Source organism: Pengzhenrongella frigida, assembly GCF_004168625.1.
GTDB lineage: Bacteria > Actinomycetota > Actinomycetes > Actinomycetales > Cellulomonadaceae > Pengzhenrongella > Pengzhenrongella frigida.
The window spans coordinates 1-47,553 of the sequence record NZ_SDWW01000038.1 but is presented as its reverse complement, the minus strand read 5'-3'; the positions used below and the strand labels follow the sequence as shown (position 1 = coordinate 47,553).

The 47,553-nt window shown below is 72.4% G+C and carries 46 protein-coding genes and 3 tRNA genes; 40 read left to right on the top strand and 9 right to left on the bottom strand.

Going from position 1 to position 47,553, the window contains the following annotated elements:
* Positions 1-86: 86 nt before the first annotated feature.
* From EUA98_RS14705 to EUA98_RS14685, 5 genes are all read left to right on the top strand, one after another.
* The gene (locus EUA98_RS14705) at positions 87-869 is read left to right on the top strand and encodes a fumarylacetoacetate hydrolase family protein (protein WP_130103437.1); all 783 of its coding nucleotides are present in this window, start codon (positions 87-89) and stop codon (positions 867-869) included.
* A 43-nt stretch (positions 870-912) separates the two neighbouring features.
* Entirely contained in the window at positions 913-2,445 is a 1,533-nt protein-coding gene (gene gltX / locus EUA98_RS14700) for a glutamate--tRNA ligase (RefSeq protein ID WP_130103436.1), read from the top strand.
* On the top strand, positions 2,442-3,197 hold the full coding sequence (locus EUA98_RS14695) for an HAD family hydrolase (RefSeq protein ID WP_242511544.1): 756 nt from the start codon (positions 2,442-2,444) through the stop codon (positions 3,195-3,197). Before gltX ends, EUA98_RS14695 begins: the two co-directional genes overlap by 4 nt.
* Before the next feature lie 257 nt (positions 3,198-3,454).
* Positions 3,455-3,526, top strand: a tRNA-Gln gene (locus EUA98_RS14690).
* Positions 3,527-3,609: 83 nt separating this feature from the next.
* Positions 3,610-3,682: transfer RNA gene (locus tag EUA98_RS14685), tRNA-Glu, on the top strand.
* 56 nt (positions 3,683-3,738) lie between these two features.
* Here the strand turns inward: EUA98_RS14685 and EUA98_RS14680 are convergent.
* Complete coding sequence (locus tag EUA98_RS14680; protein WP_130103435.1) at positions 3,739-4,458, bottom strand: IclR family transcriptional regulator; 720 nt, start codon at positions 4,456-4,458, stop codon at positions 3,739-3,741.
* A gap of 99 nt (positions 4,459-4,557) precedes the next feature.
* Between EUA98_RS14680 and leuC the strand changes: the two genes are divergently transcribed.
* From leuC to EUA98_RS14650, 6 genes are all read left to right on the top strand, one after another.
* Positions 4,558-6,003 (top strand): 3-isopropylmalate dehydratase large subunit, encoded by a 1,446-nt coding sequence (gene leuC / locus EUA98_RS14675; protein WP_130103434.1) that lies wholly within the window; start codon positions 4,558-4,560, stop codon positions 6,001-6,003.
* A 25-nt stretch (positions 6,004-6,028) separates the two neighbouring features.
* A complete protein-coding gene (gene leuD / locus EUA98_RS14670; protein WP_130103433.1) occupies positions 6,029-6,667 on the top strand; it encodes a 3-isopropylmalate dehydratase small subunit in 639 nt (212 codons plus the stop codon).
* A 176-nt stretch (positions 6,668-6,843) separates the two neighbouring features.
* Positions 6,844-7,425 (top strand): HU family DNA-binding protein, encoded by a 582-nt coding sequence (locus tag EUA98_RS14665; protein ID WP_165372849.1) that lies wholly within the window; start codon positions 6,844-6,846, stop codon positions 7,423-7,425.
* Between the two features lie 94 nt (positions 7,426-7,519).
* Positions 7,520-8,836, top strand: a complete 1,317-nt coding sequence (murA, locus tag EUA98_RS14660) for a UDP-N-acetylglucosamine 1-carboxyvinyltransferase (protein ID WP_130103431.1) — start codon at positions 7,520-7,522, stop codon at positions 8,834-8,836.
* 154 nt (positions 8,837-8,990) lie between these two features.
* Entirely contained in the window at positions 8,991-9,749 is a 759-nt protein-coding gene (locus EUA98_RS14655) for a lysophospholipid acyltransferase family protein (RefSeq protein ID WP_130103430.1), read from the top strand.
* Between the two features lie 5 nt (positions 9,750-9,754).
* On the top strand, positions 9,755-10,753 hold the full coding sequence (locus tag EUA98_RS14650; protein WP_130103444.1) for an NAD(P)H-dependent glycerol-3-phosphate dehydrogenase: 999 nt from the start codon (positions 9,755-9,757) through the stop codon (positions 10,751-10,753).
* A 19-nt stretch (positions 10,754-10,772) separates the two neighbouring features.
* Here the strand turns inward: EUA98_RS14650 and EUA98_RS14645 are convergent, their stop codons facing one another.
* Positions 10,773-11,948, bottom strand: coding sequence for a trans-sulfuration enzyme family protein (locus tag EUA98_RS14645; protein ID WP_130103429.1), 1,176 nt, complete (start codon positions 11,946-11,948; stop codon positions 10,773-10,775).
* 134 nt (positions 11,949-12,082) lie between these two features.
* Here EUA98_RS14645 and EUA98_RS14640 point away from each other — a divergent pair, with 134 nt between their 5' ends.
* Entirely contained in the window at positions 12,083-13,267 is a 1,185-nt protein-coding gene (locus tag EUA98_RS14640) for a D-alanine--D-alanine ligase family protein (protein ID WP_130103443.1), read from the top strand.
* A 41-nt stretch (positions 13,268-13,308) separates the two neighbouring features.
* Here EUA98_RS14640 and EUA98_RS14635 read toward each other — a convergent pair whose 3' ends face one another.
* Complete coding sequence (locus EUA98_RS14635) at positions 13,309-13,863, bottom strand: DUF3515 domain-containing protein (RefSeq protein WP_242511542.1); 555 nt, start codon at positions 13,861-13,863, stop codon at positions 13,309-13,311.
* An 81-nt stretch (positions 13,864-13,944) separates the two neighbouring features.
* On the opposite strand from EUA98_RS14635, the gene EUA98_RS14630 reads away from it, so the two are divergent.
* Positions 13,945-14,952 carry a thiamine-phosphate kinase gene (locus EUA98_RS14630; protein WP_242511541.1) on the top strand — a complete coding sequence of 336 codons (1,008 nt, stop codon included), beginning with the start codon at positions 13,945-13,947 and terminating at the stop codon, positions 14,950-14,952.
* Between the two features lie 5 nt (positions 14,953-14,957).
* Here the strand turns inward: EUA98_RS14630 and EUA98_RS14625 are convergent, their stop codons facing one another.
* A complete protein-coding gene (locus tag EUA98_RS14625) occupies positions 14,958-15,482 on the bottom strand; it encodes a GNAT family N-acetyltransferase (protein ID WP_130103428.1) in 525 nt (174 codons plus the stop codon).
* Positions 15,483-15,598: 116 nt separating this feature from the next.
* Complete coding sequence (gene rpmB / locus EUA98_RS14620) at positions 15,599-15,790, bottom strand: 50S ribosomal protein L28 (RefSeq protein WP_130103427.1); 192 nt, start codon at positions 15,788-15,790, stop codon at positions 15,599-15,601.
* 223 nt (positions 15,791-16,013) lie between these two features.
* On the opposite strand from rpmB, the gene EUA98_RS14615 reads away from it, so the two are divergent.
* From EUA98_RS14615 to EUA98_RS14560, 12 genes are all read left to right on the top strand, one after another.
* Positions 16,014-17,684 (top strand): DAK2 domain-containing protein, encoded by a 1,671-nt coding sequence (locus EUA98_RS14615; RefSeq protein ID WP_165372848.1) that lies wholly within the window; start codon positions 16,014-16,016, stop codon positions 17,682-17,684.
* A 58-nt stretch (positions 17,685-17,742) separates the two neighbouring features.
* Entirely contained in the window at positions 17,743-20,031 is a 2,289-nt protein-coding gene (locus EUA98_RS14610; RefSeq protein ID WP_130103425.1) for an ATP-dependent DNA helicase RecG, read from the top strand.
* A 19-nt stretch (positions 20,032-20,050) separates the two neighbouring features.
* Positions 20,051-20,746, top strand: a complete 696-nt coding sequence (locus EUA98_RS14605) for an ABC transporter ATP-binding protein (RefSeq protein ID WP_130103424.1) — start codon at positions 20,051-20,053, stop codon at positions 20,744-20,746.
* Positions 20,743-22,290, top strand: a complete 1,548-nt coding sequence (locus EUA98_RS14600; protein ID WP_130103423.1) for a DUF6297 family protein — start codon at positions 20,743-20,745, stop codon at positions 22,288-22,290. The genes EUA98_RS14605 and EUA98_RS14600 overlap by 4 nt, the downstream gene beginning before the upstream one ends.
* A complete protein-coding gene (rsmD, locus tag EUA98_RS14595) occupies positions 22,287-22,913 on the top strand; it encodes a 16S rRNA (guanine(966)-N(2))-methyltransferase RsmD (RefSeq protein WP_130103422.1) in 627 nt (208 codons plus the stop codon). The genes EUA98_RS14600 and rsmD overlap by 4 nt, the downstream gene beginning before the upstream one ends.
* Positions 22,914-22,927: 14 nt before the next feature.
* A complete protein-coding gene (gene coaD / locus EUA98_RS14590; protein ID WP_130103421.1) occupies positions 22,928-23,431 on the top strand; it encodes a pantetheine-phosphate adenylyltransferase in 504 nt (167 codons plus the stop codon).
* Positions 23,428-23,946, top strand: coding sequence for a hypothetical protein (locus EUA98_RS14585; RefSeq protein ID WP_130103420.1), 519 nt, complete (start codon positions 23,428-23,430; stop codon positions 23,944-23,946). The genes coaD and EUA98_RS14585 overlap by 4 nt, the downstream gene beginning before the upstream one ends.
* Positions 23,947-24,047: 101 nt before the next feature.
* Positions 24,048-24,626 carry a YceD family protein gene (locus EUA98_RS14580; RefSeq protein ID WP_130103419.1) on the top strand — a complete coding sequence of 193 codons (579 nt, stop codon included), beginning with the start codon at positions 24,048-24,050 and terminating at the stop codon, positions 24,624-24,626.
* 2 nt (positions 24,627-24,628) lie between these two features.
* The gene (rpmF, locus tag EUA98_RS14575; RefSeq protein ID WP_130103418.1) at positions 24,629-24,823 is read left to right on the top strand and encodes a 50S ribosomal protein L32; all 195 of its coding nucleotides are present in this window, start codon (positions 24,629-24,631) and stop codon (positions 24,821-24,823) included.
* Positions 24,824-24,842: 19 nt separating this feature from the next.
* Positions 24,843-25,556, top strand: coding sequence for a ribonuclease III (rnc, locus tag EUA98_RS14570; protein WP_130103417.1), 714 nt, complete (start codon positions 24,843-24,845; stop codon positions 25,554-25,556).
* A 9-nt stretch (positions 25,557-25,565) separates the two neighbouring features.
* Positions 25,566-26,474 (top strand): bifunctional DNA-formamidopyrimidine glycosylase/DNA-(apurinic or apyrimidinic site) lyase, encoded by a 909-nt coding sequence (gene mutM / locus EUA98_RS14565; RefSeq protein WP_130103416.1) that lies wholly within the window; start codon positions 25,566-25,568, stop codon positions 26,472-26,474.
* A 154-nt stretch (positions 26,475-26,628) separates the two neighbouring features.
* On the top strand, positions 26,629-27,258 hold the full coding sequence (locus EUA98_RS14560; protein ID WP_130103440.1) for a response regulator: 630 nt from the start codon (positions 26,629-26,631) through the stop codon (positions 27,256-27,258).
* Between the two features lie 58 nt (positions 27,259-27,316).
* Here EUA98_RS14560 and EUA98_RS14555 read toward each other — a convergent pair whose 3' ends face one another.
* Positions 27,317-29,008, bottom strand: coding sequence for a GAF domain-containing sensor histidine kinase (locus EUA98_RS14555; protein ID WP_130103415.1), 1,692 nt, complete (start codon positions 29,006-29,008; stop codon positions 27,317-27,319).
* Here EUA98_RS14555 and EUA98_RS14550 point away from each other — a divergent pair.
* The 10 genes from EUA98_RS14550 to nadD all read left to right on the top strand — a co-directional run bounded on the left by EUA98_RS14550 (position 29,007) and on the right by nadD (position 41,517).
* The gene (locus tag EUA98_RS14550; RefSeq protein ID WP_130103414.1) at positions 29,007-30,815 is read left to right on the top strand and encodes a stealth family protein; all 1,809 of its coding nucleotides are present in this window, start codon (positions 29,007-29,009) and stop codon (positions 30,813-30,815) included. The genes EUA98_RS14555 and EUA98_RS14550 overlap by 2 nt on opposite strands.
* Positions 30,816-31,143: 328 nt before the next feature.
* A complete protein-coding gene (locus EUA98_RS14545; protein ID WP_242511540.1) occupies positions 31,144-34,455 on the top strand; it encodes an Rne/Rng family ribonuclease in 3,312 nt (1,103 codons plus the stop codon).
* A gap of 203 nt (positions 34,456-34,658) precedes the next feature.
* Entirely contained in the window at positions 34,659-34,967 is a 309-nt protein-coding gene (rplU, locus tag EUA98_RS14540) for a 50S ribosomal protein L21 (protein ID WP_207219103.1), read from the top strand.
* Positions 34,968-35,035: 68 nt separating this feature from the next.
* A complete protein-coding gene (rpmA, locus tag EUA98_RS14535) occupies positions 35,036-35,290 on the top strand; it encodes a 50S ribosomal protein L27 (RefSeq protein WP_130103412.1) in 255 nt (84 codons plus the stop codon).
* A gap of 107 nt (positions 35,291-35,397) precedes the next feature.
* Positions 35,398-36,999 carry a GTPase ObgE gene (gene obgE / locus EUA98_RS14530; RefSeq protein ID WP_130103411.1) on the top strand — a complete coding sequence of 534 codons (1,602 nt, stop codon included), beginning with the start codon at positions 35,398-35,400 and terminating at the stop codon, positions 36,997-36,999.
* On the top strand, positions 36,996-38,138 hold the full coding sequence (gene proB, locus EUA98_RS14525) for a glutamate 5-kinase (protein WP_130103410.1): 1,143 nt from the start codon (positions 36,996-36,998) through the stop codon (positions 38,136-38,138). The genes obgE and proB overlap by 4 nt, the downstream gene beginning before the upstream one ends.
* The gene (locus EUA98_RS14520) at positions 38,135-39,151 is read left to right on the top strand and encodes a GNAT family N-acetyltransferase (RefSeq protein WP_130103409.1); all 1,017 of its coding nucleotides are present in this window, start codon (positions 38,135-38,137) and stop codon (positions 39,149-39,151) included. Before proB ends, EUA98_RS14520 begins: the two co-directional genes overlap by 4 nt.
* 109 nt (positions 39,152-39,260) lie before the next feature.
* Complete coding sequence (locus EUA98_RS14515; protein WP_130103408.1) at positions 39,261-40,616, top strand: glutamate-5-semialdehyde dehydrogenase; 1,356 nt, start codon at positions 39,261-39,263, stop codon at positions 40,614-40,616.
* Between the two features lie 122 nt (positions 40,617-40,738).
* On the top strand, positions 40,739-40,891 hold the full coding sequence (locus EUA98_RS19830) for a hypothetical protein (protein WP_165372847.1): 153 nt from the start codon (positions 40,739-40,741) through the stop codon (positions 40,889-40,891).
* A gap of 20 nt (positions 40,892-40,911) precedes the next feature.
* Positions 40,912-41,517, top strand: a complete 606-nt coding sequence (gene nadD, locus EUA98_RS14510) for a nicotinate-nucleotide adenylyltransferase (protein WP_130103407.1) — start codon at positions 40,912-40,914, stop codon at positions 41,515-41,517.
* Here the strand turns inward: nadD and EUA98_RS19825 are convergent.
* Positions 41,491-42,561, bottom strand: a complete 1,071-nt coding sequence (locus EUA98_RS19825) for a hypothetical protein (RefSeq protein ID WP_165372846.1) — start codon at positions 42,559-42,561, stop codon at positions 41,491-41,493. The two genes, nadD and EUA98_RS19825, sit on opposite strands and share 27 nt — an antisense overlap.
* Before the next feature lie 477 nt (positions 42,562-43,038).
* Between EUA98_RS19825 and rsfS the strand changes: the two genes are divergently transcribed.
* The 5 genes from rsfS to EUA98_RS14475 all read left to right on the top strand — a co-directional run bounded on the left by rsfS (position 43,039) and on the right by EUA98_RS14475 (position 45,939).
* Positions 43,039-43,434 carry a ribosome silencing factor gene (rsfS, locus tag EUA98_RS14495; RefSeq protein WP_130103404.1) on the top strand — a complete coding sequence of 132 codons (396 nt, stop codon included), beginning with the start codon at positions 43,039-43,041 and terminating at the stop codon, positions 43,432-43,434.
* A complete protein-coding gene (locus EUA98_RS14490) occupies positions 43,431-44,093 on the top strand; it encodes a histidine phosphatase family protein (RefSeq protein WP_130103403.1) in 663 nt (220 codons plus the stop codon). Before rsfS ends, EUA98_RS14490 begins: the two co-directional genes overlap by 4 nt.
* A gap of 124 nt (positions 44,094-44,217) precedes the next feature.
* Positions 44,218-44,290 (top strand) — tRNA-Ala (locus EUA98_RS14485).
* Positions 44,291-44,446: 156 nt separating this feature from the next.
* Positions 44,447-44,677 carry a helix-turn-helix transcriptional regulator gene (locus tag EUA98_RS19820; RefSeq protein WP_165372845.1) on the top strand — a complete coding sequence of 77 codons (231 nt, stop codon included), beginning with the start codon at positions 44,447-44,449 and terminating at the stop codon, positions 44,675-44,677.
* Positions 44,674-45,939, top strand: coding sequence for a tyrosine-type recombinase/integrase (locus EUA98_RS14475; protein WP_130103402.1), 1,266 nt, complete (start codon positions 44,674-44,676; stop codon positions 45,937-45,939). The genes EUA98_RS19820 and EUA98_RS14475 overlap by 4 nt, the downstream gene beginning before the upstream one ends.
* A 111-nt stretch (positions 45,940-46,050) precedes the next feature.
* On the opposite strand, the gene EUA98_RS14470 is transcribed toward EUA98_RS14475, so the two are convergent.
* Both EUA98_RS14470 and EUA98_RS14465 read right to left on the bottom strand, forming a co-directional pair.
* A complete protein-coding gene (locus tag EUA98_RS14470; RefSeq protein WP_130103401.1) occupies positions 46,051-47,070 on the bottom strand; it encodes a hypothetical protein in 1,020 nt (339 codons plus the stop codon).
* Complete coding sequence (locus tag EUA98_RS14465; RefSeq protein WP_130103400.1) at positions 47,067-47,489, bottom strand: hypothetical protein; 423 nt, start codon at positions 47,487-47,489, stop codon at positions 47,067-47,069. Before EUA98_RS14465 ends, EUA98_RS14470 begins: the two co-directional genes overlap by 4 nt.
* Positions 47,490-47,553: the final 64 nt, after the last annotated feature.

The window sequence follows — 47,553 nt, the reverse complement described above, 5'->3', positions numbered from 1 at the left end:
CTTCACATCCTGCCGACGGGGACCCGTCCTCGTCTCACGACCCCCGCGTCACCAACCTCATGAGCCACAACACCTAGGGTTGCCTCATGCGCATCGCCAGATTCACCACCGGAGACGACCCCCGCTACGCCCTCGTCACCGGTGATCCGGGCGAGGAGTACCTGGTCGTGCTGACGGGCGACCCCCTGTTCACCCCGGTGACGCCGACCGGGGAGCGGATCCTGCTCGCCGACGGCCCGCGGCTGCTGGCCCCGGTGATCCCGCGCTCGAAGGTGGTCGGCGTCGGGCGCAACTACGCCGCGCACGCCGCCGAGCTCGGCAACGACCTGCCGACCGAGCCGCTGCTGTTCCTCAAGCCGAACACCTCCGTGATCGGCCCGGACGACCCGATCGTGCTGCCGCCGTACTCCGACGAGGTGCACCACGAGGCCGAGCTCGCCGTCGTCATGGGCAAGATCACCCGCAACGTGACGCCGGAGCGGGCGCTGGCGCACGTGTTCGGGTACACCGTCGCGAACGACGTGACGGCCCGCGACGTGCAGCGCACCGACGGGCAGTGGACACGGGCGAAGGGCTTCGACTCGTCGTGCCCGCTCGGCCCGTGGATCGTCACGGACCTCGACACCGACGACCTGCGGGTCGCCGCACGGGTGAACGGCGAGCCGCGGCAGGACGGGCGCACGTCCGAGCTGGTCTTCGACGTCGCGCACCTGGTCTCGTACATCTCCGAGGTGTTCACCCTGCTGCCGGGCGACGTCATCCTCACCGGCACCCCCGCCGGCGTCGGCCCGGTCGTGCACGGCGACGTCGTCGAGATCGAGATCGAGGACCTCGGCGTGCTCCGCAACCCGGTCATCCGCCGCGACTGACAGCCGCGACGAACGCCCCGGGGGCGGCAACTAGTCTTGTCCGGTGAGTGACACCGCTACGACTGCCCCCGCCAGCACCCCCACCGGCAAAGACGTCCGGGTCCGGTTCTGCCCGTCGCCGACCGGGACCCCGCACGTCGGGCTGATCCGCACCGCGCTGTTCAACTGGGCCTACGCCCGGCATGTGGGCGGCACGTTCGTGTTCCGGATCGAGGACACCGACACCGAGCGCGACAGCCAGGAGAGCTACCTGCAGCTGCTCGATGCGATGCGCTGGCTCGGCCTGGACTGGGACGAGGGCGTCGAGGTCGGCGGCCCGCACGAGCCGTACCGGCAGTCGCAGCGCATGGATCTGTATGCGGACGTCGCGGCGAAGCTGCTCGCGGGCGGGTACGCGTACGAGTCCTTCTCAAGCCCCGAGGAGGTCGAGGCACGGCACCGCGCCGCCGGGCGCGACCCCAAGCGTGGCTACGACGGCTTCGATCGCGACCTGACCGACGAGCAGAAGGCGGCCTACCGCCTCGAGGGCCGCGCCCCGGTCCTGCGCATGCGCATGCCCGACGGCGACGTCACGTTCACCGACCTGATCCGCGGCGACGTGACCTTCAAGGCCGGGTCGATCCCGGACTACGTCATCGTGCGCGGCAACGGCCAGCCGCTGTACACGCTGGTCAACCCCGTCGACGACGCTCTCATGGGCATCACCCACGTGCTGCGCGGCGAGGACCTGCTCTCCTCGACCCCGCGCCAGGTCGTCCTCTACAGCGCACTGCTCGCCCTCGGCGTCGCCGAGGTGCTGCCCGTGTTCGGTCACCTGCCGTACGTCCTGGGGGAGGGCAACAAGAAGCTCTCCAAGCGCGACCCGGAGTCCAACCTCTTCCTGCACCGCGAGCACGGCTTCACGCCCGAGGGTCTGCTCAACTACCTCGCGCTGCTCGGCTGGGGCATCGGCCCCGACCGCGACATCTTCTCGGTCGACGAGCTCATCGCGGCGTTCGACGTCGTGGACGTCAACCCGAACCCGGCCCACTTCGACCTGAAGAAGGCCGAGGCGATCAACGCCGCCCACCTGCGGCTGCTCGCGCCCGAGGACTTCCGGAACCGGCTGGTGCCGTACCTGCACGCGGCCGGCCTCGTCCCGGCCGACACCTATTCCGGCCTCGGCGGAGCCCACCGCGCGCTGCTCGACGCCGGGGCGCCGCTCGTCCAGGAGCGCATGACCCTGCTCGGCGAGGCGCCCGGGATGCTCGGGTTCCTGTTCGCGGCCGACGACGCCGTCGTGCTCGAGCCGGAGGCCGTCAAGGCCCTGCGCGACGACGCCGCCGCCGTGCTCGACGCCGCCCTCGTCGCGCTCGCCGCGGTGCCGACCGACGCCTTCACCGCCGACCCGGTGCACGTCGCGCTGCAGACCGCGATCGTCGACGGGCTCGGGATCAAGCCGCGGTTCGCGTTCGCGCCGCTGCGTACGGCCGTCAGCGGTCGTCGGGTCTCGCCGCCGCTGTTCGAGTCGATGGAGATCCTCGGCAAGGACAGCTCGCTCGCACGGCTGCGGGGGCTGCGGGAGACGCTGGGGTGAGCACGCGACGCGTCGACGGCGTCCTGTTCGACATCGACGACACGTTGGTCGACACCCGGATGGCGTTCGGGCAGGCCCTTGCGGGGACGACGGCGACCTTCCTGCCCGAGCTGCCACCCGACCGGCACGGCGAGGTGCTCGCGCACTGGCGGGCCGACCGCAACGGGCACTACCGCAGCTACACGAGCGGCGCCGTCGGGTACCGCGCGCAGCGGATGGCGCGGGCGAACGACCTGCACCGTGCCTTCGGCGGGCCGATCCTCGACGCGGCGGAGTTCGAGGAGTGGGATGCCGTCTTCGAGTCCGGCTTCCGTGCCGCCTGGGTCGCGCACGACGACGCCGCCGGCGTGGTGCGCGAGCTGCTGGCCGCCGGCATCCCGGTCGGGGCGCTGTCGAATGCCTCGGTCGCCCGCCAGCGACTCAAGCTGGACCGGGTGGGGCTCGGCGACTCCGTCCCGATGCTGGTCGGCGTCGACACCTTCGGGTTCGGCAAGCCGGACCCCCGCGTGTTCGTCGAGGCGTGCGCGCGGCTCGGTACGACTCCGGAGCGGACCGCCTACGTCGGCGACGAGCTCGACATCGACGCGGTCGCCGCGGCCGACGCGGGCCTCGTCGGGGTCTGGCTCGACCGCCAGGTCCCGGGGCCGTCGCCGTCCGGGTCCGTCGACCCCGCGACGGTGGCGCGGGCCGTGGCGAGCGGCGTCGTCGTCGTGCACGGCCTGGACGAGCTCCGACGGGTCCTCGGGCTGTAGCCACGTCCGACGCGTCCGACGCGTCCGACCGCGCGGAGCCCGACCCGGCGGGGGAGAACGGCGCGCGTGAGGTCGGACACCTTTTGGCGAGGGTGCGAGCGGGAGGCGCCGACGGGAGCCGCGGGTGGAAGGGGACGTGGTTGGACCCACCCCATCGGCTCGGGTAGAGTTTACGACCGGTGCAACCCCCACGGATTGTGCGGCAATGGCTGTTCACACGGCCATGACCATTCAAGCTCGGGGGGGTCGGTACCCCATGGGGTATGGTGTAATTGGCAACACATCGGTTTCTGGTACCGACATTCTAGGTTCGAGTCCTGGTACCCCAGCGTGATGACCTACCGGATTGCGGTATGGTCTCCACTCGGTAGTTCAACGCGTTCCGGATCTTTCGGTTCGTGAAGCTGCAAAGGCCCCCGTTGTGTAGCGGCCTAGCACGCCGCCCTCTCACGGCGGTAGCGCCGGTTCGAATCCGGTCGGGGGTACGTCAGTAAGGCCCGGTCACCTTTCGGTGACCGGGCCTTCGTCGTTTCTTCCGGGACTACTCGCCGGTGCGGCGCAAGACCTCCGTGAGCCGGTTGGCTGCCGAGACCACGGCCGCTGCGTGCAGGCGGCCGGGCTGACGGCTCAGGCGCTCCACCGGTCCGGAGACCGACACCGCGGCGACGATCCGTCCCGACGGCCCGCGCACGGGCGCGGAGACGGAGGCGACCCCGGCCTCGCGCTCGGAGACCGACTGGGCCCACCCCCGACGTCGGACGCCCGAGAGCACGGTGGCGGTGAACGCCGCGCCCTGCAGGCCGCGGTGGAGCCGGTCGGGCTCCTCCCACGCGAGCAGGATCTGGGCGCCCGAGCCCGCCTGCATCGACAACGCGGCCCCGACCGGGATCGAGTCGCGCAGGCCGATCGGGCGCTCCGCGGCGGCGACGCAGATGCGCTGGTCGCCCTGACGGCGGTACAGCTGGGCGCTCTCACCGGTGTGGTCGCGCAGGGCGGTGAGCACCGGGCCCGCCGCGGCGAGCAGGCGGTCCTCGCCGGCGGCCGTGGAGAGCTCGGCGAGGCGTGGTCCGAGCACGAAACGACCTTGCATGTCGCGTGCGACCAGGCGGTGGTGTTCGAGGGCGACGGCGAGCCGATGTGCTGTCGGGCGGGCGAGGTGGGTGGCGGCGACCAGCTGTGCCAAGGTGGCCGGGCCGGCCTCGAGGGCACTGAGAACCGAGGCTGCCTTGTCCAGGACGCCGACTCCGCTAGAGTTGTCCATAGGTCGATACTGCAGTCTCGCAGGCTGAGACGCAAATTCACGGCCGTCGGGGTGCTCGCACCGCCGGGGGTCCGGCAACAATTCGAAGGGACACACATCATGGGCGGCACGCTCGCGGAGAAGGTCTGGGATGCGCACATCGTGCGCCGCGGCAGCGACGGCGCGCCGGACCTGCTCTACATCGATCTGCACCTCGTTCACGAGGTGACGAGCCCGCAGGCCTTCGAGGGCCTGCGCCTCGCCGGCCGCCCGGTCCGGCGCCCGGACCTCACGATCGCCACCGAGGACCACAACACCCCGACGCTCGACATCGACCGGCCGATCGCGGACCTCACGAGCCGCACCCAGATCCAGACCCTGCGCAACAACGCCGTCGAGTTCGGGATCCGGCTGCACTCCCTCGGTGACGCCGACCAGGGCATCGTGCACGTCGTCGGCCCGCAGCTCGGCCTGACGATGCCCGGGCTGACGGTCGTGTGCGGCGACTCGCACACCTCGACCCACGGCGCGTTCGGCGCCCTCGCGTTCGGCATCGGCACCAGCGAGGTCGAGCACGTCCTCGCGACCCAGACCCTGCCCCTGAGCCCGTTCAAGACGATGGCGATCACGATCGACGGCGCCCTGCGCCCGGGCACGACCGCCAAGGACATCATCCTGGCGGTGATCGCCAAGATCGGCACCGGCGGCGGGCAGGGCTACGTGCTCGAGTACCGCGGCGAGGCGATCCGGGCGCTGTCGATGGAGGCGCGGATGACCATCTGCAACATGTCCATCGAGGCCGGCGCGCGCGCGGGCATGATCGCCCCCGACGCCACGACCGCCGAGTACCTCAAGGGTCGTCCGCACGCCCCGGAAGGGGTCGACTGGGACGAGGCGCTCGCGTACTGGAGCACGCTCAAGAGCGACGACGACGCCGTGTTCGACGCCGAGGTCGTGCTCGACGCCGGCGACCTCGAACCGTTCGTGACCTGGGGCACCAACCCCGGGCAGGGGCTGCCGCTGTCGGCCAACGTGCCTATCCCGGCCGAGATCGCCGATCCCGGCGACCGGGCCACGGCCGAGCGTGCCATCGAGTACATGGCCCTCACCCCGGGCACCCCGCTGCGGGACATCGCGGTCGACACGGTCTTCATCGGCTCGTGCACCAACGGACGCATCGAGGACCTCCGCGCGGTCGCGGCGGTCATCGAGGGCAAGCACAAGGCGGACACGCTGCGCGTGCTCGTCGTGCCCGGCTCGGCCCGCGTGCGGCTCCAGGCGGAGGCCGAGGGGCTCGACCAGATCTTCCTCGACTTCGGCGCCGAGTGGCGCAACGCCGGGTGCTCGATGTGCCTGGGGATGAACCCGGACCAGCTGGCCCCGGGGGAGCGCAGCGCGTCGACGTCGAACCGCAACTTCGAGGGCCGTCAGGGCAAGGGCGGGCGGACCCACCTCGTCTCCCCGCTGGTCGCAGCCGCCACGGCGATCCGCGGCACGCTCTCGTCGCTCGCCGACCTGCCCTCCCCGGCGGGCGCGCACGCCCGCACGCCGGTCACGAACCTCTAGAGCCGAGAAGGAAGCCCGAGCCCTCATGGAAAAGTTCAGCCAGCACACCGGCGTCGGCGTCCCGCTGCGGCGCAGCAACGTCGACACCGACCAGATCATCCCCGCGGTCTACCTCAAGCGGGTCACCCGGACCGGCTTCGAGGACGCCCTGTTCGCCGCCTGGCGCGGTGACCCGGAGTTCGTCCTCAACCAGCCCGCCTACGCGACCGGCTCGGTGCTGGTCGCCGGACCGGACTTCGGCACCGGATCGTCCCGCGAGCACGCCGTGTGGGCGCTCAAGGACTACGGCTTCAAGGTCGTGATCTCGGCGCGGTTCGCCGACATCTTCCGCGGCAACTCGGGCAAGCAGGGGTTGCTCGCCGCCACCTGCGCGCCCGAGGACATCGAGCTGATCTGGAAGATCCTCGAGACCACCCCGGGCACCGCGGTGACCGTGGACCTGGAGTCCCGCACCGTCACGTGCGACGACGTCGTCGTGGCGTTCCAGATCGACGACTACACCCGCTGGCGCCTGATGGAGGGTCTGGACGACATCGGCCTGACCCTCAACCACGCGGACGAGATCACGGCCTTCGAGGCGACCCGCGCCGCATGGCGCCCCCGCACCCTGCCGGCCAAGCACCTCGCGTCCGTCGAGATCGAGGCCGCGCGCCCGGTGCGCTGACGCCCGGCGTACGCAGCACGGCATCGCGCGCGGGCCCCGGGTCGCACCGGTCACTACAGCGACTCGGGGCTCCCGTGCGCGTCGCGATGGCTGGAACGGGTCATTCGCCCTACCGTGGGAGCCGCGCGACGCGGCGAAAACTCGCCAGGGGGCGCACCCGACCGGGAGGTGTCGCGTTGAACAAGACTGAGATGCTCACGCTGCTCGAAAGCCGACTGGGGAGCCGCGGTGCGGCGGTGGCCGCCCTCGACGCCGTCCTGGACGAGATCCAGCACGCGGTCGCCTCGGGCGAACGGGTCACCCTGACCGGGTTCGGCACGTTCGAACGGGTCGAGCGGCCGGCCCGGATCGGCCGCAACCCGCGCACCGGCACCGCCATCGAGATCCCGGCGGCGGCGACCCCCCGATTCCACGCGGGCTCGGTCCTGCGCGCCGCCGTGGCCGGTCCCGCGCCCAGTCCCCGCACCCGGGCCGTCCGGACGACGTCGGCCGCCGCGCCGCGCGCCGCGACCACGGGAGGCGTCGCCGCGAAGCAGCCCGCCAGAGCCACGACCGCGGCAGCCAAGCTGGCGAAGGTGCCTGAGACGGCGAAGGCCGTCAAGCCGGCGAAGGCTGCCAAGCTGGCGAAGACTGCGAAGCCGGTGAAGGTTGCCAAACCGGCCAAGGCTGTCAAGCCCCCGAAGGCCGCCTCGGCGACCAAGAAGTCGGCGTCGGGCACGTCGGCCAAGGCCGCCGGATCGAAGAAGAAGAAGAAGTAGGTCCCGCCTCGGGCTCGTGAAGATTTGGCACCCGAGGACGCTCTACGGGCCGTGTCGGTAAGGAGGACTGCCGTCAGTGAGTAACGATGGGGGCATGACAGATCTGCTCTACGTCAACGGTGGAACGCCCCTCTCGGGAGAGATCACCGTTCGCGGTGCCAAGAACTTCGTCTCCAAAGCCATGGTCGCCTCGCTCCTGGGGGACGGACCGAGCCTGCTGCGCAACGTCCCCCAGATCCGCGATGTCGGCGTGGTCACGGGGCTGCTCGAGCTGCACGGGGTCCAGGTCGTCCGGGACGACCACGCCGGCACCCTGCACCTCGACCCGAGCAACGTCGAGTCGGCGCACGTGGCCGACATCGACGCGCACGCGGGGTCGAGCCGGATCCCGATCCTGTTCTGCGGGCCGCTGCTGCACCGGCTCGGTGAGGCGTTCATCCCCGACCTGGGTGGCTGCCGCATCGGCGACCGTCCGATCAACTACCACCTGGACATCCTGCGGCAGTTCGGCGCCGTCGTGGAGAAGCGCGAGCAGGGCATCCACATCCGTGCGCCGTTCGGGCTGCAGGGCACGAAGATTGCCCTGCCGTACCCGAGCGTCGGTGCCACCGAGCAGCTGCTGCTGACCGCCGTGCGCGCGGAGGGCATCACCGAGCTGTCGAACGCGGCGATCGAGCCCGAGATCATGGATCTCATCAACGTCCTGCAGAAGATGGGGTCGATCATCTCGGTCGACACCGACCGCGTGATCCGGATCGAGGGTGTCGAGCGGCTGCGCGGCTTCACGCACACCGCGCTCGCGGACCGCATCGAGGCGGCGTCCTGGGCGTCCGCCGCGCTCGCCACGCAGGGCGACATCTACGTGCGCGGCGCGAGCCAGCCGGAGATGACCGCGTTCCTCAACACGTTCCGCAAGGTCGGCGGCGAGTTCGACGTGGACGACGACGGGATCCGGTTCTACCACCCGGGCGGCGACCTCAACCCGATCGTGCTCGAGACCGATGTGCACCCGGGCTTCATGACCGACTGGCAGCAGCCGCTCGTGGTCGCGCTGACCCAGGCCAAGGGGCTGTCGATCGTCCACGAGACGGTCTACGAGAACCGTTTCGGGTTCACCGAGGCGCTGGTCGGGATGGGCGCGACGATCCAGGTCTACAAGGAGTGCCTGGGCGGTCGGCCGTGCCGGTTCGGCCAGCGCAACTTCTTCCACTCGGCCGTCATCTCGGGCCCGACGCCGCTCGCGGCCGCCGAGATCGAGGTGCCCGACCTGCGCGGCGGGTTCAGCCACCTGATCGCCGCGCTCGCCGCGAAGGGCACCTCGACGGTCAAGGGCATCGGCCTGATCGACCGCGGCTACGAGCACTTCACCGACAAGCTCACCGCCCTCGGCGCCGAGTTCAGCCGGACCTGACGACCCGAACGCCGAGATCGTCCATCTGTGCCGAGATCGTCCCGACAAACGGACGATCTCGGCACGGAAGGACTCTCTCGGCTCGCCCTCGGGTGTGTCGTGTGGCGGCCGTACCCCACCGGACCGGGGGCGGCGGCGGGTAGCATCGCAGACCGTGCCCGCACCGCAGCGTTCGAACCGCGCCTACCGCAACGTCGCCCGTCTGATCCGGCCGGTGATGCTGGCCGTGACCAAGCGGGACTGGCGCGGCATCGAGCATCTGCCCGTGAGCGGCGGCTTCATCGCGGCGACGAACCACATGACCGAGGTGGACCCGCTCACGTTCGCGCACTTCCTGTACGACAACGGGTTCGCCCCGCGGATCCTGGCCAAGGCGTCGCTGTTCTCCGTGCCGGTGCTCGGGCCGGTGCTGCGGGCCACGGGGCAGATCCCGGTCTTCCGGGGGACGTCGGACGCGCGCAAGTCGCTCCAGTCGGCCGTCGAGGCGCTGGCGGCGGGTGAGTGCGTCGCCGTCTTCCCCGAGGGCACGCTCACCCGCGAGCCCGACCTGTGGCCCATGGTCGGCAAGACCGGGGTCGCGCGGCTCGCGCTGACCACCCGGGCGCCGGTGATCCCGGTGGCGCAGTGGGGTCCCCAGGACCTGCTGGGCCGGTACAAGAAGCTGCTCAAGCCGTTCCCGCGGAAGCTGGTCACGATCGTGGCCGGTCCGCCGGTGGACCTCGACGACCTGTACGACCGGCCGATGGACTCCGCCACCTTGCGTGAGGCGACCGAGCGGGTGGTCGCGGCGATCACCGTGCTGCTCGAGGAGATCCGCGGCGAGCGGGCCCCGGCGGTCCGGTACGACCCGCGCTTCCCCGACCGGGGCACCGCGACCCCGACGCCCGAGGACCTGGCCGAGGGCGCCGAGTGACCGGTCTGCGGGCCGCCGTCCTCGGCACCGGCGCGTGGGGCACCACCTTCGCCTGCGTGCTGGCCGACGCCGGCTGCGAGGTCGCGCTGTGGGGTCGCAGCGCCGCGGTGTGCGAGCAGATCACGACCGAGCACCGCAACACCGCCTACCTGCCGGGGATCGAGCTGCCGGCCGCGATCACGGCGTCGACCGACGCGTCGGTCGCGCTGGCCGGCGCCGATCTCGTGGTGATCGCGATCCCGTCGCAGAGCGCCCGCGCCACGCTCGAGCGCCTGCGCACCCTGATGCCGGCCGGCTGCGTGGCCGTGTCGTTGATGAAGGGGGTGGAGCTCAGCACCGACCAGCGCATGAGCCAGGTCGTGGCCGAGGCCCTCGGGCTGCCGGCGGACCGGGTCGCCGTCGTGTCCGGGCCGAACCTCGCCCGCGAGATCGCGGAGCGGCAGCCGACCGCCACGGTGGTGGCCTCGACCAGCGAGGAGACCGCCCAGCTCGTGGCGCGGGCCTGCTCCTCCGCCGCGTTCCGGCCGTACACGAACACCGACGTCGTCGGCGTGGAGCTGTGCGGCGCGGTGAAGAACGTCATCGCGGTCGCGGTCGGCATCGCGCAGGGCCGCGGGCTGGGCTACAACACGCGCGCGACGATCATCACCCGCGGCCTCGTCGAGATCACCCGCCTCGGCCTCGCGCTCGGGGCCGACGCCGAGACCTTCCCCGGTCTGGCGGGCATGGGCGACCTGATGGCGACCTGCGCGTCGCCGCTGTCGCGCAACCACAGCCTGGGCGTGCGCATCGGGCAGGGGATGACCCTGGACGAGGCGATCGCCGCGACCGGGGGGACCGCCGAGGGGGTCAAGTCGTCGCGGTCGGTGCTCGAGCTCGCCGAGTCGGTCGGGGTCGAGATGCCGATCACGGCCGCCGTCGTCGGGGTGCTCCACGAGGGGCTGCCGGTCGCCGACCTGGCCCCGCTCCTGCTGGCCCGCCCCCGCAAGGCCGAGGGCGTCTGACCCTCGGTCCGACGGCCGGCTAGCGCTCGGTGAGGGTGGCGAGCGCGTGCGAGAGGTCGGCCCAGAGGTCCTCGACGTCCTCGATCCCGACCGACAGGCGCAGCAGGTCCTCGGGCACGGTCTTGGCCTCCGTCGCGAACCGTCGCCGGCGCTCGAGGCTCGACTCGACCCCGCCCAGGCTCGTCGCGGGGACCCACAGCTTCAGTGCCGCCACGACGGCGTCCGCCGCTGCGACCCCACCGACCGGCCGGAGTCCGATGATCGACCCGAAACCGGTCATCAGCCGCGCCGCGCGCTCGTGCCCCGGATCGCCGGGCAGGCTCGGGTGGCGCACCTCGGCGACCGCCGGGTGGACGGCGAGGCGGCGGGCCAGCTCCGCGGCGGTGTCCTGCGACCGACCCACGCGCAGCGCGAGCGTGCGCAGCCCGCGCAGGGCGAGCCACACCTCCCACGGGCCGGCGATCGATCCGTGCAGCGTGCGGTAGGTGTGGAACCGCGCGTGGAGGTCGGCGTCGTTCACCACGACGGCACCGAGCACGACGTCGGAGTGCCCCGCGAGGTACTTGGTCACCGAGTGCACGACGACGTCCGCGCCCCAGGTGAGCGGCTGCTGGCCGAGCGGGGTGGCGAAGGTGTTGTCGACGGCCACCGGGACGCCCAGGGCGTGCGCACCGGCGATCAGCGCGGGGGTGTCGGCGATCTCGAGCATCGGGTTGGTGGGGGACTCGACCCACAGCAGCGAGGCGACGCCGGTGCCGCCCAGGGCCGCCAGGACGGCCGCGGTGTCCGCGATGTCGACCCGGACCACCTCGACGCCGGCGCGGGCCGCCAGGTCGTCCGCGAACATGAGCGTGACCTGGTAGGCGTGCCGGGGCACGACCACCCGGCCGCCGTGCGGCACGAGCGACATCGCCGCCGCGATCGCCGCCATCCCGGAGGCGAACACGAGCGCGGGCTGCGCGGCGTGCTCGAGGTCGGCGAGCGCACGCTCGAACGGCACCCACGTCTCGGTCCCCGAGCGCGTGTACAGCAGCTCGCCGGGGGCGGGCGGACCCGCCGACACGTAGGTCGAGGAGAGCACGACCGGCGGGTTCACCGGCCCGCCGGAGACTCGGCCGGGACGCCCGGAGGTCACGGCGATCGTGGCGGGGGAGAGCTCGTGGGCTCGGCCCTCAGGTCCGATGGGTGCATGCACCCTCGCAGGTTAGTCGTCGAGACTGCGGTCCCGATGGAGTGATCGCGGTGGAGCGGTCGACGTGGCGTGGTCGACGTCGCGTGGGGCGCCGGAGTCGACGTCGCAGGCCGGTAGGGTCGAGCGCGATGGAGACCATGCCGCAGCCTCAGCCCCCCCGTACCTCCCACGCGGCAGGATCGACCGAGCCCGTGGGGCCGGCCGACGGTTCGCCCGTGCGGCCCCGCGTCCTGCTGCTGTTCGGCGGACGGTCCGGTGAGCACGCGGTCAGCTGCGCGACGGCGGGCGGGGTCCTGCGCGCGATCGACCGCGCGAAGTACGACGTCGTCGCGGTCGGCATCACCCCGGCCGGCCAGTGGGTGCTGGTCGAGGACGACCCGGACCGCTGGTCCATCGTGGACGGTCGGCTGCCCGAGGTCACGGACGGTCCGGCGCACGTGCTGCTGCCGCAGTCGACGGCGGGCCGCGGCCTCCAGGTGCTCGCCCCCGACACGGTCCCGGTCGCGATCGGTGACGTCGACGTCGTCTTTCCGCTGCTGCACGGCCCGTTCGGCGAGGACGGCACGGTCCAGGGGATGCTCGACCTGATCGACCTGCGCTACGTCGGCGCCGGCGTGCTCGCCTCCGCCGTGGGCATGGACAAGCACTTCATGAAGCTCGTGCTCGCGGCCCAGGGCATCCCGATCGCGCCGTTCATGGTGCTGCGGCCCGGCGACTTCGCGCGGAACCCCGCCGGGTGCACCCAGACGATCGAGGCCCTCGGCCTGCCGGTGTTCGTCAAGCCGGCGCGGGCCGGCTCGAGCCTGGGGATCTCCAAGGTGAGCTCGCTGGACGACCTTCCCGCGGCGATCGCCGAGGCCCAGCGCCACGACCCGAAGGTGATCGTCGAGGTCGGCGTCGTCGGTCGCGAGATCGAGTGCGCGGTGCTCGGCTCCGTCGAGGGCGAGCGGCCCCGCGTCTCTCAGCCCGGCGAGATCGTGGTGACCAACAGCGAGCACGGCTTCTACGACTTCGAGGCCAAGTACCTCGACGAGGCGTCGGTCGAGCTGACCTGTCCGGCGGACCTCCCGGTCGAGGTGATCGCTCGCGTGCGGGACCTCGCGCTGCGAACCTTCGAGGCCATCGGCTGCGAGGGCCTGGCACGGGTCGATGTCTTCGTGACGGCGGATCAGCAGGTGATCGTCAACGAGATCAACACGATGCCCGGGTTCACACCGTTCTCGATGTACCCGCGGATGTGGCAGGAGTCGGGCCTGTCCTACCCCGACCTGATCGACGAGCTCCTCCAGCTCGCCCTCTCCCGCCGCCTGGGGCTGCGCTGACCTGCTGGGTCGCTGACCGGCTGGGTTGCTGACCTGCTGGATCAGACGCAGGCCCGGAGCTGGGTGGTCTTGGTGACCGCCGGGGCCAGGTCGACGAGGAAGCTGGTCGAGTTCTCGTTCGTGACCTCGGGCGGGACGCTGACCTCGACGGCCGGCTCGCGTCCGTAGGTGGTGAAGGTCCAGGTGGAGTCGCCGTCCGGGTCATCGCTCTCGACCGCGATCCAGTCCACGCTCGCGCCGGTCGCATCGGTCGCGGTCACGCACTTGTCGGTCGTCGGGCCGGGCGGCTCGACCCCGCAGCGGAGCACGATCGGCGCGGCCGGATCGCCCCACGCCGTCGTGGCCTGGCTCGTGGTGCCGAGGCGTGCATACGTGGCGAGCTCGTCCGGCAGGGCCAGCACCACGCTCGCGCACAGCGGGTCGGCCGCGTGCGGTGCGACCTCGACCTGCACCGTGGGGCCGCACGCACCCGTCGCACCCGCCGCGAGGACCACCAGGGCGAGGCTGCCGCCGGCCCGGCGCGCCGAACGCCGTCGGGTGCGACGTGCCGGGCAGACCGGTGGCGTCGGGCGGGTCGGGCGGGTCGGGCGGGGCACGGTGTCACGGTAGCCCGCACCCGGCGCCGCCCGCGCGAGGCGTGGCGCCGGCGCAGTTCGCCGGTGGGTACGGTTGCGGCCGTGAACAGCGCCGAACCCACCCCACCCGCACCAGCGGGCCTGACCGTCGCGGACCTGACCGAGGACGAGCTGCTCGCCCGGATCTTCCCCCTGCTCCCGCGGGGCGCCGCGACCCTGCTCGGGCCCGGGGACGATGCCGCCGTCGTCGCGGTCCCGGACGGGCGCATGGTCGTCTCGACCGACGTCCTGGTCGAGGGGCGCCACTTCCGCCGGGACTGGTCCACGGGGCACGACGTCGGCTGGCGCGCCGCGATGCAGAACCTCGCCGACATCGCCGCGATGGGCGGACGTCCGACGTCGCTCGTCGTCACGCTGGTCGCCCCGTCGGACCTGCCGGTGGACTGGGTGACCGGGCTGTCGGCAGGGCTCGCCGCAGCGTGCGACCCGCACGGCGTCGGCGTCGTCGGGGGCGACCTGTCGGGTGGGGACCTGATCGTCGTCTCGGTCACGGTGCACGGGGAGCTGGACGGGCGGGCGCCGGTGCTGCGCTCGGGGGCCCGCGAGGGCGACGTCGTCGCGCACGCCGGGGTCCGGGGCTGGTCGGCCGCCGGGCTGGCGCTCCTCGCCGCTGGTCGCCCCGAGATCGCCCCCGAGCTCGTGCGCGCCTACCTGCGGCCCGATCCGCCGCTCGCGGCGGGGGTCGCGGCCGGGCGGGCGGGGGCGACGTCGATGCTGGACCTGTCCGACGGTCTGCTCCGCGATGCGGGCCGGGTCGCCCGCGCCAGCGGCGTCGTGCTCGATCTCGATCCGGTGGCGGTCAGCTTCGCGACCGACCTCGTCGCGCTCACGGACGCGGCGACCGCCCTCGGGGCCCTTGCCGAGGACTGGGTGCTCGCCGGCGGTGAGGACCACGGCCTGCTCGCGACGTTCCCGGCCGGGGTCGTGCTCCCCGCGCCGTTCCGGGCCGTGGGGCGCGTGCGGGCGGTGGGCTCGGCGGGACCGGGGGTGCTGGTCGGCGGGCGCACCCCGGCCACGGCCTCACCCGGTTGGGATCACTTCGCGCGCTGAGCGGGTCAGCGCCGGCGGTACCGCAGCTCGAGAAGATCCTGGCCGCCCACGTCGCGCAGCCGTTCGGTGCCGTCGGGGAAGAAGCCGTGCCGACGGTAGAAGTGCCGGCCCCGCTCGCTGTCCGCGAGGACCCACAGGGAGACCGGTACCGGGGGCTTGACCTCGCCGAGGACGGTACGCAGCAGGTCGCGTGCGACGCCCTTGCCCCACATGCCGGGGTCGAGGTACATCGAGTAGATCTCCTGCTCGTTGCGGGCGGCGTCCTCGTCCCGGCAGGGACCGAGCGAGGCGAACCCGAGCGCGTGATCACCGCTGAGGGCGATCCAGGTCAGGACGCCGTCGCGCGGACCGTTGCGCAGATGCTCGGTCCACATGGGCTCGCGGTTCTTCGGGTCCAGCGAGTCGAGGTACTCGGCCGGGACGATGCCTGCGTAGGCCTCCTGCCAGGAAGCCGTGTGGACACGCGAGATCTCGGGTGCATCCGCAACCTCGGCGGGTCGGATGGTCACTTCGCCGAGGGTTTCAGACATGCATCAACCTTGCCATCTGCGACACCGGTGGCGCAGCACAAATCTGGCACCAGATGCACGAAACCCGCGGGGGTCGACCCCCGCGGGTTTCGTGAAACAGCTAGGTGCGGTCGCGCTCAGACGTGCCGGACGACCTTGTTGGCCTTGAGGCACGAGGTGCACACGTAGAGGCGCTTGGGAGCACCGGCCACCACAGCGCGGACGCGCTGGATGTTCGGGTTCCAGCGACGCTTCGTCCGGACGTGCGAGTGCGAGATGCTGTGCCCGAAGCTCGGGCCCTTGCCGCAGACTTCGCAGTTGGCAGCCACGGTCTCTCCTGATCGTCGTGCACGCCGCACGAGAGCGGCGAGGAATGGTCGGGGTTTGCGGTGCGCACCCTAAGGTCGCTCCGTCACTGCCCGGCTCGGCCGGACAACCTGGCAAGACTAGCCGATGTGGCCGTGTCACCCAAATGACGGTGGCATGAGGCATCGTGTGGGCGGGGCCGGAGCACGGCGACCGAGGCAAGGGCACCGAGGCGAGGACGAAGGGATGCGGACGCAGGTGGAACGACTGGACGGTGCAGCGGTCCGGGCCTGGTCCCTGGGCGCGACGACCGCGCTCGAGGCCGCTCGCGGTCCGATCGACTCCCTGAACGTCTTCCCCGTGGCCGACTCCGACACCGGCACCAACTTGTACCTGACCGTCGCGCAGGGGGCCGACGAGGTCACCGCCCTCGGTGCGGGCGCCAGCGCGGCTCAGGCGATGGCCGCGTTCGCGCGTGGCGCGCTCGTCGGGGCGCGGGGCAACTCGGGCGTCATCGCGAGCCAGTTCCTGCTCGGTCTGGCGGCCGGGTTCGAGGACGGGGAGCCCGACGCCGTCGCTCTCGCCCACGCGCTCGACGTGGCGCAGGCCATGGCCCGGACCGCCGTGGCGTGCCCGGTCGAGGGCACGATCCTCACGGCGGCCTCGGCGGCGGCCCGCGCGGCCGGCGGGACCGCCCTCGAGGGCGGGGACCTCGCCGCTACGGCGCTGGCCGCCCTGCGGGGTGCCCGCGAGGCGCTCGGACGTACCCCCGACGAGCTGGCCGTGCTGCGCGCGGCCGGGGTCGTCGACGCCGGTGCCACGGGGCTCGTGGTCATGCTCGAGGCCCTCGTGGTGGTCGTCACCGGCCGTCCGGCCCCTGGTGCGGTCCCGATCGCCGCCCGCGACCTCGCGCGCACCGGGACATCGGAGGTCGCCGGACCGGTCGCGCACGGCGAGTTCGAGGTGATGTTCCTGGTCGAGTCGGCCACGAGGGACCTGGGGCCCGAGCTGAGCCGCCGGCTGCAGGCGCTCGGGGAGTCCGTAGCGGTCGTGGGTGGGCCGGACGTGTGGCAGGCGCACGTGCACACCGACGATCCCGCCGCCGCCGTCGCGGCCGGAGCGCTGGGGACCCAGCGGCAGATCACGGTGCGCCTGCTCGGGCCGCACACCTCCCACGGTTCGAGCGACGTCGCCGGTCAGCCCGATTCAGGTCAGCTCGACTCAGGTCAGCCCGATTCCGCTCAGCCCGACGCCGGCCGGCTCGGCCTCGTGGTGGGCACGTGCGCGCCGGGGCTCATCCGCACGCTCGCCCGCAGCGGCGCCGTCGTGATGGTGCTCACCGGCGCCCCCGCGAGCCCGGCGAGCGTGCTGCGGGCCGTCGTCGACACCGGCGCGGCGCACGTCGTGGTGCTGCCCGGGTCGCCCGCGGCGCTCGCCGCCGCGCTGACGGCCGCCGCACCGGTCGGCTCCGGGCCGAGCGGCCGGTCGTCGTCGGCCGGTCGGCAGCCGGTCCGGCTGCACGTGGTCGAGGCGGTCGACGACGTGCGGGTCGTGGCCGGGCTGGCGGCGGCCATGACGGGGCGCTCGGTCGTTCATGAGACTGCTGTTCACGAGACTGCCGTTCACGAGAACGGCGTGCCCGGCGCCGTGGCGGCCCGGCTGGGTGCGATCCGGCGCGCGGTCGACGACGTCCGCTCCGCCGAGCTCGCGGTGGCCGACGACGCGGCGGCGCGCGGCGTGGCCGACGGGCTGCTCGCCGCGGGCGGAGAGGTGCTCACGCTCCTGCGCGGCGCGCAGGCGGGCGACGCCGTGATGGACGCCCTCCTGGACCACCTCGCCGGCGCGTATCCGGGTCTTGAGGTCGTCGTGCTCGAGGCCGGTCAGGCGCAGCCCGTCGTCGCGATGGCCGTCGAGTGAGCACGGGTCGAGCGAGCACGAGCGGGATGATCTCCGGTGAGGCCGGGAAGGGAGCACGATGACCGTCGAGCTGGGTGACGTCGTCGAGGGGCCGCTCGACCGGCTGACCGAACCCCTGAGCCGGGTGCTGGGGACCAGGACGGTCGGGGCGCTGAACAAGCTGGGGCTGCACACGACCGGGGACCTGCTGCGGCACTACCCCCGGCGGTACTCCGAGCCGGGCAAGCTCACGGACCTGTCGAGCCTCGAGATCGGCGAGCACGTCACCGTGATGGCCGAGGTCCGCCAGGTGACGGTCCGGGAGATGCGCACCCGCGGCGGGGCGATGCTGCAGGCGGTCCTCACGGACGGCACACGCACCCTGAACCTCACGTTCTTCGCGAAGCACAAGGGGGCGCTGCACGGGCACGAGAACAAGCTCCGGGCCGGGCGGGTCGGGCTGTTCACCGGGGTCGTCGGGGCCTACCAGGGCAGCCGGCAGCTGACCCATCCGGACTACACGATCGTCGGGGTCGACGTGGAGGACGAGGCCGAGGCGCTCGTCGAGGCCGGTCGTCCCATCCCGATCTACCCCGCCAGTGCCGCGATCGCCTCGTGGCGCATCCACACCTGCGTGCGCACCGTGCTCGACCCGCTGCGCGAGGTCGACGTCGCCGACCCGATCCCCGAGGCGCTGCGCACCCGGTTGTCCCTGCCGACCCTGCACCAGGCCCTGCTGGACGTGCACGAGCCGTTCGACGACTCCCAGGTGCGGCGCGGGACGAACCGGTTGAAGTACGAAGAGGCGTTCGTGCTCCAGGTGGCCCTCGCGCGGCGGCGGGCGGAGGCCGCGGGGCAGGAGGCGACGGCCCGCCCCCGGCTGGCCGGCGGGCTCCTCGACGCCTTCGACGCCCAGCTGCCGTTCACCCTCACGAACGGGCAGCGCGAGGTCGGCGCCGAGCTCGCGGTCGAGCTGGCGGCACCCTCCCCGATGCAGCGGCTGCTGCAGGGCGAGGTCGGCTCGGGCAAGACCGTGGTCGCACTGCGGGCCATGCTCCAGGTGGTCGACGGGGGCGGGCAGGCGGCGCTGATGGCCCCGACCGAGGTGCTCGCCGCGCAGCACGTGCGGACGTTGCGGGCGTTGCTCGGCACGCTCGCCGAGGGGGGCTTCCTCGGGGGGGACGACCGGGGCACGCGGGTCGCGCTGCTCACCGGGTCGCAGAACGCGGCGGCCCGCCGCGAGAACCTGCTCGACGCCGCCGGTGGGCGCGCGGGCATCGTGGTGGGCACCCACGCGCTGCTGAGCGAGAACGTCCAGTTCGCCGACCTCGGCCTCGTGGTCGTCGACGAGCAGCACCGGTTCGGCGTCGAGCAGCGCGACACGCTCCGGGCCAAGGCCACCCGCGTCCCGCACCTGCTGGTGATGACCGCCACCCCGATCCCGCGCACGATCGCGATGACCGTGTTCGGGGACCTCGAGACCTCGACGCTGACCGAGGTCCCCGCGGGGCGCAGCGGGGTGACGACGCACGTCGTGCCGGCCGACAACCCCGCCTGGATGGACCGGACCTGGCGGCGGGTGCGCGAGGAGGTCGACGCGTTCCACCGGGTCTTCGTCGTGTGCCCGCGGATCGATCCGGACGACCCGGCCGCGGCGGCCGGCGCGGCCGGGGTGGACGACGACGGGGCCGACCTGCTCGCGCTCGACCTCGACCCGGGTGACGGGACCACGGCCGAGCGGCGCCCCCTGCGTGCGGTGCTCGAGGTCGTCGAGGAGCTGCGCGGCCTGCCGGCGCTCGCCGGCGTCGACATCGGCGTGCTGCATGGCCGGATGTCGGCGGACGACAAGGAACGCACGATGGCCCAGTTCGCCGCGGGGCAGATCCAGGTGCTCGTGGCGACCACCGTCATCGAGGTCGGCGTCGACGTGGCCGAGGCGACCGGCATGGTCGTGCTCGACGCCGACCGGTTCGGCATCTCCCAGCTCCACCAGCTGCGGGGGCGGGTCGGGCGAGGCAGCGCCCCCGGCCTGTGCCTGCTCGTCACGGGGGCGGTCGACAGCGGCAGCAGCAGCCCGTCCGCCACGCGGCTGCGGACGCTCGAGGAGACGACCGACGGGTTCGTCCTCGCGGCGGTCGACCTCGAGCTGCGCCGCGAGGGGGACGTGCTCGGCGCTGCCCAGTCCGGCGGGCTGAGCTCCCTGCGGCTGCTGCGGGTGACCCGGGATGCGGACCTGATCGCGCGGGCCCGGACCGAGGCCACGGCTGTCGTCGACGCCGATCCGACCCTGGAGCACTCGCCCGCCCTGCGCGCGGCGATCGAGCAGCAGCTCGCCGGCGAGCGCGAGGAGTTCCTCGACCGGTCCTGACCCGGCCTAGGCTGACCGCGTGTCAGCCACCCCCGTCGTCCGCGTGGACGACCTTGTCCTGAGCTACGGCGGAGAACCCGTCTGCGCCCCCGTGTCGTTCACGATCGCTGCGGGTCGCGCCCTGGCGCTCGTCGGTGCCAACGGTTCCGGCAAGTCGACGGTGCTGCGGGCGGTGCTCGGGCTGCTCGAGCCGGTCAGCGGGTCGCTGCAGGTGCTGGGCCGTGACGTCGACGAGCGCGAGGAGCTCTTCCGGGCGCAGGTCTCGAGCGTGCTCGACGACGACGCGTACTTCCCGGCGCTCACGGTCGCCGAGCACCTGCTGCTCACCGCGCGCGGCCACGGCGTCCGGGACCCGGACGACCTCACCGACGAGCTGCTCGAGGACTTCGGGCTGTCCGACCACGCCGACGTGCTGCCCGTCGCGCTGTCGTCCGGCCAACGCCGCCGCCTGCTGCTCGCCGCGGGGTTCGCCCGTCCGCGGCAGCTCCTGGTGCTCGACGAACCCGAGCAGCGCCTCGACCAGCGGATGCGCGCAGCGCTGGCCGAGCGGCTGCGGGCCGAGACCGACCGCGGCGGGGCCGTCCTGCTCGCCACCCACGACCCGGAGCTGCTCGAGTCGGTGGCCCACCGCGCCGTCCTGGTCGCCGACGACGTCTCGCGCCGGCTCAGCGTGGCCGACGCCGCCCGCGCGATCCGCGCCGAGCCTCCCCGGTGACGACGTCGGCCGTCCGGACGCCGTCCGGCCGGGACATCCGCCGGTTCACCGCAGCGACCGCCCGCACCCGTGGCGGTGCGGGGATCGGCGAGCTGCTCGGTGACGTCTACTACGCCTTCATCACCTCCGCGATCGGCATCGGCATGGCCGTCGGCGTGGTCAACACGATGCGGGACGCGCTGCCGCCGTCGTCCGCCGCGCCTGCCGCCGGACCCGACCTGAGCCTGCCGGGCCTGGCCGCTCTCACGGTGCTCGCGTTCGTCGGTGTGCTGCTCTCGCTCGCCGGGCGCCTCGGCCCGGTCGGCGTCGGCGGTGCGGAGGCCACCTGGTGGCTGTCGCTGCCCGTGGACCGCCGCGGCCTGCTGCGCCCCGTCGCGGTCCGGCTGCCCCTGGTGGCCGGTGCGGTGAGCGCGGTCCTGCTCGTCCTGATCGACCTCGGCCTGCGCGCGCAGTCGGGGGAGACGCTCGATCGGGTGCTCCGGGTCGGGGCCGTCGGCGGTCTCGGTGCGGCCGCGCTCGTCCTGCTGGCCGGCGTCGGGCAGTCGTTCGGGGCGGTCCGCCGCCGGATCGCCACGGCCGGCAACGTGCTCCTCGGGCTCGTGCCCGTCCTCGCCCTGGTCGGTGGGTACTCCGGCTGGCGGCCCGGGGACCTCCCCACCCCCGCGCCCGTGATCGTCGTCGTGCTCGCCGTGGTGGTCGTCGCTGCGGGCCTGCTCCTCGACCGGCGGCTGGCGCGCATCCCGGCGCGGGACCTGCGCGACAGCGGCTCGGTCGCGAGCCAGGCCGTCGGCGCGATGGTCTCGCTCGACTCGCGCGAGCTCGGCCGGGCCCTGACCGACGGCGCGGCCCCGACCCGCCGGCGGCGGGTGGCCCGGTTCTCCTGGGTGAGCTCGGCCGCCACCGCGCTCGTGGCCGCCGATCTGGCCGTGCTGCGCCGGTCCCCGCGACACCTCGTCCAGGTGGTCGCGGCCGCGTGCGTGCCCGCCGTCGTGGTGGGGGTCCGTCAGATCGCGGTCCCCGGCGTGCTCGCGGCCGCGTTCGTGGTGTCGGGCTACGTCGCGATGGTCGCGACCGCGGAAGGGGCCCGCCGGGCCGAGATGTCACCGGTGCTGGACCGGCTGCTGCCGCTCGCCGCCGCGCGCGTGCGCACGCTCCGCATGGTCGTGCCGGGCGTCGTGATGCTGCTCTGGTCGATTGCCGCGTTCGCCGCCGTCGCGCGGCTCGAGGGGGACCTGAGCAGCTGGCTCGCGCTCGCGGTGCTGTCCACCCCCGTGTGGGCCGGCGCTGCCGTGCGCTCGGCCTACCGGCCCTCCCCGGACTGGTCCGGGCCGCTGGTGTCGACGGCTGCCGGTGCCCTGCCGGTCGGCGTCGGCGGGGTGCTCGCCCGGGGCCCGGACACGGTGGTTCTCGGGCTGGTGCCGACCGGGATCGCGATCGTGCTCGGGTTCGTCACCCCGCACCTGCTGATCGCCCAGGTGGTCACCTCGGCGATCGCGCTCGCGGTCGGCGCCCACATCACCACACCGAAGAGCGTGCACGCATGACACGAATCGTGGCCGGGACCGTCGGTGGGCGGACGTTGCGGGTTCCCCCGGCGGGCACCCGCCCGACGAGCGACCGGGTGCGCGAGGCGCTGTTCTCGCGGCTCGCGCATCTCGGGGTGCTCGACGGCGCGCACGTCGTCGACCTGTACGCGGGGTCGGGGGCGCTCGGGCTCGAGGCGGCGAGCCGGGGGGCCGCCGCCGTGACCCTGGTCGACTCGGCGCGGCCCGCGGCCGACGTGTGCCGTCGCAACGTCGCAGACCTCGCGCTGACCGGCGTGCGGGTGGTCGCGGAGAAGGCCGAGCGGTTCGTGCTGCGCCCGGTCGCGCCCCCGTGGGACCTCGTCTTCCTCGACCCGCCCTACGACCTCGCCGAGGACGACCTCGCCGGGGTGCTCGGGGGGCTCGTCGGCGCTGCCGGCCAGCACGCGGGCCCCGCACTCGCAGCGGGCGCCGTCGTCGTCGTCGAACGGTCCTCGCGCAGCCCCGAGCCGCGCTGGCCCGAGGGGCTCGAGCAGACGGACCGTCGGTCGTACGGCGACACCGTGGTCTGGTTCGCCTCGCCGGCCGACGGCGACGAGGCGGCGACGCACGGGCCGGGATCATCGGCTCCGTCCTCCGCCTGACATACCCTGGCGAGGTGACCATCGCAGTCTGTCCCGGGTCCTTCGACCCGGTCACGCTCGGGCACCTCGACGTCGTACGCCGCGCCCGTGCGCTGTTCGACGAGGTCGTCGTCGGCGTCGCCCACAACTCGGCCAAGCAGGCCCTGCTCCCCGCCGAGCAGCGCCTCGCCCTCGCCCGCACGGCCCTCGCCGGCCTCGACGGGGTCCGGGTGGAGCTGGTCGGCGGGCTGCTCACCGACTTCTGCCGCGACCTCGGGGCGGTCGCCGTGGTGAAGGGGCTGCGCGGGGGAGCGGACTTCGATCACGAGCTGCCCATGGCGCTCATGAACCGTCACCAGACCGGCGTCGAGACGGTGTTCGTGGTCGGCGACCCCGCGCTCGGCCACATCGCGTCGTCGTTGGTCAAGGACGTCGCCCGCCACGGTGGGTCGATCGCGGACCTCGTGCCAGACGGCGTCGAGGCTGTCGTGCGGGCGGCGCTGGGCCAGGTGCCCGCGCCCGGAGGGAGCAACGGATGACCGAGAACACCCAGGCCGAGGACGGCGAGCTCGACCGGACGCAGCCCGAGGGGCTGACCGGCATCCTCGACGCGCTGAGCGCCGCGGTCACGCACGCCCGGTCGATGCCCATGTCGTCGTCGGTGCTCGTCAACCGCGCCGAGCTGCTCGATCTGCTCGACCAGGCCCACGAGGTGCTGCCGACGCAGCTGACCCGCGCGGACGAGCTGCTCGCCGACGCCGACGCCGCGCGCGGGGTCGCCCAGGGGGAGGCGGACGTGATCCTGGCGGAGGCCCGGACCCAGGCGGCCGAGCTGGTCTCCGCCGAGCACGTCACGATCGCGGCGGGCGAGCGGGCCCGCGAGATCGTCGCCGACGCGGAAGGGGTCGCGGAGGGGCTGCGACGGGACGCCGACGACTACTGCGACCGCCGGCTGGCCGACTTCGAGATCGATCTTGGCAAGGTGCTGGCCCAGGTCCAGGCCGGTCGGGCGAAGCTCGCCGGACGCCTGGGCGGCGGCGAGCCGACGCGCTGAACGAGCGCTGCGTTTGGGCGCCCACCCGCAACCGGGTAACATCCTCCGTTGGCCCTGCAGGTCTTGCACGGGCCGAACGTCTAACCTTGTCTGGAACCGCCGTGGAGCACCCGACTCACCTCGATCCCCGATCACCGTTCGTGCTCGATACCAAAGAGCTCGGTCGACGAGCGGGATCGATGCGTCAGGTGGAACGCACGATTCCGGCACCGGTGGACCTCGGCACCGACATCATCAGCATTCCCACCGGTACGGACCTTGAGCTGGAGCTTCGGCTCGAGTCCGTGATGGAGGGGGTCCTCGTCACCGGCAGCATTCGCGGCCGGGCGGTCGGGGAGTGCGTGCGCTGCCTGGAAGAGGTGCTCGACGACGTCGAGGTCTCGGTGGTGGAGCTGTACGCCTATTCGGAGCGTGCCCGGATCGCGGAAGCGGAAGGGGACGACCTCGAGGGCGTGCGTGAGCTCGAGGGCGATCTGATCGACTTCGAGCCCGCGTTGCGAGATGCGGTAGTGCCTGCGCTACCGTTCCGACCGTTGTGCCGGCCAGACTGCCCAGGGCTGTGCTCCGAGTGCGGAGCGCTCCTGGCGGACGACCCGGACCATTCGCATGAGATCCTTGACCCTCGGTGGGCCGCGCTCAACCGGCTCCAGGGTACGTTCGACGAGACGAAAGAGAGCTAGCCGTGGCTGTTCCGAAGCGCAAGATGTCGCGCAGCAACACCCGTGCGCGTCGGTCGCAGTGGAAGGCCACTGCTACCGCGCTCACCACCTGCACCCAGTGCAAGGGCAACACCCGTCCGCACATCGCTTGCCCGACGTGCGGTAACTACAACGGCCGCCAGTACGCCGAGGCCGTTCGCACCGAGCACGCCGGCTGACGAAGCCCTCGTGGCGCCGATGCAGACACGTGACGTGACCGCTGTCTCGGCCGACCAGCTCATCGAGAAGCTCGGGGTCCATCTGGACCCCGAGCTTCTCGTGCTTGCACTGACCCATCGGTCGTTCGCGCACGAGGCCGGTGGCATCCCGACCAACGAGCGGCTCGAGTTCCTCGGCGACACCGTGCTCGGCCTGGTCGTCACCGAGGCGCTGTACCGCCGTCATCCGGACCAGTCGGAGGGCGACCTCGCGAAGATGCGAGCGGCGTCGGTGTCCCAACGTGCGCTGGCCGCGATCGCGCGCACGCTCGGCCTGGGCAGCTTCGTGCTGCTGGGCAAGGGTGAGCTGACCACCGGTGGGCGGGACAAGGACTCGATCCTTGCGGACACGATGGAAGCCGTGTTCGGCGCCGTCTACCTCTCGCACGGTCTCGAGGCCGCGCGCACGCTCGTCGAACGCCTGGTGGACCCCACGCTCGACCTCGCCGCCGATCTCGGTGCGGGGCTGGACTGGAAGACCTCGCTCCAGGAGCTCGCGGCCGAGCTCGGCCTCGGCGGACCGGTGTACGAGGTCGAGGGCACCGGCCCCGATCATGAGCGCTCGTTCACCGCTCGGGCGATCGTCGGGGGTGAGGTGCGAGGGATCGGCCTCGGCTCCGCGAAGAAGATCGCCGAGCAGGAGGCCGCCGCGCTCGCGTACGGCGTGCTGCAGGCCGGCGCCAGCGGGTCCTGACCCACCCTCGTGCCCGAGCTCCCCGAGGTCGAGACCGTCCGAGACGGACTCGCCCGGCACGTCCTGGGGCGCACGGTGGCGCATGCGGAGGTGTTGCGCGAGTACTGCGTGCGGCACCACGCCGGCGGTCCGCAGGGCTTCGCCGAGGCGATCACCGGCCGGCGGTTCGAGGCAGCGGTCCGCCGCGGCAAGTTCCTGTGGCTGCTGCTCGATGACACCACCGCCGACGCCGCGCTGATGGCGCATCTCGGGATGAGCGGTCAGCTCCTCGTGCGCGAGGCGGGTGCCGTCGCCCCGCCGTCGCCGCACCTGCGCGTACGGCTCGTGCTCGACGACGGCTCCGAGCTGCACTACGTCGACCAGCGCACGTTCGGCCACCTTGCGGTGACTCCCCTCGTGGCGACGTCCGACGGCGCCCCGGGCGGCCGGGGGTCCGCAGCGCCCGTGGTCCCCGGCCCCGCGGCGCACATCGCGCGTGATCTTCTCGACCCGTCCCTCGACCGCGCCGCGCTGGTCACCGCGGTGCGCCACCGTCGCACCGGCCTCAAACGGGCCCTGCTCGACCAGCGGCTGGTCTCCGGGATCGGCAACATCTACGCCGACGAGGCGCTGTGGCGGGCGCAGCTGCACTACGCCCGCCCGACGGACACCCTGCGCCGGGTCGACGTCGAGCGCGTGCTCGACTCGGCCACCGAGGTCATGAGCGCGGCGCTGGCGGTCGGCGGGACCAGCTTCGACGCGCTGTACGTCAACGTCAACGGTCAGTCCGGCTACTTCGGCCGGTCCCTGGCCGTGTACGGCCAGGTGGGTCGGCCGTGCCCGCGGTGCGGGAGCCCGGTGGTGCGCGACGAGTTCATGAACCGCTCGTCGTTCACGTGCCCGACGTGTCAGCCGCGGCCGCGGAACGGGCGCTGGTAGCGGTCGCCGGTAGGCCGCCGGTAGGGGAGAAACGTAAAGAAAACGGACGGCAGGGTGGCGGATGACGTCGAAGGCGCTTCCTGATCGTTACGATACCGACGTGGTGATCAGCAACTTGACCTCTTCCGCCGACCGTGCGGCCGTAATCACGGTGATGATCGTCGACGATCACGAGATCGTCCGACGGGGAATCGCCGAGGTTGTCGAGCGCGCCGAGGGGATGCACGTAGTCGCCGAGGCGGGCTCCGTGGCCGACGGCGTGCGCCGTGCGGGCCTCGTGCACCCCCAGATCATGCTGGTCGACCTCCAGCTGCCGGACGGCACGGGCATCGACCTCATGAAGAAGATCCGCGAGACGCAGCCCGAGGTGAAGGCCATCGTGCTGACCTCGTTCGACGACGACGACGCGCTGGCCGCGGCGCTCGACGCCGGCGCGGTCGCCTACCTGCTCAAGAGCGTGCGCGGGGCCGAGATCACCGATGTCGTCCGCGCGGTCGCCGCGGGTCGCACGCTGCTCGACGAGCGCACGGTCACCCGGCACAAGGCGGGCCACGACGACCCGACCGAGCACCTGACCCCGAGCGAGCTGCGGGTGCTCGACCTCATCGGCGAGGGCCTGTCCAACCGCGAGATCGCCGAGCGCCTGAGCGTCGCCGAGAAGACCGTCAAGAACCACATCACCTCGCTGCTGGCGAAGATGGGCCTGCAGCGTCGCACCCAGGTCGCGGCCTGGGTGGCGGCCCGCAAGCACAGCGGCTGGCGCGCGGAGCCCGGCGACTCCTGACCCTGCTGGCCCGAGACTCCTGGCCCCGGCCCGACCAGGCTCGACCCGGCGGATCGCGTCAGGCGAGCGGGACCTGCCAGCTCAGGAGCGTGCCGCGGCCCGAGGGCGGCGACCCCAGGCTGAACGTGCCGCGATGCTGACGGGCCCGGGCGGCGAGGTTCTGCGTCCCGGAGTGCCGGTCACGCGCGACCGACAGGCCGGCACCGTCGTCCTCGACCTCGATCCCGACCGTTCCCGTCGGCCCTGACCCCGTGATCGCGACCCGCACCGCCACGGACGACGAGTGCGCGTGCCGGGCAGCGTTGGCGAGGCCTTCGCGCACGACCGCGACGACGTCGTCGGCCAGGTCCGCACCCACCACGTCGTCGATCCGGTCGAGGTCGCTCTGCGCGTCGTGGTCCTTCTTGGACGAGTCCACGACGCGGCCGTCCAGCGCGAAGACGAGCGACGGGGCGAACCCCAACCCCCGGCGCGCGAGGGACGCCTCACGGCTCAGGCGCTCGACCAGGGACGTGGCCGCATCCGGGTCGCGCAGCTGGTGCACGATGGTCCGGATCTGGCGCACCGTCGAGTCCACGCTGTCGAGCGCCTCCTCGATGATGCTGGTGAGGTTGGCCGGCTCGACGCCGCGCGCGGCCCGCCGGCGCACCGTCTCGAGCTGCATGCCCGTGGCGAACAGCTGCTGGATGGCCAGATCGTGCAGGTCGCGGGCGATCCGCTCGCGTTCGTCGAGCAGCGCCGCGACGTCCTGCGCGTGCCGGGCCTCCGCCAGGACGAAGGCCAGGGCCGCCTGCGCGGCGAACGACTGTGCCGCGACGAGGTCGCTGCGCGCGAACGGCGGGGAACCCACCTGACGCAGCAGGACGAGCACCCCGACGCTGTGCCCCGCGGTCCGCAGCGGCGCGTACAGGGCCGGTCCGAACTTGCGCATCGGGGCCAGGCTGAGCCGTTTGGCGGCGGCCAGGGACGGGACGACCTCGCCGATCCCGCGGGTGAACGCGAGCCAGGACTTCCCGTCCGGCGGCATGGTGAGCCCGAGCAGCTCCTCGTGGGCGAGGCCGTCGACGATCTCGATGACCAGCTTGTCGCCCAGGCCGGGAAGCACGAGCGCGGAGGTGTCCGCCTTCGCGATCTCCCGTGCCGTGCTGGCGATCTGCTGCAGGGCCTCCTCCTCCTCGGCGCCCTCGAGCAGCATCGTGGTGATCTTCTGGCCCGCCTGGAGCCAGTGCTGGCGCCGGTCGGCGTCGGCGTAGAGCGTCGCGTTCTGGATGGCGACGGCCACGGCGGCCCCCAGCGCGGTGACCACCGCCTCGTCGTCCTCGTTGAAGCCGCCCTCCTTCTCGGAGAGGTAGAGGTAGCCGAAGACCTCCTCGCGCACGCGCACGGCGGCGCCGAGGAAGGAGCCCATCGGCGGGTGGTTGCTCGGGAACCCCTGGAACGCGGGGTGGTCGGTGAGGTCTTCGAGGCGCAGCACCCCGTGCGCGGGAATCTGACCGAGCACGCCGATCGAGTGCGGCGAGTTGGCCAGCTGGGCGACGATCGAGTCGTCCAGCCCGCTCTGCACGAAGGTCAGCGAGACGCCGTGCTCGTCCAGGATGTTGATCGCCCCGTAGCGCGCACCGGTCAGCTCGGTGCTCGCCTCGACGAAGCGTTCGAGCAGGCTGGGAAGGTCCAGGTCGGCCGCGAGGGAGAGGACCGCGCGCAACAGGTCGGAGGTTCCCGCCGGCGCTGGTCGTTGGTCGATGGTCATGTCGCTTCTCTCGCTCGCGTTCAACTACCCCCACGGTACGTGGGGTTGTGACTCGCTCGTTCGCGCGGCGGACCGGTCGCACCGTTCGGCCCTGCGCCGGGCGTGGTGTGCGGGGCCTGGCGGCCGGGGGAGGGGCTCCGTCGAGACGCGTGGACGCGCCTATCATGGGCGCAGCCCCCTTGCCCGTCAGTCTCATTCGGAGGACCCCATCACGGATCCGCTCGCCCTGCACGACGTCTATTTCGGGGCGCCGGAACCTGAAGAACCCGCACGCGAGGTCATCGAGGTCACCTCGCCGGACGCGGTCGCGAGGCTGACCGACCGGGCGGACGTCGTCAAGGTCAAGGGCCGGTTCGCGGTCGTGAACACCGATCGGACCGCGCACGAGGCGATGATCGAGGACCTCCTGTTCATCGGCGCCGCGCTCGAGGAGGCCGGGATCCGGTACCTCCTGGTGCGCGGCAACGACCGCCGCCCCGTCCTCGCGGCGGACTGGAAGGACCGGGTCGAGCTGCGCCGGGTGCTCGCCGCCGCGTGCCGCGACGAACCGTTCTACTCGATGACCGTCGACGCGAAGAAGAAGACGGCGCTACTCGTCTCCGACGGCGCCCTGTCCCTCGGGGGCAAGGCCCGCATCTTCCGGCTCTACCGGCCGCGCGTCGAGCCCGTGGGCGGGCTCACGTACGGCTCGTCGGGGGGCGTCCAGCTCGAGCTGTGGTCGTGGGAGGACGGGAACCTCGTCCTGCCGATCGAGAACTCGCTCACGCGCCGCACGCTGCCCGCCGCCGAGGCGGTCCGCGGAACGGTCGAGCGGTTCGGCCGCACCTGGCCGACGATCGAGAACATGTTCGCCGACCACGCCACGGACATCGACTTCGACATCGACCTGGTGTTCTCCTGGGTCGACGGGAACTCCCCGGAGTACCGGGCCGCGCGCGCCCTGCGGATGGAGGGCGTCGTCGTCGGCGAGGGGGACGACTCCGAGGCCCGCTACCAGCAGATCAACGAGCTCAAGTACGCCCTGCGGTCCATCTACATGTTCGCCCCGTGGATCCGGCGGATCTTCATCGCGACGGACTCGCCGGCGCCCGAGTGGCTCGCCGACCACCCCGGCGTCACCCTGGTGCGGAGCGAGGACCACTTCGCGGACGTCTCGGTGCTCCCGACGCACAACTCGCAGGCGGTCGAGTCCCAGCTGCACCACATCGAGGGGCTGTCCGAACACTTCTTGTACTCGAACGACGACATGTTCCTCGGCCGGCCGCTCGGCCCCGACATGTTCTTCTCGCCGGGCGGCATCACGAAGTTCGTCCAGGCAGGTACCCGCATCGGCCTGGGCGACAACCACCTGGACCGCAGCGGCTTCGAGAACGCGGCCCGGGTCAATCGCCGTCTGCTGCAGGAGAAGTTCGGCCGGATCACCACCCGGCACCTCGAGCACTGCGCCACCCCGCTGCGCCGCAGCGTGCTCCTGGAGATGGAGCAGGAGTTCGCCGCGGAGTTCGCGGCCACGGCCGGGAGCCGGTTCCGAGCCAAGGACAACATCTCGGTGACCAACTCGCTCTACCACTACTACGCCCTGCTGACCGGCCGCGCGGTCACCCAGGAGAACGCCCGGGTCCGGTACGTGGACACCACGCTCACCTCCGGTCTGGCCTGCCTCGACCAGCTCCTGAGGAAGCGCTCGCACGACTTCTTCTGCCTCAACGACGGCAGCTTTCCTGAGGTGAGCGCGGAGGAGCGCACGCGCCGGGTCACGGACTTCCTGGAGCGGTACTTCCCCATCGCTGCGCCCTGGGAGAAGTAGCCGGTCGGCTTCGCGCGGCGCTTGCCCGCCGCGCGCAGCCGAATCGTGTCGACGGGTACATCTTCAGGCCGCTGTGCGATACTTGCCGTGGTCCTGAGGGTGTCCACACCGCCTCCAAGGCTGATGACCGTGCTCGCCGCAACTGCGCTCCGCGGCTCGCCGCGCCGCCGCCGCCCCACCAGGGCGAACAGGCGGGCGCCGGCGCCGCCCGCCTCTTGTGGCCAGTCGCGACCGACTTCCGTCGCCGCGCAACCGCGTGAGCGACGACTGACCGCCCGCGGGTGCCGGGGAGTGTGGACGGCAGCCGGGGCACACAGGAGTACCACGAGTGACGCTCGAAAACACGTCCGACAACACCCCCGTCGAATCGCCGTCGGGCAACCCCGACGCAACCGCGGCACAGCCCGTGGTGAAGGCGCCCCGGCGCCGCGCGACCCGCAAGACCGCGGCACCCGGCATCGTGGCCGCGCCGGTCGAGACAGCCGCGACCAGCACCGCCCCGGCAGGTGACGCTGCGGCCTCGGCCGACGCGGACGCCGACGCGCCGACCCGTGCCCCGCGCAAGGCCGCCGCCAAGCGCGCGCCGGCCAAGCGCGCCTCTACGCGGGTCACGAAGAAGGCAGCCGCTCCGGTCCACGTCGACGTCGACGTGGTGGAACCCGCCTCGGCCGAGATCGCGCCAGAGCCCACCGCCGTCGCCGCCGCCCCGGTCGAACTTCTCGCCGAGGCGCCCTCTGAGCCGGCCGAGCCGACCACCCGGGGACGCGGCCCGCGCCGGGCGACCCGCGCCTCGCGCTCCACCCTCGATGTCTTTGCCGAGCTCGCACCCGTGGCCGCCTCCCGCGCCGCTGCGGAGACCGCGGACGAGCCCGTCGAACCGGCCGACGAGCCTGAGCTCGCCACCCCGGGCGCCATGACCGCACTCCTGTTCCAGTCGGCCGACGCGACCACCCGGCCGCGCCGCCGCCGGGCCCAGTCGCCCGCGGGCCCGCCCCGCGCCGCCGAGGAGGCCCCGATCGAGCCCACCCGCACGCCGTTCGACACCTCGCGGACCCCGTTCGACTCGGGTCGTGCCCCGAGCACGAGCCCTGCCCCCCGGACGGACACCCGGCCCGAGGTCGAGGTGGAGCCGGAGTCCGACGCGGCACCGGCCAAGCGCACGTCGCGTCGGCGTGGCTCGTCGAGGGCGAACGCGGCCGTCGAAGAGCTGCTGGCGACCGCCACACCCGACGAGGCGCCCGAGGGCGAGGTCGTGGCCCGTCGTGACGACCGCGGTGACCGTGGACCGCGCGGAGGCCGTGGCCGTGGTGGCCGCGGTCGCGGTGCACGCGACGTCGAGGAACAGGTCGCGCCGGACCTCGCCCTCGACGAGGACGAGACGGCCGAGGACCTGGCCGCCGACGATCTGACTACCGAGGACGTCTCGGCCGAAGACCAGTCGGCTGAGGACCAGTCCGCCGAGGACTCGACGGACGAGGTCGACGAGGACGAGGAGTCCGGCGATGGTGGGCCCCGCCGTCGCCGTCGTCGTGGTGGCCGCGGTCGTCGCGGACGCAGCGGCACGGACGACGCCGACACGGACAGCAACGATCGCAACAACGCCGATCGCAACGCCACGGATCGCCCCGGTGCAGATCGTGGCGCTGCCGCGACCGACGACACGACGCCGACCGACGAGGACCACCAGGGCGCGGACGAGTCCGAGGACGACGACCAGGGTGGCGAGGGCGGCGGTTCGAGCCGTCGCCGTCGTCGTCGCCGTCGCAGCGGGCGTGGGGGAGAGGGCGTCGACTCCGAGCCGGTCAGCCAGCCCACGCGCTCGCGCGGCGGGCGCTCCTCGGCCCAGACGTCTCCGCCGGCCGCCGACGAGGTCACCGCGCTGCGCGGCTCGACCCGGCTCGAGGCCAAGCGCCAGCGCCGCCGCGAGGGGCGCGATGCCGGTCGTCGTCGGACGATCGTCACCGAGTCGGAGTTCCTCGCTCGCCGCGAGTCCGTCGACCGGTCGATGGTCGTGCGCGAGATCGACGGCGCGACGCAGATCGCCGTGATGGAGGACGGGGTGCTCGTCGAGCACTACGTCTCCCGCCAGGCGCAAGCGTCGATGGCCGGGAACGTCTACCTCGGTCGGGTGCAGAACGTGCTCCCGAGCATGGAAGCCGCGTTCGTCGACGTCGGCAAGGGCCGCAACGCGGTCCTGTACGCCGGCGAGGTGAACTGGGACGCCGCCGGCCTCGAAGGCCAGCCGCGCCGCATCGAGCAGGCGCTCAAGTCCGGCGACTCGGTCCTGGTCCAGGTGACCAAGGACCCGATCGGCCAGAAGGGTGCCCGGCTCACGTCGCAGGTCACGCTGGCCGGCCGGTACCTGGTCTACGTGCCCGGCGGCGGCATGACCGGGATCTCCCGCAAGCTCCCCGACAACGAGCGCGCCCGCCTGAAGAAGCTGCTCCGCGAGATCGTCCCGGACACGGCCGGCGTCATCGTGCGCACCGCGGCCGAAGGGGCGAGCGAGGACGAGCTGCGCGCCGACATCACCCGCCTGCAGGAGCAGTGGACCGCCATCGAGAAGAAGGCCAAGACCGCCTCCTCGCCGGCATTGCTGCAGGGTGAGCCGGACCTCGCGATCCGCGTCGTGCGCGACATCTTCAACGGCGACTTCGGGTCGCTCGTGGTCGAGGGCGACGAGGCGTGGGACACCATCTCGGGGTACATCGGTGCGCTCGCGCCGGACCTCGCCCAGAAGGTCACCCGCTGGACCGGGACGGGCGACGTGTTCGCCGCCTACCGGGTCGACGAGCAGCTCGCCAAGGGCATGGACCGCAAGGTCTGGCTGCCCTCGGGTGGCTCGCTGGTGATCGACCGCACGGAGGCCATGACGGTCGTCGACGTCAACACCGGCAAGTTCACCGGTGCGGGCGGCACGCTCGAGGAGACGGTCACCCGGAACAACCTCGAGGCCGCCGAGGAGATCGTCCGCCAGCTCCGGCTGCGTGACATCGGCGGGATCATCGTGATCGACTTCATCGACATGGTGCTCGAGTCGAACCGGGACCTCGTCCTGCGCCGGCTCGTCGAATGCCTCGGGCGCGACCGCACCAAGCACCAGGTGGCCGAGGTCACCTCGCTCGGGCTCGTCCAGATGACCCGCAAGCGGGTCGGGCAGGGCCTCGTCGAGGCGTTCAGCGAGACCTGCGAGCACTGCAACGGGCGCGGCTTCATCGTGCACACGGAGCCGAACGACAGGGCCGGTCACGCGGGCGACGGCGCGCAGGGCGGGCACTCGCACGGCTCCGCGTCGTCGGGCTCGACGGATGGCGACAGCGACTCCAAGGGCTCGCGCCGCAAGCGTGGGGCCGCCAAGGACATCTCCGCCCTCGCGGGTGCCGCGCCGCTTCCTGCGGTGCCGGTCCTCCCGGAGGTCAGAGCTGCGGTCAAGGCCACGCTCGCGACGATCGCCGCTGCTGCGGCGCACGCTCACGAGCACGGTCACGAGCTCGGCGGACGGACCGGCCAGCCTGGCCAGACCGGCCCGGCCGACCTCCCGTTGGGGTTCGACGCCGACGAGACGCTCGAGCTGTTCCCGGTCGCGCCCGAGGTCTTCGACCTGGGCGAGGCCGAGACGGATACCGTCCCGCAGCAGTGAGCTGTTCCCTCGGGTCGCCGGCGTCGGCCGGTGACCCGAGGGCCTACCCGGCCCCGTTTGACCCTGCCGGGTGGATTCCGTACTCTTGACCGTCGGCGCGCTTAGTGCGCGCAGACCCTGTGTGCCCGCGCAGCCCGAAGGGCAACGTCGCGAAGAGCACGCCGCAGACGCAAGTTATTGACCGAGCAGAGATGAGCAGCAACGTGGTGTACGCGATCGTGAAATCGGGTGGCCGCCAGGAGAAGGTGTCGGTCGGCGACATCGTCGTCATGGACCGCCAGTCCGCCAAGACGGGTTCGATCATCGAGCTCCCGGCCCTGCTGCTTGTTGACGGGGAGAACGTGACGACCGACGCCGAGGTTCTGGCGAAGATCAAGGTCACGGCCGAGGTCGTCCGGGACGAAAAGGGCCCGAAGATCGACATCCTCAAGTACAAGAACAAGACCGGCTACCGCCGGCGCCTGGGTCACCGCCAGAAGCTGACCCGCGTCAAGGTCACCAGCATCTCCTGACTCTCCCGTGCGGCCTCGACGGCTCGCATCGGATCCCCTTCCACCAGTAGCACGAAAGCAGGTTTGAGATGGCACACAAGAAGGGCGCAAGCTCCTCTCGTAACGGGCGCGACTCCAACGCGCAGCGCCTGGGCGTCAAGCGTTTCGGTGGTCAGCTCGTCAATGCCGGCACGATCATCGTTCGCCAGCGCGGCACGCACTTCCACCCCGGGATCAACGTCGGACGGGGCGGCGACGACACGCTGTTCGCGCTGACCGCCGGTGCGGTCCTGTTCGGGACGCGTCGCGGCCGGAAGGTCATCGACATCGTCGCCGCTGCGTGACGAAGGTCGAAACCTGTTCGTAGTCTTCACGATGATGGGGTGCACCGGTAGCGGTGCGCCCCTTCGTCGTCTCTCACTAGTTGTACCGAAGCAAGGAGGAGCCAGCCGTGGCGACATTCGTCGACCGGGTCGTGCTGCACGCCACCGGGGGTGACGGCGGAAACGGCTGTGCCTCGATCCACCGGGAGAAGTTCAAGCCCCTTGCCGGTCCCGACGGTGGCACGGGAGGCCGCGGCGGGTCCGTGATCATCGTCGTCGACCCCCAGATCACCACCCTGCTCGAGTTCCACCACTCCCCGCACTGGCACGCGCAGTCCGGCACCCAGGGCATGGGCAACTACCGCCAGGGCTCCTCGGGTGACGACCTCGTCCTCGGGGTCCCGGACGGCACCGTGGTGAAGTCGACCGACGGTGTGGTCCTCGCCGACCTCGTCGGCCTCGGCGCGCGCTACGTCGTGGCGCCCGGCGGGCACGGTGGCCTCGGCAACTTCTCCCTCGCCTCTCCGCGCCGCATCGCGCCCGGCTTCGCCCTGCTGGGCGAGCCCGGCGAGGAGAACGACGTCGTCCTCGAGCTCAAGACGATCGCCGACGTCGCGCTCATCGGTTTCCCGAGCGCGGGCAAGTCCAGCCTGATCGCCGCGATCTCGGCCGCTCGTCCGAAGATCGCCGACTACCCGTTCACCACGCTCATCCCGAACCTCGGCGTGGTGCAGGCCGGCTCGTCGCGGTACACCGTCGCGGACGTGCCGGGCCTGATCCTCGGTGCGAGCGAAGGCAAGGGGCTCGGGCTCGAGTTCCTGCGCCACATCGAGCGGTGCTCGGTCCTCGTGCACGTGATCGACTGCGCGACGCTCGAGCCCGACCGGGACCCGCTCAGCGACCTCGACGTGATCGAGGCCGAGCTCGCGCAGTACGGCGGCGACGTCGGCATCGACGGTGGGCGGGTGCCGCTCACCGAGCGCCTGCGCATGGTCGTCCTCAACAAGATCGACGTCCCCGAGGCCCGCGACCTCGCCGACATGGTGCGCCCCGAGCTGGAGGCCCGCGGCCTGCAGGTCTTCGAGATCTCGGCCGCGAGCCACGAGGGTCTGCGCCCGCTGACCTTCGCGCTCGCCGCGCTGGTCGAGAAGCACCGACGGGAGTCCGCGGACATCGTCCCGACGCGCACGGTCCTGCGGCCCAAGGCCGTGGACGACGCCGGCTTCACCGTCTCGCGGCGCGAGGAGGCCGGCCGGGAGTACTTCCAGATCCTCGGCACGCGGCCCGAGCGCTGGGTGCGCCAGACCCAGTTCTCGAACGACGAGGCGGTGGGCTACCTGGCCGACCGGCTCGCCCGGCTGGGGGTCGAGGAGTCCCTCTTCGCCGCCGGTGCCGTGGCGGGTGCCGAGGTCGTCATCGGGTCCGGCCCCAGCGCCGTCGTGTTCGACTGGGAGCCGACGCTGCTGACCGGCTCCGAGCTGCTCGGCGGACCGCGCGGGACGGACCTGCGGCTCGAGCAGCACGCACGCCCGACCCGCCTGGACAAGCGCAAGGAGTACAAGGACCGGATGGACGCGAAGACCGAGGCCCGCGCCGAGCTCTGGACCGAGCGCGAGGCAGGGGTCTGGACCGACGACGACCTCGTCGACCCCGCGCAGGATCCCGGCGAGGCCGAGGCTCCCGGTTGGTCGGACGGGTCGACCGGAGCTGGCACCACCATCGGGTCGTGACCATCGCGCCCGTCAGCGACCGGAGCCTGCTCGCAGGCGCCGGTCGCGTCGTGGTCAAGGTCGGGTCGTCCTCGCTCACGGGCGCGGACGGCCGGCTCGACCATGCAGCGCTGCGGGCACTGGTCGATGTGCTCGCCGCGCGCCGCGCTGCCGGCGTGCGGGTCGTGCTCGTGTCGTCGGGAGCGATCGCCGCCGGGATCGGGCCGCTCGGGCTGCATTCCCGGCCGCGGGACCTCGCCACGGCGCAGGCCGCGGCGTCGGTCGGTCAGGGCCTTCTCGTGGCGGCCTACACCGAGGCGTTCGCCGCGCACGGCCTGCGGGTCGGGCAGGTGCTGCTCACCGCGGAGGACACCATCCGGCGCGTGAACTACCGCAACGCCCGGCGCGCCCTCACCCGGCTGATCGAGCTCGGCGTCGTGCCGATCGTCAACGAGAACGACACCGTGGCGACCGACGAGATCCGCTTCGGGGACAACGACCGGCTCGCCGCGCTCGTGTCGAACCTCGTGCACGCCGACGCGATGGTCCTGCTGACCGACGTCGATGCGCTCTACGACGGTCCCCCCGCCCGTGGCGGTGCCCGAAAGATCACCACGGTCAGCGGACCGGCAGACCTGGTGGGGGTCGAGGTGACCGGGCGCGGTGCGTCGGTCGGGACCGGCGGCATGGTCACCAAGATCGACGCGGTCGCGATCGCCACGGGTTCCGGCATCCCCGTCGTGCTGACCTCGGCCGCCCTCGCCGGGCCGGCCCTGGCCGGCGACGAGGTCGGCACCTGGTTCACCCCGACCGGGCGTCGACGCTCGAACCGGCTGCTCTGGCTCGCGCATGCCGCGCACACCAACGGCCGGCTCGTGCTCGACGACGGCGCGGTGCGCGCGCTCCAGGGCGGCCTCGCCTCGCTGCTCCCGGCCGGGATCACCGCCGTCGAGGGCGACTTCGAGGCCGGCGACCCGGTCGAGATGGTCAGCGCTGCCGGGACCGTCGTGGCCCGCGGCCTGGTGTCTTTCGACGCCGTCGAGGTCCCGTCGCTGCTCGGGCGGTCGACGTCGTCCCTGCGCGAGGAGTTCGGCCCCGGGTACGACCGGGTGGTCGTGCACCGCGACGATCTCGTCCTCGTGCGGCGACCTCGCCGATGACGGCGCCGTCGGGCATCACCATCCGGCTCGCGCACCCGCACGAGCACGCCGAGGTCGGCCTGCTGACCGTGGCCGGGTTCGCCGCGGGACCCTACGGCGCGGCCACCGACCCCGACCGGGTGGCGCTGCTGCACGACGCCGCCGGGCGCGCGGAGGCCGGGGAGCTCCTGGTCGCGGTCGACGACGCCACCGGCGAGCTCGTCGGCACGGCGAGCCTGCTGCGGGCGGGGGCCCGGTACTCCCGGCGCGCCCTGCCGGACGAGGCGGAGGTGCGGCTGCTGGCGACGTCGCAGGCCGGACGTGGCCGCGGGGTGGGGGCCGCCCTGATGGAGTCCGCCCTCGAACGGGCCCGCGGCTGGGGGGTGACTGCGCTGGTCGTGGACACCGGGCCGGGGAACCTCACCGCGCAGCGGCTGTACCACCGCCTCGGCTTCGAACGCGTCCCCGAACGGGAGACCACCCACATCCCCGGCGTCGGCGTGCTCATCGTCTTCCGTTTCGCGCTGCAGCCCGGCGACGGTGTGCTGGTCCGGCTCGTGCGCGTCGAGGAGCTCGATCGCGTCTCCGAGCTGTCCGTCTCGGCCTACGCGGGCGACTTCGGCGACCTGTCCCCGACCTACCTCGCCTCGATCGCGGACGTCGCCCCACGGGCGCTCGAGCACGAGGTCTGGGTCGCCGAGGACCGCGCGACGGGCGCGCTGCTCGGTACGGTCGCCACCCCGCGGCCGGGCTCCCACATCTCCCCGTTGGGGCGGCCCGGCGAGCTCGACTTCCGCCTGCTCGCGGTCGATCCGGCCGCGCGCGGGCGGGGCCTCGGCACCCTGCTGACGTGTCACGTCATCCGGCTCGCGCGTCTGCGCGGCCTGCGGCGCGTGGTGCTCAACAGCGGCCCCGAGATGTTCACCGCGCACCGCCTCTACGAGCGCCTCGGGTTCGTGCGGCTGCCCGAGCGCGAGACGTTCCTGCCCGACGGGCGTCGGCTGTACGCGTTCGGCCTCGATCTGCCCGACTGAGCTCGGCGACCCGCCGGGTTCCTCGCCGGACGTGATCGGTGCCCGACGACGGTGCCCTGCGCTGAGACGCCCCTGCCCGAGGCGTGGACCCTCGGACTACCCTCGGAGGATGACCACGCTCAGCCACCGACAGACCGGCGACGGCTCCGGGTCCACGACCCCCGAACCGTCCTCCGCCGCGGCCCCCACCGCCGACGCCGATGAGGTTCGCGACGCGGTGCTCGACGTCGCGCGGCGCGCCAAGGTCGCCGCCCGCACGCTCGCCACGGCGACCCGAGGGACCAAGGACGCGGCCCTGCTGGCCCTCGCCGATGCGCTCGTGGCGGCGACGGACGAGATCGTCGCGGCGAACACGCAGGACGTCGAGCGCGGGCGGGCGAGCGGTACGTCGCCGGGGCTGCTCGACCGCCTCACCCTCACCCCCGACCGCATCGTGGCGATCGCCGCCGCGCTCCGCGAGCTCGCCGCGCTGCCCGACCCGGTCGGTGAGGTCGTGCGCGGCTCGACGCTCCCGAACGGGCTGCGGCTGCGGCAGGTGCGCGTCCCGATGGGCGTGGTCGGGATGATCTACGAGGCGAGGCCGAACGTGACCGTCGATGCCGCGGGCCTGGCCCTGAAGAGCGGCAACGCCGTCATCCTGCGTGGCGGCTCGGCCGCGGCCAGGTCGAACGAGGTCATCGTGTCGGTCCTGTCGCGGGCCCTGCTCGCCCAGGGGCTGCCCGGGGACGCGGTGCAGTCGATCGATTCGTACGGGCGTGCGGGTGCGGTCGCGCTGATGCACGCACGCGGGCTCGTCGACCTGCTCGTGCCGCGCGGCGGAGCGGATCTCATCCAGACGGTCGTGCGGGAGTCCACCGTGCCCGTGGTCGAGACCGGCACGGGCAACTGCCACGTGTACGTCGATGCGAGCGCCCAGATCGACGTGGCGCTGCCGATCCTGCTGAACTCGAAGACCCAGCGCACCGGCGTGTGCAACGCGGCCGAGACCCTGCTCGTGCACGCGGACGTCGCGGACGCCTTCCTTCCGGCCGCCCTCGCCGCCCTCGGTGCCGCGGGCGTCGTCGTGCACGGTGACGCGCGGACCGCCGCGCTCGCGCCGTCGGGGCTGACGGTGATCCCCGCCACGGACGAGGACTGGGCTCGGGAGTACCTCGCGCTCGAGATCGCGGTCGGGGTCGTGGACGACCTCGACAGCGCGATCGAGCACATCCGGACCTGGACGTCCGGCCACACCGAGGCGATCGTCACGCGCGATCTCGCGTCCTCCGAGCGATTCGTCGCCGAGCTCGACTCGGCGGTGATCATGGTGAACGCGTCGACCCGGTTCACGGACGGGGGCCAGTTCGGCCTCGGTGCCGAGATCGGCATCTCGACGCAGAAGCTCCACGCACGGGGCCCGATGGGCCTCGGCGAGCTCACCACGACGAAGTGGATCGTCAACGGCGAGGGCCAGGTCCGCCCCTGATCGGCGGTGCGATCGAGCGACTTGTGGGGGAGGTCGGGCGTCCGCCCGATTTCCCGGCATGCGACACTGGACCTTCCGTGCGTGGGTCGGCGCGCGGGTGACCCCACCCTTTGGAGGATGTCGTGCACGCTGCCCTGCAGATGGCCGAGAAGGTCGTTGAGCACTCGAACGAGCTGCCCTTCTCGCCGGCGGTCTTCGGTGTGGCCGGCTTCGGAGGGCTCGCTGCGCTCCTGCTGGTGGCGTACGCGTTTCGGAGCGTCGGAACCCGCCACTGATCGATCGGCAGAGGGAACCCATGACGCAGCGTCGACCTCGGATCGGGGTGATGGGTGGGACGTTCGACCCCGTCCACCACGGCCACCTGGTTGCCGCGAGCGAGGCAGCGGCCCAGTTCGACCTGGACGAGGTGATCTTCGTCCCGACCGGCCAACCCTCGTTCAAGCAGCACCAGGACGTCTCACCCGCCGAGCACCGCTACCTGATGACCGTGATCGCGACCGCATCGAATCCGCGGTTCACGGTCAGCCGGGTCGACGTCGATCGTGCGGGGACGACCTACACCGTCGACACGCTGCGGGACCTGCTCGCGTCGCGCCCCGGTTCGGACCTGTTCTTCATCTCCGGCGCCGACGCGATCGAGCAGATCCTGCGCTGGAAGGATGCGGACCACCTGTTCACGATGGCGCAGTTCGTCGCCGTCACCCGGCCGGGTCACGTGCTCTCCGTGGCCGGGCTGCCTCCGGACCGCGTCAGCGTCCTCGAGGTACCCGCTCTGGCCATCTCGTCGACCGACATCCGGGCCCGCGTCCGGGCCGGCCATCCGGTCTGGTATCTGGTTCCCGACGGAGTGGTGCAGTACATCGCGAAGCATGGTCTATATCGAGGTCCCGACGATGAGTAACGAACCTGGCGAGCGCCGCCGCCGACGCGAGCTCGAACGTGCGCGTGAGGTCGCGGCCGCCGAGCAGGCCGCCGCTCCGGCGCAGGCTTCCGCTGCGCCGGCGGCCGCTGCACCAGCTCCACCCGCGCCGCACACCCTGTCCCGGCGCGAGCTCCGCGAGAGTGAACGGGCCCGCGCAGCGGCCGAGCTCGCGGCGGCCGAGCGTGCGGCGAACGCCGGGGCTGCGGCCCCGGAGGCACGCCCCCGCCCGACGTCGACCGCGTCGTCTGCGCCCCCACCGACGGTGACGCCAGGTGTGCCCGCCGCGGCGAAGGTCGACCCGTCGCCGGCACGCGAGCCGAGGACGGATACCCCCGCGGCACGTGCGCCGAAGGCCGACACCCCTGCGGCACGCGAGCCGAGGACGGATACCCCCGCGGCACGTGCGCCGAAGGTCGCGCCGGCTGAAGCTCCGGCGAAGCCGCAGAAGCCCGCGGCCGAGGTCCCGAGAGCGGGGTCGGGGTCGGCGCAGCGCACGTTCGAGTCGCCGTCGACCTCCGCACCGGCGCCCTGGACCCCCTCTTCGCCCTCGTCCACGCCCACACCCCCGACCGTCCAGCGGTCGTACTCCAAAGAGACCCCGCCGCCCACGGGTGGCCGACCGGGCGACGGAGCTGACGAGTCGACGTCGTCCACCGGCGGTCTGGGATCCCTGTCGATCCAGGGTCCGGCGACGCCACCGTCGCGCCGATCGATGCGGCGCCCGGTGAGCCCCGTCGACACAGCCCGGACCCCGGTGGTCCACCCGCCCGCGACGACAGGGACGATCCGGTCAGTCGCGCCCGCTGCCTCCACCGGCGCCGAGCGGGCCGCCCGGGCGGACAGCGCCACGTCCGGCCGCGGGTACCCGCCCGTCGCGCCGCGACGGTCGGCGCTGTCCCCGCGGGTGTCCTCGACCGGCCAGCCGGGGGCCGACGAGCGCCCGACGTCGGCCGTCCCGCCGTCCGCCGCCCTGTTCGGCCCCGGCCCTGCGGCGCCGCCCGCTGCCGGTCCGGCGCCGACCACGGTGCCGCCGAAAGCGGGGGACCGGTCGGCGCAGTCGACCCCCGCCGCCTCCGTCGCCCCGCCACCCTCCGCTCCGGAGACCTCCTGGAGTGCGCTCCCCGAGATCTCCGCAGCGGACGCTGTGGGGCCGGAACCTCAGGACTCGACGCCGTCGCGATCGGGCGGCGCTCCGCTGACGCCCCGATGGGGGCACGTCCCGACCGGATCCTTCGATGCGATCACGCGCCCACCCGAGGAAGAGGAAGCGCCTGCGGCCCCGGTAGGATCGACGGCTGACGGGGATGAAGCCGACCCCCGCCCGCGCGCCACGTCATACACGTGGTTGCAGGTAGTGGCGCTGGCCCTGGTGGCCTTCGTCCTCGGCTTCCTCGTCTGGCTACTCATCAAAGACTCGTCCGAGCCCGGTGCGGCCGGTGCCTCGGCCCCGGCGCCCACCACTTCATCATCGGGGACCTCGTGGCCCCATCTAGGAGAACTGTGACTGCCACCGACCGTGCCGTTGAACTGGCGATCGCTGCGGCCCGCGCCGCCTCCGCCCTCAAGGCGGACGAGATCATCGCCCTCGACGTCAGCGAGCAGCTCGTGCTGACCGACGTGTTCCTGATCGCCTCCGGCACCAACGAACGCCAGGTCGGCGGCATCGTCGATGCCATCGAAGAGGCCCTGCACAAGCTCGGCGCCAAGCCGATCCGGCGCGAGGGCAAGTCCGCCGGCCGGTGGGTCCTGATCGACTTCGGCGACATCGTCGTTCACGTCCAGCACGCCGAGGACCGCGTCTACTACGCCCTCGAGCGCCTCTGGAAGGACTGCCCGGTCATCGAGCTGCCCGAAGACGCTCGGGGCGGAGACGGTTCGGCGGAGATCTCGGCGTGAGTGCGGGGACCGTGCTGCTCTGGCGGCACGGGCGAACCGCACACAACGCGACCATGCGGCTGCAGGGCCAGGTCGACATCCCGCTCGACGTCGTCGGCGAGCGGCAGGCACGGGCGGCCGCCGCCGCGCTGGTCGCGACCACCAAGCCGGCGCTGATCGTCGTGTCCGACCTCGGTCGGGCGGCGGCCACCGCGGGCTACCTGTCCGAGCTCACCGGCCTGGAGCCGGTGGTCGAGCCGCGCGTGCGCGAACGCAGCTTCGGGGTCTGGGAGGGTCTGACCGGCGAGGAGATCTCCGCCGGCTGGGCGACCGAGTACGCCACCTGGAAGTCCGGCGGTGAGCCCGAGAACGTCGGCGCGGAGAGTCGCGGCGAGGTTGCCGAGCGCATGGTCGAGGCGATCACGGAGCACTCGGCGGGGCTGAGCAAGGACGAGGCGCTCGTCGTCGTCTCGCACGGTGCGGCCATCACGCTCGCGGTGACCGCCCTGCTCGGCCTGGACATCGCCGGGTGGCGGGGCATCGCCGGGCTGACGAACGCGCACTGGACCGAGCTGCGACGCAACCCGGCCGGCATGGAGCCGGCGTGGCGGCTCTTCGGCCACGACCTCGGCCCGTCGACCTCGATCGACGACTGGAACGCGGGAACCGACCTTGCGTGAGTGGGCCGTCGGCCGGCGTTCCGCGCTCAGAACGTGGCGCGGACGGCCGCTCCGGGCGCCGATTGGTGAACTCGGGCGTTCGTAGCCTAGACTTCACGACGCCCGCAAGGGTGAGTACGAGTACGGGGCTGTGGCGCAGCTGGTAGCGCACCTGCATGGCATGCAGGGGGTCAGGGGTTCGAGTCCCCTCAGCTCCACCGAAGTCGCAGGTCACGGGCCATGTCTGGGCTCCCGGAAGGGGGCGAGGCATGGCTCGTGGGCATTTATTGGGCACTTTGGCGTCGCCACTCGACCTCGCACCGTCCGATATCGACCGATCTCGGAGTGTGTCGCGTCCGGCACACCTAGGTGTCATGGACACGAACAACACCTCCCCGCGCACCCTCGAGGTGCTGTCGCTGCCGGAGCTCGCCGAGCGGCTCCACGTCACCGCGCAGACTCTGTATGACCTGCGCTCCAAAGGCCGCGGACCGCGCGGCTTCCGCGTCGGGTCCCGGCTCATGTTCCGTGTGATCGAGATCGAGGACTGGCTCGCCCGCATGGAGGCCGACGACGGACGAAGGCATGACCGGAGCCTGCAGTGAGCGGCCGGCCGCGCACCTCGATCGGGACGTTCGGTGAAATCCGGCTGGTGGACCTGGGCGGCAAGTACGTCGCCGAGACCCGGTTTCGGGACCTGGACGGCCGGCTGCGCAAGGTTCGTGCAACCGCGCCGTCGGCACGGGCGGTGCGATCCTTGATCAAGGACCGCCTGGCCGCCCGTGTCGGGTACGGCAGCGGCGGGCTGCTGCGCCTGTCCAGCCCGTTCGCGGAACTCGCCGAGCTGTGGCTCGAAGACCTCCGGACGCGGGACATCTCCGAGGGCACCAAGGAGAACTACCGCGACGACCTCCGGCTGCATGTGCGGCCGTTCTTCGCCAGCTACACGCTCGGTGAGCTCACCACGGGCAGGGTAGAAGTGTTCCTCAAGCAGGAGCTGGCGATCTCCTACTCGCGGGCCAAGCACTCCAAGACGCTGCTCAGCATGCTCTTCGCGTTCGCGCTGCGCCACGATGCGATTCCGCGGAACCCGTTGGAGGGCACGTCGGACCTGACGAGGCCACCGAACGTGGTCCAGGCGCTGAGCTTGGAGCAGGTGCAGCGGATCCGGGCGTCCGCTGCGCAGTGGCGCACCGGTCCGGGCGTGATGGGACCCAGGCCAGACGGGACGGTGCGCGACGTCTGCGAAGTGCTTCTGGGTACCTCGATGCGGCCGGGAGAGGTGCTCGCCCTGCGCCCGGTCGACATCGTCGAGACCAAGAAGGGGATGGTCGCCCACATCCAGGGCACCGTGGTCGAGCGCAAGAAGTCCGGGTGCTACCGCCAGGACCACCCCAAGACGGGCGCGTCGGTCCGGCGGATCCCCGTGCCGGAGTTCGCCGCCCAGGTGATCCGCCAGCGACTTGCACTCATGGGGCCCGAGCAAGCGGAGGTGACCATCTTTCACAACCGGTACGGGAAGGTGCTCACCCTGCACAACTTGCGCAGGACCTTTCGAGACATCGTCAAGGAAGCCGGCCTGGAGGGTTTGGGCATCACCCCGCGCTGGTACAGGCGCACCGGCGCCACGATCCTCGCCCGCGGGATCGGGGTGGATGCTGCGGCAGCATTCCTCGGGCACACCTCCACGGCGATCACCCAGAAGCACTATATCGAGCTCGACACGTTGGTCGACCAAACCCCGGCCTCGATCCTGGACCGGACGCTGCGACCCGTCGACCCCGACGGCACGCTGCTCGGCCAGCGCGTATCCGACGAGGAGGAAGATCTGCTCGACGAGCTCGACGGCGACGACTTGCAGGGCTGAAGCGCGCGCTGCCCGGAGCGCAGCCTTTGCGCGAGCACGAGAGCGTCGCGATAGACCGGTCGCCCGGAGCCGCCCGTCCGGTGACGTGAGGACGACACCACCAGTCGCTGCTCACCACAGATCGAGGCCGGACTCGTCCACGCAAGGATCGTCCCAATCAGGGTCGCCATCACCGGTCGCCGGTTCACGACCCCCCTGCGCGGTGTTCAGACTCGCGCCGCCTACAGAATGTTGCTCCGAGTCCTGGGCTGCGACGTCGACGCCCTTCACGCGCGTCTCGTACATCAGGCCTGCCTGGCGCGCGTGGGTGGCGATGTCCTCCAGGGCGTCGCTCAGGTCGGCCTCGAACAGGGTGGGGTCGGCGGTGACGGTGAGCGCGTTCGGGCCGCCGTTGAAGGGGTCGACGCCGATCTGTCCGAGCACGTAGTCGGGTCGTTCATCGAAGTAGTTGTTCAGCAGAAGCATCCGACCGTTGATGCTGATCGGGGCCGCGTAGGTGAAGTCGCGCACTTGGCGCGCCGCGCCGGGCGCTGCGCGGTGCAGGAGCAGCAGGTCGGTCGGGTTGTCGGTGCCGGCGATGTTGCGTTGGATGCCGCCGGGTAGGCGCACCGCTCCGATGAGGTCGGCTTGGTCGGCCATCTGTTCTTGGACCTTTGTGTGGGGGGCGTCGAGCAGGTCGTGGGAGGCGAGGATGACGGTGAGCCCGCCCGGTCTGGTGAGGTTCAGGGAGGTCAGGGTCAGCAGGTCCTGCCAGGCGTTGCGTCGTGTCTGATGGGCGGGGTGGGTGAACTTGACGTCGTTGTACGGCAGGGCGCCGACGACGAGGTCGAATCTCTCGGTGATGTCGGTGAACTTCTCGGCCTGGACTGGGTAGCCGAGATGATCGGCCGGGCCGACGGTTGCGGTCAGTGAGGCGAAGCCGTGGCCTTTGGCCTGCGGATGGCCGAGGAACGCGGTCGGGTCGTCGCCGTGCACCAGGACACGCCCGGAATCGAAACCCAGGGTGCGCAGTGCCATCCACAGGTGTCCGGTCATGATGCGGTGGGGGCGCAGGGCGCTGGTGTGCTCGCTGTCGTCCATCGCGACCCGGTCGGCGAGCTCTCGCCATGACGGATCGTCGGGGCCGGTCATGAAGCACCAGCCTCGGTCTGACCGAGCCAGTCCTGGCCAATCAACAGCGTCAAGGCTCCCCGGTCGGCGCCTGCAGCATCCCGGCGCCGGGCGACGTCCGCGGTCACGAACGCCTGGAAGTCGGCTTGGCGGTCGACGATGGGTCGCTCGGGGACGGTGGTGTGCGGTGCTTCGCCGGGCCAGGCGGTCTGCCGGGTCGGTCGGTCGGTGTCGATCTTCGTGCCGCAGGTCGCGACCCACTCGCGCAGCCGGGTGCGCGATTCGGCGAAGTACCGTTGGAACATCAGCGGCGACGTCGCTTGCGCGCCGGGGCCGTAGGCGTTGAGCCAGAACGTGTGCAGCGCGGACAGCTCCCACACCAGCTCCCAGTGGCGGTGCCACAGCGGCGGGATGACGTTCGGCGCGACGGAATTTGTCAAGGTAGATGAGGCCGGTGGGTGTCTATGCGGCTAACTCGATGCCGGTGTTGTCGGCGGGTTGGTT

Coding starts and splice junctions, on each gene's coding strand:
- EUA98_RS14705 (WP_130103437.1), top strand. CDS start 87: ATGCGCATCGCCAGATTCACCACCGGAGACGACCCCCGCTACGCCCTC.
- EUA98_RS14680 (WP_130103435.1), bottom strand. CDS start 4,458: ATGGACAACTCTAGCGGAGTCGGCGTCCTGGACAAGGCAGCCTCGGTT.
- leuC (WP_130103434.1), top strand. CDS start 4,558: ATGGGCGGCACGCTCGCGGAGAAGGTCTGGGATGCGCACATCGTGCGC.
- leuD (WP_130103433.1), top strand. CDS start 6,029: ATGGAAAAGTTCAGCCAGCACACCGGCGTCGGCGTCCCGCTGCGGCGC.
- murA (WP_130103431.1), top strand. CDS start 7,520: ATGACAGATCTGCTCTACGTCAACGGTGGAACGCCCCTCTCGGGAGAG.
- EUA98_RS14640 (WP_130103443.1), top strand. CDS start 12,083: ATGCCGCAGCCTCAGCCCCCCCGTACCTCCCACGCGGCAGGATCGACC.
- EUA98_RS14625 (WP_130103428.1), bottom strand. CDS start 15,482: ATGTCTGAAACCCTCGGCGAAGTGACCATCCGACCCGCCGAGGTTGCG.
- EUA98_RS14615 (WP_165372848.1), top strand. CDS start 16,014: ATGCGGACGCAGGTGGAACGACTGGACGGTGCAGCGGTCCGGGCCTGG.
- EUA98_RS14610 (WP_130103425.1), top strand. CDS start 17,743: ATGACCGTCGAGCTGGGTGACGTCGTCGAGGGGCCGCTCGACCGGCTG.
- rsmD (WP_130103422.1), top strand. CDS start 22,287: ATGACACGAATCGTGGCCGGGACCGTCGGTGGGCGGACGTTGCGGGTT.
- EUA98_RS14585 (WP_130103420.1), top strand. CDS start 23,428: ATGACCGAGAACACCCAGGCCGAGGACGGCGAGCTCGACCGGACGCAG.
- rnc (WP_130103417.1), top strand. CDS start 24,843: ATGCAGACACGTGACGTGACCGCTGTCTCGGCCGACCAGCTCATCGAG.
- EUA98_RS14560 (WP_130103440.1), top strand. CDS start 26,629: ATGATCGTCGACGATCACGAGATCGTCCGACGGGGAATCGCCGAGGTT.
- EUA98_RS14550 (WP_130103414.1), top strand. CDS start 29,007: ATGTCGCTTCTCTCGCTCGCGTTCAACTACCCCCACGGTACGTGGGGT.
- EUA98_RS14555 (WP_130103415.1), bottom strand. CDS start 29,008: ATGACCATCGACCAACGACCAGCGCCGGCGGGAACCTCCGACCTGTTG.
- rpmA (WP_130103412.1), top strand. CDS start 35,036: ATGGCACACAAGAAGGGCGCAAGCTCCTCTCGTAACGGGCGCGACTCC.
- EUA98_RS14520 (WP_130103409.1), top strand. CDS start 38,135: ATGACGGCGCCGTCGGGCATCACCATCCGGCTCGCGCACCCGCACGAG.
- EUA98_RS14515 (WP_130103408.1), top strand. CDS start 39,261: ATGACCACGCTCAGCCACCGACAGACCGGCGACGGCTCCGGGTCCACG.
- nadD (WP_130103407.1), top strand. CDS start 40,912: ATGACGCAGCGTCGACCTCGGATCGGGGTGATGGGTGGGACGTTCGAC.
- EUA98_RS19820 (WP_165372845.1), top strand. CDS start 44,447: ATGGACACGAACAACACCTCCCCGCGCACCCTCGAGGTGCTGTCGCTG.
- EUA98_RS14470 (WP_130103401.1), bottom strand. CDS start 47,070: ATGACCGGCCCCGACGATCCGTCATGGCGAGAGCTCGCCGACCGGGTC.